Source organism: Pseudoalteromonas haloplanktis ATCC 14393, assembly GCF_000238355.1.
Lineage (GTDB): Bacteria > Pseudomonadota > Gammaproteobacteria > Enterobacterales > Alteromonadaceae > Pseudoalteromonas > Pseudoalteromonas haloplanktis.
On the sequence record NZ_AHCA01000003.1, the window covers coordinates 171,496 to 229,166 of the forward strand.

48 protein-coding genes, 20 tRNA genes and 3 pseudogenes (2 of these 71 only partly in view) are annotated in these 57,671 nt (G+C 41.6%); 32 read left to right on the plus strand and 39 right to left on the minus strand.

The window, feature by feature from the left end:
* Both PHAL_RS0107750 and PHAL_RS0107755 read right to left on the minus strand, forming a co-directional pair.
* Positions 1-1,548, minus strand: the 5' portion of a protein-coding gene (locus PHAL_RS0107750) for a Mu transposase C-terminal domain-containing protein (RefSeq protein WP_016707851.1). Its footprint begins 663 nt before the window's first position; only the first 1,548 of its 2,211 coding nucleotides appear in the window; it begins with the start codon at positions 1,546-1,548; its stop codon lies beyond the left edge, outside the window.
* Positions 1,548-1,817 (minus strand): helix-turn-helix domain-containing protein, encoded by a 270-nt coding sequence (locus PHAL_RS0107755; RefSeq protein ID WP_016707852.1) that lies wholly within the window; start codon positions 1,815-1,817, stop codon positions 1,548-1,550. The genes PHAL_RS0107750 and PHAL_RS0107755 overlap by 1 nt, the downstream gene beginning before the upstream one ends.
* Positions 1,818-2,105: 288 nt before the next feature.
* On the opposite strand from PHAL_RS0107755, the gene PHAL_RS0107760 reads away from it, so the two are divergent.
* From PHAL_RS0107760 to nth, 13 genes are all read left to right on the plus strand, one after another.
* Positions 2,106-2,714, plus strand: coding sequence for a helix-turn-helix domain-containing protein (locus PHAL_RS0107760; RefSeq protein ID WP_016707853.1), 609 nt, complete (start codon positions 2,106-2,108; stop codon positions 2,712-2,714).
* Between the two features lie 708 nt (positions 2,715-3,422).
* Positions 3,423-3,499, plus strand: a tRNA-Asn gene (locus tag PHAL_RS0107765).
* Positions 3,500-3,520: 21 nt separating this feature from the next.
* Positions 3,521-3,597: transfer RNA gene (locus tag PHAL_RS0107770), tRNA-Asn, on the plus strand.
* Positions 3,598-3,618: 21 nt separating this feature from the next.
* Positions 3,619-3,695, plus strand: a tRNA-Asn gene (locus PHAL_RS0107775).
* Positions 3,696-3,722: 27 nt separating this feature from the next.
* Positions 3,723-3,799, plus strand: a tRNA-Asn gene (locus tag PHAL_RS0107780).
* A gap of 151 nt (positions 3,800-3,950) precedes the next feature.
* Complete coding sequence (locus tag PHAL_RS0107785; protein ID WP_016707854.1) at positions 3,951-5,894, plus strand: EAL domain-containing protein; 1,944 nt, start codon at positions 3,951-3,953, stop codon at positions 5,892-5,894.
* 261 nt (positions 5,895-6,155) lie between these two features.
* Positions 6,156-6,737, plus strand: a complete 582-nt coding sequence (rsxA, locus tag PHAL_RS0107790) for an electron transport complex subunit RsxA (protein WP_016707855.1) — start codon at positions 6,156-6,158, stop codon at positions 6,735-6,737.
* Between the two features lies 1 nt (position 6,738).
* Positions 6,739-7,293, plus strand: a complete 555-nt coding sequence (gene rsxB / locus PHAL_RS0107795) for an electron transport complex subunit RsxB (RefSeq protein ID WP_016707856.1) — start codon at positions 6,739-6,741, stop codon at positions 7,291-7,293.
* A 9-nt stretch (positions 7,294-7,302) separates the two neighbouring features.
* Complete coding sequence (gene rsxC / locus PHAL_RS0107800; RefSeq protein WP_016707857.1) at positions 7,303-9,855, plus strand: electron transport complex subunit RsxC; 2,553 nt, start codon at positions 7,303-7,305, stop codon at positions 9,853-9,855.
* On the plus strand, positions 9,855-10,913 hold the full coding sequence (rsxD, locus tag PHAL_RS0107805) for an electron transport complex subunit RsxD (RefSeq protein WP_016707858.1): 1,059 nt from the start codon (positions 9,855-9,857) through the stop codon (positions 10,911-10,913). The genes rsxC and rsxD overlap by 1 nt, the downstream gene beginning before the upstream one ends.
* A complete protein-coding gene (gene rsxG, locus PHAL_RS0107810) occupies positions 10,910-11,545 on the plus strand; it encodes an electron transport complex subunit RsxG (protein ID WP_016707859.1) in 636 nt (211 codons plus the stop codon). The genes rsxD and rsxG overlap by 4 nt, the downstream gene beginning before the upstream one ends.
* Complete coding sequence (locus tag PHAL_RS0107815; protein ID WP_016707860.1) at positions 11,542-12,240, plus strand: electron transport complex subunit E; 699 nt, start codon at positions 11,542-11,544, stop codon at positions 12,238-12,240. Before rsxG ends, PHAL_RS0107815 begins: the two co-directional genes overlap by 4 nt.
* A 37-nt stretch (positions 12,241-12,277) precedes the next feature.
* Positions 12,278-12,910, plus strand: coding sequence for an endonuclease III (nth, locus tag PHAL_RS0107820; protein WP_029216070.1), 633 nt, complete (start codon positions 12,278-12,280; stop codon positions 12,908-12,910).
* Between the two features lie 248 nt (positions 12,911-13,158).
* Here nth and PHAL_RS0107825 read toward each other — a convergent pair whose 3' ends face one another.
* Positions 13,159-14,793: a hypothetical protein gene (locus tag PHAL_RS0107825; RefSeq protein WP_016707862.1), complete on the minus strand. Its 1,635-nt coding sequence runs from the start codon at positions 14,791-14,793 to the stop codon at positions 13,159-13,161.
* A gap of 377 nt (positions 14,794-15,170) precedes the next feature.
* Between PHAL_RS0107825 and PHAL_RS24510 the strand changes: the two are divergent.
* The 4 genes and pseudogenes from PHAL_RS24510 to gloA all read left to right on the plus strand — a co-directional run.
* Positions 15,171-15,448: pseudogene (locus PHAL_RS24510) on the plus strand (hypothetical protein); the annotation flags it as partial.
* 96 nt (positions 15,449-15,544) lie between these two features.
* Entirely contained in the window at positions 15,545-17,455 is a 1,911-nt protein-coding gene (locus tag PHAL_RS0107830; protein ID WP_016707863.1) for an aminotransferase class V-fold PLP-dependent enzyme, read from the plus strand.
* 121 nt (positions 17,456-17,576) lie between these two features.
* Positions 17,577-18,605, plus strand: coding sequence for a serine hydrolase domain-containing protein (locus tag PHAL_RS0107835; RefSeq protein WP_016707864.1), 1,029 nt, complete (start codon positions 17,577-17,579; stop codon positions 18,603-18,605).
* Positions 18,606-18,666: 61 nt separating this feature from the next.
* Positions 18,667-19,065 (plus strand): lactoylglutathione lyase, encoded by a 399-nt coding sequence (gene gloA, locus PHAL_RS0107840; protein ID WP_016707865.1) that lies wholly within the window; start codon positions 18,667-18,669, stop codon positions 19,063-19,065.
* Positions 19,066-19,122: 57 nt separating this feature from the next.
* On the opposite strand, the gene PHAL_RS0107845 is transcribed toward gloA, so the two are convergent.
* The 4 genes from PHAL_RS0107845 to PHAL_RS0107860 form a co-directional block, all read right to left on the minus strand.
* Entirely contained in the window at positions 19,123-20,271 is a 1,149-nt protein-coding gene (locus PHAL_RS0107845; RefSeq protein WP_016707866.1) for an ABC transporter permease, read from the minus strand.
* Positions 20,268-21,194: an ABC transporter ATP-binding protein gene (locus PHAL_RS0107850; protein ID WP_016707867.1), complete on the minus strand. Its 927-nt coding sequence runs from the start codon at positions 21,192-21,194 to the stop codon at positions 20,268-20,270. Before PHAL_RS0107850 ends, PHAL_RS0107845 begins: the two co-directional genes overlap by 4 nt.
* Positions 21,191-22,141 (minus strand): HlyD family secretion protein, encoded by a 951-nt coding sequence (locus PHAL_RS0107855; protein ID WP_016707868.1) that lies wholly within the window; start codon positions 22,139-22,141, stop codon positions 21,191-21,193. The genes PHAL_RS0107850 and PHAL_RS0107855 overlap by 4 nt, the downstream gene beginning before the upstream one ends.
* 113 nt (positions 22,142-22,254) lie before the next feature.
* On the minus strand, positions 22,255-25,128 hold the full coding sequence (locus PHAL_RS0107860; RefSeq protein ID WP_029216071.1) for a M16 family metallopeptidase: 2,874 nt from the start codon (positions 25,126-25,128) through the stop codon (positions 22,255-22,257).
* Positions 25,129-25,226: 98 nt separating this feature from the next.
* Here PHAL_RS0107860 and PHAL_RS24745 point away from each other — a divergent pair.
* Both PHAL_RS24745 and PHAL_RS24750 read left to right on the plus strand, forming a co-directional pair.
* Positions 25,227-25,763 (plus strand): annotated as a pseudogene (locus PHAL_RS24745) (hypothetical protein); the annotation flags it as partial.
* Positions 25,693-25,863: pseudogene (locus PHAL_RS24750) on the plus strand (hypothetical protein); the annotation flags it as partial. The pseudogenes PHAL_RS24745 and PHAL_RS24750, both read left to right, overlap by 71 nt.
* A 148-nt stretch (positions 25,864-26,011) precedes the next feature.
* On the opposite strand, the gene PHAL_RS0107875 reads toward PHAL_RS24750, so the two are convergent.
* The 9 genes from PHAL_RS0107875 to PHAL_RS0107915 all read right to left on the minus strand — a co-directional run bounded on the left by PHAL_RS0107875 (position 26,012) and on the right by PHAL_RS0107915 (position 27,514).
* Positions 26,012-26,087: transfer RNA gene (locus PHAL_RS0107875), tRNA-Glu, on the minus strand.
* 93 nt (positions 26,088-26,180) lie between these two features.
* Positions 26,181-26,256, minus strand: a tRNA-Glu gene (locus PHAL_RS0107880).
* Positions 26,257-26,349: 93 nt separating this feature from the next.
* A tRNA-Glu gene (locus tag PHAL_RS0107885) sits at positions 26,350-26,425 on the minus strand.
* Positions 26,426-26,518: 93 nt separating this feature from the next.
* Positions 26,519-26,594: transfer RNA gene (locus PHAL_RS0107890), tRNA-Glu, on the minus strand.
* 93 nt (positions 26,595-26,687) lie between these two features.
* Positions 26,688-26,763: transfer RNA gene (locus PHAL_RS0107895), tRNA-Glu, on the minus strand.
* Between the two features lie 92 nt (positions 26,764-26,855).
* Positions 26,856-26,931: transfer RNA gene (locus PHAL_RS0107900), tRNA-Glu, on the minus strand.
* Positions 26,932-27,105: 174 nt separating this feature from the next.
* Positions 27,106-27,181, minus strand: a tRNA-Glu gene (locus tag PHAL_RS0107905).
* A 142-nt stretch (positions 27,182-27,323) separates the two neighbouring features.
* Positions 27,324-27,399 (minus strand) — tRNA-Glu (locus PHAL_RS0107910).
* A 39-nt stretch (positions 27,400-27,438) separates the two neighbouring features.
* Positions 27,439-27,514 (minus strand) — tRNA-Ala (locus PHAL_RS0107915).
* A 768-nt stretch (positions 27,515-28,282) separates the two neighbouring features.
* Here PHAL_RS0107915 and PHAL_RS0107920 point away from each other — a divergent pair.
* The 8 genes from PHAL_RS0107920 to PHAL_RS22880 all read left to right on the plus strand — a co-directional run bounded on the left by PHAL_RS0107920 (position 28,283) and on the right by PHAL_RS22880 (position 31,826).
* Positions 28,283-28,358, plus strand: a tRNA-Val gene (locus tag PHAL_RS0107920).
* 37 nt (positions 28,359-28,395) lie between these two features.
* Positions 28,396-28,471 (plus strand) — tRNA-Val (locus PHAL_RS0107925).
* A gap of 38 nt (positions 28,472-28,509) precedes the next feature.
* A tRNA-Val gene (locus PHAL_RS0107930) sits at positions 28,510-28,585 on the plus strand.
* Between the two features lie 270 nt (positions 28,586-28,855).
* Positions 28,856-28,931: transfer RNA gene (locus tag PHAL_RS0107935), tRNA-Val, on the plus strand.
* Positions 28,932-28,969: 38 nt separating this feature from the next.
* Positions 28,970-29,045: transfer RNA gene (locus tag PHAL_RS0107940), tRNA-Val, on the plus strand.
* A 148-nt stretch (positions 29,046-29,193) separates the two neighbouring features.
* Positions 29,194-29,269, plus strand: a tRNA-Val gene (locus PHAL_RS0107945).
* 37 nt (positions 29,270-29,306) lie between these two features.
* Positions 29,307-29,382 (plus strand) — tRNA-Val (locus tag PHAL_RS0107950).
* A gap of 773 nt (positions 29,383-30,155) precedes the next feature.
* Complete coding sequence (locus PHAL_RS22880) at positions 30,156-31,826, plus strand: tetratricopeptide repeat-containing response regulator (protein ID WP_016707871.1); 1,671 nt, start codon at positions 30,156-30,158, stop codon at positions 31,824-31,826.
* 42 nt (positions 31,827-31,868) lie between these two features.
* Here PHAL_RS22880 and msrB read toward each other — a convergent pair whose 3' ends face one another.
* The 9 genes from msrB to PHAL_RS0108005 all read right to left on the minus strand — a co-directional run bounded on the left by msrB (position 31,869) and on the right by PHAL_RS0108005 (position 41,303).
* Positions 31,869-32,309, minus strand: a complete 441-nt coding sequence (msrB, locus tag PHAL_RS0107965) for a peptide-methionine (R)-S-oxide reductase MsrB (RefSeq protein WP_016707872.1) — start codon at positions 32,307-32,309, stop codon at positions 31,869-31,871.
* A gap of 8 nt (positions 32,310-32,317) precedes the next feature.
* Positions 32,318-32,827 carry a peptide-methionine (S)-S-oxide reductase gene (locus PHAL_RS0107970; protein WP_016707873.1) on the minus strand — a complete coding sequence of 170 codons (510 nt, stop codon included), beginning with the start codon at positions 32,825-32,827 and terminating at the stop codon, positions 32,318-32,320.
* A 61-nt stretch (positions 32,828-32,888) separates the two neighbouring features.
* Positions 32,889-33,329, minus strand: coding sequence for a hypothetical protein (locus PHAL_RS0107975; RefSeq protein ID WP_016707874.1), 441 nt, complete (start codon positions 33,327-33,329; stop codon positions 32,889-32,891).
* 25 nt (positions 33,330-33,354) lie between these two features.
* Entirely contained in the window at positions 33,355-33,852 is a 498-nt protein-coding gene (locus tag PHAL_RS0107980; protein WP_016707875.1) for a DUF2919 domain-containing protein, read from the minus strand.
* Positions 33,849-34,193: a DUF3392 family protein gene (locus PHAL_RS0107985; RefSeq protein ID WP_016707876.1), complete on the minus strand. Its 345-nt coding sequence runs from the start codon at positions 34,191-34,193 to the stop codon at positions 33,849-33,851. Before PHAL_RS0107985 ends, PHAL_RS0107980 begins: the two co-directional genes overlap by 4 nt.
* The gene (ligA, locus tag PHAL_RS0107990; protein ID WP_029216072.1) at positions 34,186-36,207 is read right to left on the minus strand and encodes an NAD-dependent DNA ligase LigA; all 2,022 of its coding nucleotides are present in this window, start codon (positions 36,205-36,207) and stop codon (positions 34,186-34,188) included. The genes PHAL_RS0107985 and ligA overlap by 8 nt, the downstream gene beginning before the upstream one ends.
* A gap of 96 nt (positions 36,208-36,303) precedes the next feature.
* Positions 36,304-37,068 (minus strand): cell division protein ZipA, encoded by a 765-nt coding sequence (gene zipA / locus PHAL_RS0107995; protein WP_016707878.1) that lies wholly within the window; start codon positions 37,066-37,068, stop codon positions 36,304-36,306.
* 40 nt (positions 37,069-37,108) lie between these two features.
* A complete protein-coding gene (locus PHAL_RS0108000) occupies positions 37,109-40,504 on the minus strand; it encodes an AAA family ATPase (RefSeq protein WP_016707879.1) in 3,396 nt (1,131 codons plus the stop codon).
* A 67-nt stretch (positions 40,505-40,571) separates the two neighbouring features.
* Entirely contained in the window at positions 40,572-41,303 is a 732-nt protein-coding gene (locus PHAL_RS0108005) for an RNA methyltransferase (protein WP_016707880.1), read from the minus strand.
* A 170-nt stretch (positions 41,304-41,473) separates the two neighbouring features.
* Here PHAL_RS0108005 and PHAL_RS0108010 point away from each other — a divergent pair, with 170 nt between their 5' ends.
* The 3 genes from PHAL_RS0108010 to PHAL_RS0108020 are packed head-to-tail and all read left to right on the plus strand — an operon-like array spanning position 41,474 to position 43,899.
* On the plus strand, positions 41,474-42,571 hold the full coding sequence (locus PHAL_RS0108010; protein WP_016707881.1) for a YjgN family protein: 1,098 nt from the start codon (positions 41,474-41,476) through the stop codon (positions 42,569-42,571).
* Positions 42,572-43,609 (plus strand): M48 family metallopeptidase, encoded by a 1,038-nt coding sequence (locus tag PHAL_RS0108015; protein ID WP_016707882.1) that lies wholly within the window; start codon positions 42,572-42,574, stop codon positions 43,607-43,609.
* Positions 43,606-43,899 (plus strand): hypothetical protein, encoded by a 294-nt coding sequence (locus tag PHAL_RS0108020; RefSeq protein WP_016707883.1) that lies wholly within the window; start codon positions 43,606-43,608, stop codon positions 43,897-43,899. The genes PHAL_RS0108015 and PHAL_RS0108020 overlap by 4 nt, the downstream gene beginning before the upstream one ends.
* Positions 43,900-43,961: 62 nt before the next feature.
* Here the strand turns inward: PHAL_RS0108020 and speB are convergent, their stop codons facing one another.
* The 3 genes from speB to PHAL_RS0108035 all read right to left on the minus strand — a co-directional run bounded on the left by speB (position 43,962) and on the right by PHAL_RS0108035 (position 47,457).
* Positions 43,962-44,885, minus strand: a complete 924-nt coding sequence (speB, locus tag PHAL_RS0108025; protein ID WP_016707884.1) for an agmatinase — start codon at positions 44,883-44,885, stop codon at positions 43,962-43,964.
* A gap of 1 nt (position 44,886) precedes the next feature.
* The gene (gene speA / locus PHAL_RS0108030) at positions 44,887-46,800 is read right to left on the minus strand and encodes a biosynthetic arginine decarboxylase (protein ID WP_016707886.1); all 1,914 of its coding nucleotides are present in this window, start codon (positions 46,798-46,800) and stop codon (positions 44,887-44,889) included.
* Positions 46,801-46,995: 195 nt separating this feature from the next.
* The gene (locus tag PHAL_RS0108035) at positions 46,996-47,457 is read right to left on the minus strand and encodes a GNAT family N-acetyltransferase (protein ID WP_016707887.1); all 462 of its coding nucleotides are present in this window, start codon (positions 47,455-47,457) and stop codon (positions 46,996-46,998) included.
* 246 nt (positions 47,458-47,703) lie between these two features.
* Between PHAL_RS0108035 and PHAL_RS0108040 the strand changes: the two genes are divergently transcribed.
* On the plus strand, positions 47,704-49,095 hold the full coding sequence (locus tag PHAL_RS0108040; RefSeq protein ID WP_016707888.1) for a hypothetical protein: 1,392 nt from the start codon (positions 47,704-47,706) through the stop codon (positions 49,093-49,095).
* On the opposite strand, the gene PHAL_RS24755 is transcribed toward PHAL_RS0108040, so the two are convergent.
* Positions 49,086-49,439 (minus strand): hypothetical protein, encoded by a 354-nt coding sequence (locus tag PHAL_RS24755; protein ID WP_374954831.1) that lies wholly within the window; start codon positions 49,437-49,439, stop codon positions 49,086-49,088. The two genes, PHAL_RS0108040 and PHAL_RS24755, sit on opposite strands and share 10 nt — an antisense overlap.
* The gene (locus tag PHAL_RS24760; RefSeq protein WP_374954832.1) at positions 49,403-49,705 is read right to left on the minus strand and encodes a sulfotransferase; all 303 of its coding nucleotides are present in this window, start codon (positions 49,703-49,705) and stop codon (positions 49,403-49,405) included. The genes PHAL_RS24755 and PHAL_RS24760 overlap by 37 nt, the downstream gene beginning before the upstream one ends.
* Positions 49,706-49,942: 237 nt before the next feature.
* Here PHAL_RS24760 and cysZ point away from each other — a divergent pair, with 237 nt between their 5' ends.
* Positions 49,943-50,653: a sulfate transporter CysZ gene (gene cysZ, locus PHAL_RS0108050; protein ID WP_193372020.1), complete on the plus strand. Its 711-nt coding sequence runs from the start codon at positions 49,943-49,945 to the stop codon at positions 50,651-50,653.
* 63 nt (positions 50,654-50,716) lie between these two features.
* On the opposite strand, the gene rlmM is transcribed toward cysZ, so the two are convergent.
* The 9 genes from rlmM to PHAL_RS0108095 all read right to left on the minus strand — a co-directional run.
* Positions 50,717-51,802 carry a 23S rRNA (cytidine(2498)-2'-O)-methyltransferase RlmM gene (gene rlmM, locus PHAL_RS0108055; protein ID WP_016707890.1) on the minus strand — a complete coding sequence of 362 codons (1,086 nt, stop codon included), beginning with the start codon at positions 51,800-51,802 and terminating at the stop codon, positions 50,717-50,719.
* A gap of 38 nt (positions 51,803-51,840) precedes the next feature.
* Positions 51,841-52,209, minus strand: a complete 369-nt coding sequence (locus tag PHAL_RS0108060) for a DUF423 domain-containing protein (protein WP_016707892.1) — start codon at positions 52,207-52,209, stop codon at positions 51,841-51,843.
* 11 nt (positions 52,210-52,220) lie between these two features.
* On the minus strand, positions 52,221-52,853 hold the full coding sequence (locus PHAL_RS0108065) for an alpha/beta family hydrolase (RefSeq protein ID WP_016707893.1): 633 nt from the start codon (positions 52,851-52,853) through the stop codon (positions 52,221-52,223).
* A gap of 3 nt (positions 52,854-52,856) precedes the next feature.
* On the minus strand, positions 52,857-53,753 hold the full coding sequence (locus PHAL_RS0108070) for a transcriptional regulator GcvA (protein ID WP_016707894.1): 897 nt from the start codon (positions 53,751-53,753) through the stop codon (positions 52,857-52,859).
* Between the two features lie 101 nt (positions 53,754-53,854).
* Positions 53,855-54,709, minus strand: coding sequence for a 3-deoxy-8-phosphooctulonate synthase (kdsA, locus tag PHAL_RS0108075; RefSeq protein ID WP_016707895.1), 855 nt, complete (start codon positions 54,707-54,709; stop codon positions 53,855-53,857).
* A 10-nt stretch (positions 54,710-54,719) separates the two neighbouring features.
* Positions 54,720-55,973 carry a DUF819 family protein gene (locus tag PHAL_RS0108080; protein ID WP_016707896.1) on the minus strand — a complete coding sequence of 418 codons (1,254 nt, stop codon included), beginning with the start codon at positions 55,971-55,973 and terminating at the stop codon, positions 54,720-54,722.
* A 17-nt stretch (positions 55,974-55,990) separates the two neighbouring features.
* Positions 55,991-56,818: a tetratricopeptide repeat protein gene (locus PHAL_RS0108085; RefSeq protein WP_016707897.1), complete on the minus strand. Its 828-nt coding sequence runs from the start codon at positions 56,816-56,818 to the stop codon at positions 55,991-55,993.
* Between the two features lie 123 nt (positions 56,819-56,941).
* Positions 56,942-57,316, minus strand: a complete 375-nt coding sequence (locus PHAL_RS0108090) for a SirB2 family protein (protein ID WP_016707898.1) — start codon at positions 57,314-57,316, stop codon at positions 56,942-56,944.
* A gap of 33 nt (positions 57,317-57,349) precedes the next feature.
* Positions 57,350-57,671, minus strand: the 3' end of a protein-coding gene (locus tag PHAL_RS0108095; protein WP_016707899.1) for a response regulator. Its footprint extends 1,220 nt past the window's final position; 322 of the gene's 1,542 nt are visible here — the last part of the coding sequence; its start codon lies beyond the right edge, outside the window — the gene reads right to left on this strand; its stop codon occupies positions 57,350-57,352.

The following is a 57,671-nucleotide window of genomic DNA, read 5'->3' on the forward strand; positions in this document are numbered from 1 at the left end:
AATATAGAACCCGCCGCTTAGCTTGATGCCTTCTTTACCAACAATACGTAAGCCTCTGTTTGATGGCACTGGTTGCAGCATTACATCGAGTAAGCGCTCGTCTTTGATCACTTTGATTTGGTCGCGACTTGCTGCGAATAAGTCAAAAGGTGTTTTGTTGCCTATGTTGCTGTGTGGCTTGTGGTGGTAACGGTTGTCTATCCAGTTATCTACAAACGCTTGCAGCTGCTGGGCTGTCATGTTGATTTCGATTGCTGATTTATCGCCGCCTTGCTTTGCTAATAAGCGTTGTGCAAATGTTTTGCGCGCTTCGATTGCTTGACGTTCTGAAACGTTATGCCCTATATAGCCTGTTAGTAGCTCAGTTAAATCATGCGAAAACGTTTTGAAAAAGCGCTCGATATATGGCTTTTCTTCACCGCTAAATGGCCGTGTTGTTTCGTGCTTTATGTCGAGTGCATCAAACACACTAGTAATTTGAATTGATGTGTAGTCTTTGCCGTTATCAGTACGAGCAATTTCAGGGATACCCCAATCAAGTATGGCTTTACGGATAACTAAACAAATACCGGTGCTGTCGCTAGTTGGGTGGATCACAACTTTAGAACGGCGTGTAAATACGTCGATAATGCCGATTAGCGAGTGACGGCCATCAACGAGCATTACGTCAGACGGGGTTGAATCGAACTCCCATAACTGATTAATACGTTTAATATTTTCGTCCATTTTACCCATCGCGCTCATATACTTATTTTTCCAAGCATCTGGGTTTGCCATTTTTGTGTAGAGCGCGCTGTTGTCGCGCTTCCAACGTGTTAGCCATTCACGGATTGTGGTCTCTGCTGGGATAGCTTTACCCTGGCTGTAAAAGCGAGCTATTAGCCCCTCTTTTACTTGCGTGGCTTTTACGTGTGGGTATTGGTAAATCATAGCGATGCAAAAATCGCTAAGCTCTGGATCAGAGTCGATAATTGATTTACCTGAGCGTTTTGCTTTAACTGCCAGCCCTGCTACGCCTTTTTGATCTACCGTTTTTTGCCAGCGCAATAAGGTAATACGCGAAACGGATGGGATTAAGCTTTTGTGCTCTGCTGGTATATCTAACAAGCCTTGGTTATAGCGCTCACTAAATAGATCAAACCCTAAAACTTTAGGTAGACTGTTCGCACTTACAAACTCTTTTGCTGCGTTTAATAAATAGATTTTCGCACTTGCTTTGGGTGGAATATTCTCAAGCCCTGCGAGTTGCTTTAAGTTTTGATGCTTAAGTTCTGTTGTTAGTTGTTGGTTTAAACGATCACTTTGTTCGTTCACAGCAAGGTATCCTTTACCACTTTGAGCTGCTGGCGATTGATTAGCTTGAATCATTGCTTGTTGCACTTGCACACAAATATGTGCAGGAAGTTCAACAAGTGCATACTTGCGAACTTTTCCACCTCGGCCTTTTACTTCTGTATAGGGCCATGCCTCAGCCTTAGCTTTTAATTGAATACTGCGCTTACTTACTAACAAGAATGCAGCTATTTGGTGAGCTGTTAATAGTTCCATTATTCAACCCTCATTAATTTACGGCGGCCTGCTTTACGATTTGGTTTACCATCAACTCCATAGCGTTCAGGCCATATTTCAAAGGCACTGACGCCAATTACTTCGGCAATTATTTTTTCAACTACGGGGTAAGGCCGATGTAAAGCGGTTTGCACAGCGTTTGATGTATAGCCACGACTAAATGAAAGTTGACGACAAGACCAACCCTCAACTTCTAAGGCTGCCTTTATTTCTGTTACCGTCCAACCTGGACGATTTGCATGTTCCATTTTATGCACCCCTTCGTGTGTTTTTTGTATTCATGCACACAAATATATACACACAAAGTTGTGCATACAAGAGTTATTTGCACACATTTAAGTGCATTGCAATTAAGGTATTGATTTATATGTGAAATTAATTTTTTAGTTTTTTGCTTGGCTGGATCGCGCTTCGCGCTTTGAAGTGCGAAGAGATCGCACTTTGAAGAAAAGCTGATTTTCAATTTTTATTTTGTATGCACTCGCTTGTGTGATTAAATACTGTAATGTCCACGATCATAACTATTGATAAAGTTAATGCCTGCATTCAATGAGTACTTAAAAACGTTAAGAGAACGTAAGTTCTTAGATATCGGAACAGTAGCCGAACGAACTGGCGTGCATAGAAACACTCAATCAAAATATGAGGATAGTCGCGATCCCCCTTTCGATTATTTAGTGGAGTTTTCAGCTTTAGTTGATGAGCCATTTATCAATGTTTTATTAAAACGCCTGGATGATTCTAAAGCTTCACCAAATGCAATTGATCGTGCGTTAGACTCTTTAAAACCAACGCCTGTGGCCCATAATCAGAGCCAGCTGAGTGACGAAAATCATACTGATAAGTTACAAGTTCAACTAAGTGAAGAGTCACACACGCTTATTCCAGCAGGTGCATTAGTTTCTATAGATACTAGCAATAAAACTATTGATGCTGATTCGATTTATGGGTTTTTAAACCCAATGAATGGTGGTTATTTTGCAGCCAAGTTAAAGCTTACAAATTCTAAGCTTCATTTGTTGTTTGATCACCCTACTCGTAAAGACTTGAGCTTTGCAATTGAAGGTGGTGAAACCGAATCTCATTACATTCTAAAAACACTCGGTTTATTAGGAAAAGTTGTGAAAGCTGAGCTTAGCTTTTAATTTATCAATGAACGCCGTTTTTATCACGGTTTCGTACTTTTATTTATCATTAATTCGCGGTTTGTCTTTTCGCGCTTTATTTTTATAAAACAGCGCTTAAACCCTTATTTATCCCGCGTTTTCCCATCTATTCTTATCTATTCCCTAGTTATCATTTAGATCTGTTAGTTACAACAGCTCAGAAAACATACTTAACTGCTGTAGCAATGTGCTATCGGGATTAATTAAATATCAATATACGCTCTAAACATACAACTAACTCAATGATAACAAACAACAAAGAAAATGTTTTTTGCGATTTATTTCATCACTATGCTAATAATATAAAGAGTGAGATCTCCAGATAATTTTTTTTCAATAAAGGACTGGGTTAATGAATTGCTAAATTGAATCTGGCTAAGTTGGCGACTGTACTCAGTTGCGCTAAAAAAGTGCATTTCATAAATTTATTCATACTAAAGTAGATAAATGATCACTTTATATAATTTTCATCGTGGTCAAATTGATTGTTTATTAGTCTTGGGAATTAGCAATTCTATAAAATTGGTCGATCTAATACTGTAAAATAAGGACAAAAAAAGCCACAAAACAGCCAGATCGAACATAAAAACATCGAACAGACTGCTTTTTTTTGTTTATAAGGTTTTATGTGTTGACACTTTGCAGCGCGGTCATTAATATTTCGCCCCGTTGAAAGGCACATACGCTTCCCCCTTAGCTCAGTTGGTTAGAGCGACGGACTGTTAATCCGCAGGTCCCCCGTTCGAGTCGGGGAGGGGGAGCCAATCTTTTCAGCCATAAACGATTCCCCCTTAGCTCAGTTGGTTAGAGCGACGGACTGTTAATCCGCAGGTCCCCCGTTCGAGTCGGGGAGGGGGAGCCAAGTTTATGTATATGATATTGTTCCCCCTTAGCTCAGTTGGTTAGAGCGACGGACTGTTAATCCGCAGGTCCCCCGTTCGAGTCGGGGAGGGGGAGCCAAATCATAGAAAATTAAGTTATTGTAGTTCCCCCTTAGCTCAGTTGGTTAGAGCGACGGACTGTTAATCCGCAGGTCCCCCGTTCGAGTCGGGGAGGGGGAGCCAACTTAAAGAATCCATTAGACTTTCCTAAACAATTCCACTACTCTACTAATGTCAAAACATTTATTCTGAATATACAATTAACCTGTATAAAAATATTTTGATTAATCAAGGATTTGATTCCTTTCCCTTTGATCTACTAAAAGAATAAGACATGGCTGGTTTTAAAAAACTCATATTTATTCAGTTAATATCTTGGCTGTTGTTTGCGAGTATTGGTGGTTACTTTGTGGCTGCGGCGTTTGACAATGCAGCAAGTAATGCTCAACACAAAGCACAGTTAGTCGTTAATAACTATATTAATAAACATTCTATTGCGGATATTTCCCCTGAGAAACTTCAGCAAGTTCTTGCTGATGGCAATACTTTTTCCTCATTTATTTTGCGTGATCAGCAAGGTAAAGAAGTCGTAAATATTCAATCCCCTACTCCTTTACCTGCTATTGCACAATTAGTAGAAAGCAGTTTTAACTCAATTCGACCGCAATTCGCTGTAAACCAAGCATCAGATATTAAAGTTGAATTCATGATAAATGCCAACAACCTCGGACTGTTACTACAGCAAGGGTTATTTATTGTGATTTTAGTGTCAGGCTTAATGGCAATTATTCCCATTGTTTTCATGAAAACCATGTTCCGCAAATTAAATCGCAATATCAGTATGACTGTAGCTGATGTTATTGATGTGTATATCAATCAAAATCAACTCAATAGCGGCCTTGATACTGCAATTAATAACAGCAAAATAAAACAATTGGGGGTTGATTTAATACCCAGCTTTAATCGACTTTCGCACTTTTTACAAAGTAAACATGATGATATTCAAAATGCGGCTCACACTATCAAACAAGAAGCCTATAAAGATGTGGTGACTGAGCTTGGCAATCGTAATATGTTTGTCGAATATTATGAAAAACACATAGAAAGCAGTGAAAAAAGTACCTTTGGATCACTTGCGATGGTTCGTTGTAGTGAATTACAAGCAATAAACCAAACCCGCGGCTATCAAAAAGGTGATGAATATGTCAAAGCAGTTGCTGACATCATTAAGCATATTAGTGGCACCTATACTGGCAGTAAGGTTTTTCGTTTAAATAGTTCAGACTTTGCTATTGTGCTGCCCAACACGCCACTCAAAGAAGCTGAGCGCTTTGGTGATAACCTGCAATCCCGCTTTACGCAGTATCAACAAAATCAAGAGTTAAGCTCAGTAGCAAATACAGGTATTGTAGGCTACGAAAAAGGTAAGCCATTAGGTGAACTACTTTCAATCGTAGACAATGCCATGAGTATGGCACAATCCAAACAAGCTAATGCATGGCATGTACAACGTGAAACAGATTTAGTAAATAATGTCAGCGCTGGGTTTGGTAATCAAAATTGGCGTAAAGTGATCAATGAAGTTATTGAGTCTGAACGTGTGCATTTAGTGATGCAAAACATTATGCCTATTGGTAAAAGCATTAAAGCTTACGCAGAAATTCAGGTACGTTTTAAAACGGCTGAGAATCAAGTGTTGCCTACAGCATCATTTTTGGCAATGGCTGAAAAACTTGATATGGCAATGGAAATTGATCGATTGATTATTGACTCGTCTCTTGAAAAAATTAAAAGCCGTAACTTTTCTGAAAAATTCTTTGGCTTAAATGTGACCGCTTCAAGCGCGCATAACGATCAGTTTGTGATTTGGTTAGAACGCCGCTTATTAAAAGATACCAATATAGCCTCAAAACTGGTCTTTGAAGTCAGTGAATTTGGCTTACAACAGAACATCAAAGCCAGTAAACGCTTTATTGATATGATTCATCGTGTTGGTGCGCGTATTACTGTTGAACGCTTTGGTGTGGGCTTAACCTCATTTAAGTTCTTCCGTGATTTAAAACCTGATTTTATCAAGATGGACGCAAGTTATACTCGCGGCCTTGAAGAAGATAAAAACAATCAATACTTTATGCGTTTAATGGTGGATCTGGCGCACCGCATTGGTGTCAGTGTGTTTGCTGAAGGCGTTGAAAGCCAAGAAGAAAAACATATAATAGAAACCCTTTGTTTAGATGGTGTTCAGGGTTATTACATCGAAAAACCCAAAGATATTTAATCCATGTAAAGGTGCGTTTGCGCACCTTTATACTCCAAGCCTTAGTGTAACTCTGCACGGTAAAACTATTCCTTTTGTCTCTACCCATTGTCCTATTGCAGGTATTTTAGTTAATAAACCGTAAATGTTTATTTAGCAATCAGGAAATTTTTAATGCAATTAACTATCATTACTAAATGAGCGGTTTATTTGCCCGCTACGTGTTGTTAAACCGACAATAAAAAAGGATAATGACGACGTTTATTATAGCTTGAGGCGAACATGACAGAATATGTCTTGCTGTTGATCGGCACGGTACTGGTTAATAACTTTGTGTTAGTACAATTTTTAGGTCTATGCCCATTTATGGGAGTGTCTGGTAAACTAGACACCGCAATTGGTATGTCCTTAGCAACCACATTCGTGTTAACGCTTGCCTCTGTAACAAGCTATCTCGTTCATCAATATATTTTGATCCCACTTGATATTACCTACTTGCGCACCCTTAGCTTTATTTTAGTCATTGCGGTGGTCGTGCAATTTACCGAAATGGTGGTTAGAAAAACCAGTCCGACACTTTATCGCCTGTTGGGTATATTTTTACCTTTGATCACCACAAACTGTGCGGTATTAGGTGTTGCACTGTTAAATATCAAAGAAGATCATACATTTTTACAATCAGCGGTCTTTGGCTTTGGCGCTGCCGTTGGTTTTTCTATGGTACTTGTTTTATTTGCAGCACTTCGTGAGCGCTTAAACGCAGCAGATGTACCTACCCCATTTAAAGGTGCATCCATTGCGATGATCACCGCAGGCTTAATGTCGATGGCCTTTATGGGTTTTACAGGATTAGTGAAGTTTTAACATGACCTTGTTTTATGCCTTGATTGCGCTGGGTTCGCTGGCACTTATTTTTGGTTTGATCTTAGGATTTGCCGCGGTACGTTTTCGTGTGCAAAGTAATCCTATTGTCGAACAAATCGATACTATTTTACCGCAAACCCAATGTGGTCAATGTGGTTACCCTGGTTGTCGTCCTTATGCTGAGGCGATTGCCAACGGCGACGAAATAAATAAATGCCCGCCTGGGGGCGATGCGACTGTAAAAAAATTAGCCGATTTAATGGGCGTAGAAGCAAAGCCACTAGCCGGTGGTGAACAAGCAGAGCCAGTTAAAACGGTCGCTTATATTCGAGAAGACGAATGCATTGGTTGTACTAAATGCATTCAAGCCTGCCCTGTAGATGCCATTGTGGGTGCCACACGCCAAATGCATACGGTATTGATTGATGAATGTACAGGCTGTGATCTATGTGTTGAACCTTGTCCTGTTGATTGTATTGACATGTTGCCAGTGAAAACCACAAAACAAACGTGGAAATGGCAACTTGATGCAATCCCAGTTACACAAATTGATTAAGGGGCACACATGGAAAAGCTAATTGCACAAATAAAACAAGGTAAAGTGTGGCCATTTCCAGGAGGTATACATCCACCTGGACAAAAAACGATTTCCACAGGCCAAGCCATAACCCGCTTACCTTTACCTGACAAGCTCGTTGTACCTTTAAAGCAACACATTGGTGCCAATGGTAAATTAATCGTCGACAAAGGTCAGCAAGTATTAAAAGGCCAAGCGCTAACAAAACCTGTAGCTAATTGGTCAGTGCCAATTCATGCCCCAACGTCTGGTGTGATCACTGATATTTGCCAAATGCCTTCAGCGCATCCGTCCGCACTACCTGAATTAAGCATAATTATTGAACCAGACGGTCAAGACCGCTGGTGTACATTAAACCCCGTGCCAACACCAAGCTTGCTTTCGCACGAGCAGTTAATCGATATTATTCATGATCGTGGTATTGCAGGCATGGGCGGCGCAGGATTTCCGACTTATATCAAAGCTGATAGCCGTAAAGCTATTGAGTATTTTATTGTTAATGCGGTCGAATGCGAGCCCTACATTACTGCTGACGATATGCTAATGAGAGAGTATGCCAGCGGCATCATTGCTGGTATCGAAATCATGCAACAACTTCTTACACCAACGCTTACAATTGTTGGTATAGAAGACAATAAACCAGAAGCCATCGCAGCCATGCAGACAGCAGCGGCCCATAACGATAAGATAATTATTCAAACCGTCCCAACGGTTTACCCGTCAGGCGGTGAAAAGCAATTAATACAATTACTTACCAATAAAGAAGTGCCCAGTGGCGGTATTCCTGCTGATATTGGTGTACTCGTGCAAAACGTTGGTACTTTATTTGCGGTTAATCAAGCGGTGTTCGAGGGTAAACCACTGATTGAACGTGTTATTACGGTAACAGGCAATACAATTCATAACCCTGGCAATGTGTGGGCCTTATTAGGGACTGAAATAAAGCATTTACTTGACTGCCAAGGGTTTTCACCCGTGCCACAACAGCGTGTTGTGATGGGCGGGCCTATGATGGGCTTTACCTTACCTACTGTGCGCATTGGTGTAGTAAAAACCACAAACTGTATTTTAGCCCCAGATCATGAGGAACTTGCAGAGCCCGGCCCTGAAAAAGCCTGTATTCGCTGTAGCGCCTGTGCAGACGCCTGCCCCGCTTCATTATTACCGCAACAGCTGCAATGGTTTGCTAAGTCAAAAGAATATGACAAGCTAAAAGAACATAATCTATTTGATTGTATCGAGTGCGGCGCTTGTGCCTATGTGTGCCCTAGCGAAATTCCACTCGTACAATACTACCGTGTTGCTAAAGTTGAAATAAAAGAGCAACAAGCTGAACAAGTTAAAGCTGAGCGTGCAAAAGAACGCTTTGAACTTAGAAAGCAGCGTCTTGAGCGTGAACAAGAAGCACGGCAAAACCGTCACAAACGCAAACCTGCCACTGAAAAGTCAGCGGACGAAAAGCAAAAAATTGCCGATGCACTCGCCCGAGTTAAAAGTAAGCCAGCAAAGGACGACGATAAATCTGCCGTTGCAACAGCAATAGCTCGCGCTAAAGCAAAAAAACAAAATCAAGGTGCGGACTTAGAGCCTGATAATAGTGACGTTGCTTTAGAACGTGCAGCGCGCAAGGAGCAAGCTCGTAAGTATAAAGAGCAAAAAGCGGCAGCATCGACCACTGACGGTGATAAAGCAGCCCCTGCCGATGATAAAAAAGCCGCCGTAGCGGCAGCCATTGCGCGTGCTAAAGCTAAAAAGGCAGCCTCCTCTACTACGGACAGCGAAACAGCTGCGCCAGCTGATGATAAAAAAGCCGCCGTAGCAGCGGCCATTGCGCGTGCTAAAGCCAAAAAAGCAGCAAAAGCCGAACAAGCTGATTCACTAGAGGCTGACCAAACACAAAGCGAAACAGCTGCGCCAGCTGACGATAAAAAAGCCGCCGTGGCAGCGGCCATTGCGCGTGCTAAAGCCAAAAAAGCAGCAAAAGCCGAACAAGCTGATTCACTAGAGGCTGACCAAACACAAAGCGAAACAGCTGCGCCAGCTGACGATAAAAAAGCTGCCGTGGCAGCGGCCATTGCGCGTGCTAAAGCCAAAAAAGCAGCAAAAGCCGAACAAGCTGATTCACTAGAGGCTGACCAAACACAAAGCGAAACAGCTGCGCCTGCTGACGATAAAAAAGCTGCCGTGGCAGCGGCCATTGCGCGTGCTAAAGCCAAAAAAGCAGCAAAAGCCGAACAAGCTGATTCACTAGAGGCTGACCAAACCCAAAGCGAAACAGCTGCGCCTGCTGACGATAAAAAAGCCGCCATAGCAGCGGCCATTGCGCGTGCTAAAGCTAAAAAAGCAGCAAAAGCCGAACAAGTATCTAGCGTAGAAAAAGACAATGCTGTAGATGAAACTACACCTACAACTAAAAACCAAGAGCCAGGCACTGAAGCTCAACCAGAGCAAACAGCGCAAGATAAGAAAAAGGCCGCAGTCGCTGCTGCAATTGCCCGAGCAAAAGCCAAGAAACTACAACAAGAAGGAAGTGATAAGTAATGAAGCTTACGATGGCCAGCTCGCCGCATAGTCACAGCCATAAATCACTGAGCAAATTGATGCAAACAGTGATCTTAGCCTGTATTCCTGGACTTATCGCGCAACTGTATTTTTTTGGAACGGGCGTATTAATTCAGCTGATTTTAGCCTTGCTCACAGCCAGTATTAGTGAAGCTGTTATCATGCGTATTCGCAAGCGCCCAGTGTGGCCTACACTAAGTGATGGTAGCGCTTGGCTTACAGCCGTATTGTTAGCACTGAGCATTCCACCGTTGGCACCATGGTGGATTATTGTGATTGGTAGCTTTTTTGCCATTGTAATTGTTAAACAGCTCTATGGTGGACTTGGCTTTAACTTATTTAACCCTGCAATGGCTGCGTATGTATTGTTGCTAATTTCATTCCCAGTACAAATGACGACTTGGATGCCGGTCAATGATCTTCTCGCTAATTCTATTAGCTTTAATCAGCAACTAAGCGTTATTTTTAATGGTTTTACCAGCGCAGGCTTTAGTGTTGATCAACTAAGAGTCGGTGTAGATGGCATAACAATGGCAACGCCGCTAGATACCATTAAAACAGATATCGCCCATGGTTTAACTATCACTGAGAGTATGCAAGCCGCTATTTTTAATAGTTGGTTAGGCCAAGGTTGGGGCTGGGTTAATCTTGGCTTTTTAATCGGCGGCTTATACCTGATTAAAGCAAAAGTTATAAACTGGCATATCCCAGTTGGCGTCATTGCATCCATTGCTGTATGTAGCGCTGTGGGTTATATCGCAGCACCGGGGACTGAACCTGGCGTTGTATTTCACTTGTTTAGCGGCGCCACTATGCTTGGGGCATTCTTTATAGCGACTGATCCTGTTTCTGCAGCCACGACTAACCGCGGCCGATTAATTTACGGCGCATTAATTGGCTTATTAGTGTATTTAATTCGTACATTTGGCGGCTACCCAGATGCAATGGCCTTTGCGGTATTGTTGCTTAACATGGCTGTGCCACTAATTGACTACTACACCCAACCACGTACTTATGGCCATGGGGTAAACAAATGATCATTTCATCAATGACCAAAAACGGCGGTATTTTAGCCCTGTTTGCACTGATCACTACCGGCGCAGTGGGAGTCATTCATACTCTCACTGCAGATAACATTGCAGAGCAAGAGCGCAAACAGCTGTCGCTACAATTGCAAGATGTGTTGGACCCTCATTTTTACGATAATACCCTTTATCAAGATTGCGCCATCATCGATGATCCGTTAATCGGTGATCAGCCACAAACAATTTATCGGGCGCGAAAAGATGGCCAGCCTGTCGCTTTGGTTATACGCCACGTCACGCCAAAAGGTTACAGTGGTGATATCGAGTTATTAACTGCGGTATTTGCAAACGCAGATGTGGCCGGTGTGCGTGTTACTAAACACGAAGAAACGCCAGGACTTGGTGACAAAGTGGAAATAAAAAAATCGTTGTGGATCACCTCATTTAAAGGTCAAACACTACACAGTGAAGACGATCAACGCTGGGCCGTTAAAAAAGATGGCGGCAGTTTTGATCAATTCACTGGCGCTACTATTACGCCACGTGCTGTGGTTGGTTCAGTAAAACAAGCTGTGCTATTCTCAAAAAATAATTTCGATGCGGTATTTAATGCAAGTAATGCATGCCAAGTAGGTGAATCATGAGCCAATTAAAAGAGTTATTTAACGAAGGGATGTGGAAAAACAACCCTGCCCTCGTACAATTACTTGGTTTGTGTCCGCTGTTAGCTGTCACCTCAACGGTTACCAACGCAATGGGACTTGGCCTTGCAACATTACTGGTATTAGTGGGCTCAAACGTGACTATTTCTGCAGTGCGAAACTTCGTACCAAAAGACATTCGCATACCTGTGTTTGTAATGTTTATCGCAGGCTTCGTAACCATAGTACAACTACTAATGAATGCCTATACATTTGGCTTATATCAATCACTGGGGATTTTTATTCCGCTGATAGTAACTAACTGTGCCATTATCGGCCGCGCCGAAGCTTATGCCTCTAAAAACCCTGTTCATTTATCAGCGTTTGACGGCTTAATGATGGGCTCAGGCTTTATGGTGGTACTTGTTATACTTGGCGCAATGCGCGAACTAATAGGTCAAGGCACCTTATTTGATGGCGCCGATTTACTACTAGGCCCATGGGCATCAGTGTTACGAATTGAAGTATTTAGTTTTGATAACCAATTTTTACTCGCGATTTTACCACCGGGCGCATTTTTAGGTTTAGGGTTACTAATAGCCGCTAAAAATGTCATCGACGCACAAATAAAAGCAAAGCAAGTCGCACCACCTGTGGCCGAAAAAGGCCCGCGAGCAAGGGTCACCAGTTTAACTTAAGGGGAAGCGCACAGTATTTACTGTGCGTTTAAGTTGCATGAATAAAGAAAAACGTTACGAAATACTCTCGCGCCTGCGTGAGCAAAATCCGCATCCTGAAACTGAGCTTGAATATTCAAGCCCGTTTGAACTACTAGTAGCGGTAACACTATCAGCACAAGCCACCGATGTAGGTGTTAATAAAGCCACCCGTAAGCTCTTTCCCGTAGCCAATACGCCACAAGCCATTTTAGACTTAGGCCACGATACGCTGCGCGATTACATTAAAACCATCGGCTTATTTAACTCTAAAGCCGCCAATGTGTACAAAATGTGCCAGATTTTAGTAGATAAACACAACAGCGAAGTTCCTGAAAACCGCGAAGCCCTAGAAGCCCTCCCCGGCGTTGGCCGTAAAACTGCAAACGTCGTACTCAACACCGCCTTCGGCTGGCCGACAATCGCGGTAGACACCCATATTTTCCGTGTTTCAAACCGTACTAAGCTTGCTATGGGTAAAGACGTGGTCGCAGTTGAACAAAAGCTTGAAAAAGTGATCCCAAAAGAGTTTAAAGTAGACGTACACCACTGGCTAATATTACATGGCCGCTATGTATGCGTAGCCCGCAAACCAAAATGTGGCAGCTGTATTATTGAAGACTTGTGTGAGTTTAAAGATAAAGTAGAGTAAGTTAGTGACTACTTTGAGCGAAAAGCTGATCATCAGACACTCTTGTTTTTGGTCATTTCTGAGTTTAGCTCTCTGGGTAGTGCGCATTTTTCGCATTACTTCAAGTTTCCAGCTAGGCTACGCACATCAAACCAAGTTTCCCTACCCATTGCACTCAAATGTTATTATCACTCAACAAACAACACTGCCTCAAGCAAAATAACAGTTGGTCGAGATGTCTTGAAGCATCCACCTATAAGTGGCGTGTATTAGTTTCGAAATTTACGCATTCGGAATGCGTTTAAGCCACTGATATTTGATATTTTTTTGAGAGCTTCATTAACCTTAGTTGCTAAATCCTCGTTGCTTCCAGCAAGTAGTAAAAAGACACGAATGTTTTCGGTTAACTCTTCACCATTAAAACTCATAAATAAATCATAAATTTCTTCTACTTCAAGCTTTGCTAATATAGCTGCTTCAGAGGTGTTGTAAGATTTTGAGCCACGCCTCAACTCCATTATCTCTTGAACTGTTGGTTCTGGTTTTAACTCTAAATATGATTCGCGTAACCTTTCAACAAATAGTGTGTCTTTAACTTCAAATGCAAAATCACTATCAACATCAAAAGCTTCGGGATTATCACGCCTTAAATCTATGAACAACTCAATCAACTCATTCGCTTTATCGTTCTTCTCAATAGTTCGTAATACCTTCAACCCTGAACTATATTGCGAAGCGGACGTATTGGGTGCTATGTCTCTCATTCCCTCTTCAAAAGCTAAAGCAATTTCGTTTTCATTGCTATTAAAAGAACCGTGAAAGAGTTTCCAAGCACGCTCCCATTTTTCACTAGCTTTCTGGATGTCTAGCTCTTTTTGTTTGCGCTCACATAGAGGAATCAACTTTTCCTTATCAAGAAAGCCCTGCTCAATTCCACGAGCAACAGCCAAGTCGATTTCATCAGAATATGCATAACCATATCGACTTAAAGTCATATTCCAACGAGCAGTGGTTTCTTTTTTCCATCCCAATTCATCGCTTTCCTTTCTTGTCCCTAACCTATTTACAAATGAAAACTCTGGAACGCGTATTTCATCTGCTCCGTGGCAGTAGTAGCACCAACTGAGTACAATCGTCGAATGAATAACTTGCTTCTTGATACTGTCATCGAAACCATCAACAAGTTCCAAAAATTCATTTATATGCTCGACTATTTTTCTGATAACTCGTTTATTTTTTATATTCAATCCAATGCAGCAATCACGAACGTAATCTCTAAACTCGAAGTCGTCAGCATACATTATATCGAAACAATGCTTTGCTGTTGGCTCGAAGTGAAGCTGTCTATCTACAATTTTTTCTTTGTATTTCTTATAATCTTTGAAAGTGTCGTCACCAGCATCCTCGTTAAGCAACAATACAACCTTGCAACCTTTCTGCTCCTTTAAGAAAGAAACCAACCCCATGAAATCTTTTATAGTGATTCCTTTGCTATGACGCTCTATATCATCAAAGCAAATTATTGTCTTATTCATTGCCAGCTGAGAAACTGAACTAATTAAGCTGCCAATACCTCCAACATATTTACTCACATAAGGTATTTTTGTATCCTTCACCAAGTCAGCAACTTTTTTTGAATAGCCTTTGATATTAGGTGCTTCGCCAATTCTATTGGTATCGATGGTATTTAAGAACGTAGTTTGTTTTAATTCAGAAATAGAGTTAACCCCAAACAATGAAACGTAGGAATATGATTTTAAAGCACACTCGTTTTTAAACTCTTTGATGTATTTTTCCCAACTATAAGTCTTACCTACTCCCCAATCCCCCTTGATAGCGAGAACTTCAGGAGTATCCTTGGAAAGAAATCTTTGGATTTGTTCTTTAACTAATTCCACTGACATGTTTGTAATTTTCCTAAAAAAGAAGGGGGCTGAAATGAGTATAAACCTGCTCATAACGCTTTATAAACAAAGTAATCCGTGTTTGCATTCATCCATCTTCCTGTCATTTGTTATGAATCTCAACTTATACCAAATTGCTATATGAATCTAGGGAGAGGTTTGTCATAAAACTACGAAAATCTCCTGTTCAAGCACCCAGAATATGGATTAGATTAATTTGCGTACAGCGATGCTAATTAAACGGTTTTTATATTAGCCCTTAGAAGCTTTGTGGCAGAGACGAGTTTTATCTGAGCAAACGCTTCTAGCAAAAATCAGCCTACCCTTGTGCGATTAGACATATTTTATATCTACCTTTATTACCCTCCGGCTAGCCTGTAGCAGTAGACACTCACATCGACCGCGTACCAAATCGTACCAAATTTGCGATGGGTAAAATGTAGTTGCGGTTGAACAAAAACTTGAAAAAGTGATCCCCAAAGTATTTAAAGTGACGTGCATCACTGGCTTATTCTTCACGGCGTTATACCTGTGTGGTGCGTAAGCCAAAATGCATAGTGGTATTATTAAAGGTTTATGTGAGTTTAAGGATAAAGCTGCTCAGATAAATATCAAAACCTGTCGAGTATACTTAACAAACGCGTTCGTGAAATAGCGCATTTAATCAAACATTTTCAAACTATTAATTTCACAAGTGTCAATCCTTTAGTTATGCTGTTGAGCATCATGAAATTTTATTGTGGGAATTCCTATGCTACCTTTACTTCGTATCTTGTTGATTGAGCAAGACCCTACCACCTTACAAGAGCTTTCGACTAACCTGTCGAAAACGATCCCTAATTTTGAGCGCAATGATATTCATATCGATATTATTGAACGCCTCGAGCTCAAGCAAGCGTTGGAGTCTGTAGAGGAAGATGGTGATATTCAAGCTGTGGTACTCAGTTGGGATCTAAGTAACAAAGTTGGTGAACGCACGTATAGCCGCTTTATTGAGCAATTAAAGGGGATCCGCCTTGAATTGCCGGTTTATGTTATCGGTGACGACACGAAAGGCCTAGAAATAGTCAACGAGTCTGAGGAGATTGAGTCTTTCTTTTTTAAAGATGAAGTGATTTCTGACCCAGAAGCGATTTTAGGTTATATGATCAACGACTTTGATGACCGCTCAGAAACCCCGTTTTGGACTGCATATCGTCGTTATGTTGGCGAATCGAACGATTCATGGCATACACCAGGTCACAGCGGTGGCTCTAGTTTTAGAAACTCCCCTTATATTAAAGATTTTTATCAATTTTATGGCCGTAATGTATTTGTTGGCGACTTGTCGGTTTCGGTCGATTCGTTAGGCTCATTGTCAGATAGCACCAATACCATTGGCCGTGCGCAAGAGTCAGCAGCGGCGACGTTTGAAGTCAAGCATACCTATTTCGTAACTAACGGCTCATCAACTTCAAATAAAATCATCTTACAGACGCTGCTGCGCAAGGGTGATAAAGTGATCATCGACCGTAATTGCCATAAGTCTGTACATTATGGCATCTTGCAATCTGCTAGTTTCCCTATTTATTTGTCGAGTATTTTAAATCCTAAATATGGCATCTTCGCGCCACCGTCGTTGGCCGACATTAAACAAGCGATCGAACAAAATACCGATGCGAAGCTGCTAGTTTTAACTGGTTGTACTTACGATGGCCTACTTAGCGACTTAAAACAAGTGGTAGAATTTGCCCATCAACACGGTATTAAAGTGTTTATCGACGAAGCTTGGTTTGCTTACTCTCTTTTTCACCCCAGCCTACGCCATTATTCAGCCATTCATGCTGGCGCTGATTATGTCACGCATTCAGCGCATAAGGTGGTCTCAGCGTTCTCTCAGGCGTCTTATATTCATGTTAACGACCCTGATTTCGATGCCGATTTCTTTCGCGAAATTTACAGTATCTACGCCAGTACATCACCAAAGTATCAGCTTATCGCGTCTCTAGACGTGTGCCAAAAGCAGTTGGAGATGGAAGGCTATAAGCTACTCAATGCCTTGTTAAACCATGTAGCAGAGTTTAAACAACAAATGGCCTCGCTCAAGCATATTAAAGTACTTGGTAAGCAAGACTTTATGAACATATTTCCACACTTTAGTGGCGATAACATGGGCCACGATCCGCTTAAAATTCTCATCGACATCAGTGAATTACCTTATTCGTTAAAAGATATTCATAAATTCCTGCTCGATGAAATTGGCTTAGAAATAGAAAAATACACGCACAGCACCATTTTAGTTCTACTGACACTTGGCGGGACGCGTTCGAAGATCATTCGTCTGTATAACGCGCTTAAGAAACTCGATAGCGGTAAAGTGAAATTAGCAACATCAATGAGGCGCTCTCGCTTACCAGAGAATTTACCAGCCATAGATTTGGCTTGTATTCCAAGTGATGCGTTTTATGGCGAGCGTGAATCGGTGCCTATTAGCAAAAGCAACAACCGCATCTGTGCCGGTTTAGTGACGCCCTACCCTCCGGGCATTCCGCTGTTGGTTCCAGGCCAACATATCACTGAAGAACACATTGAGTATCTAAAAGAGTTAGCTGGACAAGGCTTGACGATTCAAGGCAGTTTTGATGGTGAGATCTATGTACTTAAGGGCAAGGTTAAAAAGTAAAGCGATTCAATAATGACAATAGCAGCAATGTCCATGGCATTGCTGCTAAGCGTGTAATTGCGCGAGTTATATTTAAAGGTTAGGTTACTAAAACGTTGAGGACTAAACAGGAAGTGCAGTAATGCAACTAAAAAATAAAAAAGCACTCACATTAATGCGCATTGCGGCACTAATTATCACCTTCTCAAGTATATACTTTTTTGCGCCTTGGAAATTTGCTTTATATTACTTATCCCCTTTACCTGCAACCGTTCAAGCGCAGACGATTGAAGCTATCGAGCAAGGGGTTGATGGCATTATTGTGTATGTTCATAAGCAAGGACAACAACCGGAGTATTTTGCGCAGGGTTGGCATAATCGAGAGCAAAAAATACCCGCTTACCCTAGTGCACTTTTTAAAATTGGCAGTATCCGAAAGTTATATGATGCAGCGGCTTTAACTAAGCTTACCGCCGCTGGACGTATTGATGTGGATAAAACACTGGCCGATTACATGCCGTCGTTAATTGGCCGTGTTGAAAACGCAGATAAAATAACATTGCGAATGATGGTAAAGCATCGCAGTGGTATTCCCAATTATACAGACACAGATAACTATGATTGGTCAATTACATACCCTGATCCGCTGGCATTAGTACTCGATAGACCCGCTGACTTTAGCCCAAATACTGATTACGGCTATTCAAATACGAATTATTTGTTGCTCAGAAGGATCATGTCTAATGTACTAGGTTATGATCATAACCAATTTATTAAAGATGAAATTTTAACGCCACTGGGCCTAACGCATACGTTTTCATCAGTGCATGAAATCAATTTAGCAGATTTGATGAGTGGCTATTATGTGGGTTATAAACATGATTTTAAAGCACTCGATCAAGGCTATGTGGCAACAGCACACGATGTGGGTGACTTTGTTATTGCTTTAAACAAAGGCACTTTTTTCAACGCACAAGAGCAAGCTTTATATGCCTCACTTTACGGATATGAGCACACTGGTTGGGTGTTAGGTTATTCAAGCATCGCTCGCTTTTACAAGGATATCGACACAGTTGTAGTGCAGTTTATAAATACTAACGGTAATGATACTGTGATGCTCACCGAAATCATTTATAATCGGATTATTGATATTTTAACAGCGCAGCAATAGTCACAAAGTAGCTGCGCTCTTAAGAATTATGTGAATTTAAAGCAAAATCAAGGGGATTTAAATGCGTTTACTACACACCATGCTACGGGTTGCTGATCTAGATAAATCAATTGCGTTTTACACGCAAGTACTGGGCATGAAAGAGCTACGCCGCGCGGACAACGAAGAATACCGTTACACACTCGCCTTTGTAGGCTACGGCGATGAAAAAGACAGCACGGTATTAGAGCTGACTTACAACTGGGATACCAACAGCTACGATTTAGGCAATGCTTATGGTCATATTGCTATTGAGTTTGATGATATCTATAAAGCCTGTGCAGATATCAAAGCCGCAGGGGGCAATGTTAGCCGTGAGCCCGGTCCTGTAAAAGGCGGCACCACAGAAATCGCCTTTGTAAAAGATCCCGATGGCTATGCAATTGAACTGATCCAGAAAAAAGACAACAACCAGTTTTAACTGCATGAGACTGTAATGATGAAAGGTGCCTAAACCAAGGCACTTTTTTGAAATGACTTAATCTAATGTTTTCTTAAAGCGCATTGCTGCTACCAGCAGCCCGATTACTGTAAAAGCAAATAACCACAGTAAATCCATAGCCATATTTAGAAGCTCAACATCTCTGAGTACAATACCACGAATTAGTCGCATAAAGTGCGTTGCAGGTAAACACTGCGCAATCCACTGCGCAGCAATCGGCATTCCCTCATAAGGAAACATAAAACCAGATAACAAAATTGACGGTAATAAAATAAATACGGTCATTTGCATTGCTTGTAATTGGTTTTTAGCGATTGTTGAAAGCACTAAACCAAGTACTAAACTGGCACAAATAAAAAGCAAAGTAGCTAGGGCTAGCGCGGCTAAATTCCCCCCAAATGGAATGTTAAACAGTATGTGCCCCATACCTAAAATAATAAACAACTGCACAAAACCAATAAATACATAAGGGATCACTTTTCCTAGCATCAGTTCTAATGAGCTCAAGGGCAATGTAATTAATAACTCCATATTACCGCGTTCTTGTTCTCGCACTATCGCTGCAGAGGTGAACATTATCATGGTCATCGTTAATATAACTGCGACTAAACCGGGAACAATATTAACAGCAGTTCGTTGTTCAGGGTTATAAAATAAGGTTACTTCAAACGTCGGGAAAGTACGATTGGCGGGTTTATCTAAAAGCTCGTTTAATGGCATCATTCGTAGTGCCTTGATACTTGATGCGATTACCGTATCCGAGCCATCAACAAGCCACTGCGCTATTGGCCGAGTTACTGTTTCACTTACTGACTCTGGTAAGCCAAGCCCAACGCTTGGGTGTTGTACTAAGCGATTATCAACATCTTTAGGAATAAACAAAACGGCCCGTACCTTCGCACTGGCTATCGCTCGTTGTGCCTGTTCCAAGCTAGTAAATTGCTGCGTAAAATTCACCACATTAGTGGCTTGCACAGTTTGTATCAATACTCGGCTTAACGCGGTTTGACTGTGATCTACAACTCCCACAGGAATATCTTTCACATTGGTATTTATGGCATAGCCGAATAACATTAATTGAATAAGCGGGATCATCACCACCATGCCAAACGTCATTTTATCGCGTTTTAGTTGCAATAACTCTTTGTTGAATATAGCAAATACCCGCCATAGTGAAGCCCTCATTGTCTACCCTGCCCGGTGCAGGTGACAAACACATCTTCTAAACTGGGTCGTACCTGATGAAGTTGCCAATCTCTGTTAACAAATTTTTGAGTACGCAGAAACTCTAATGGCTGCGAAATATCTTTACGCACTAATACTCTTAATTGTGCGCCTAATTGTGTAGCAGAAAGTACTTCGGGTAAGTTTGCTAAGTCACTTTTCAACTGCCGCGTTTGTGCACCCGACACTTCAATGACATGTGCATTCATGTCTGCCATAAGTTGCTTTGGTGTACCATCAGCACGTTTTACGCCAGCTTCCAGAATGGCCAGTTTATGGCAACGCTCTGCTTCGTCCATATAATGCGTGGTGACTAAAATGGTGGTGCCAGTACTACTCAAATCAAACAATGTTTCCCAAAAATCACGACGGTTTTGTGGGTCAACTGCTGATGTAGGTTCATCTAAAAATAGAATTTTCGGCTTATTCATCACCGCAGCCGCTAACGATAAGCGTTGCCGCTGCCCACCACTCATACTCGCTGCTAGTTGCGTGGCCCGTTCATCTAAGCCATATAAATGTAACAGTTCATCAATGCGAGTACGACGCTCTGCACTAGAAAATGAGTATAAGCTGGCGATAAAATTTAAATTTTCATACACGGTAAGATCGCCGTATAAAGAAAACTTTTGGGTCATATAACCAAGTTTAGTTCGTAATTGCTCTGCATCACGGGGGAGTTGTAAACCCAGTACTTCAATGTGTCCATTTGTCGGTTGTAGTAACCCTGTAAGCATGCGTATTGCGGTTGTTTTACCACAGCCATTAGGGCCTAAAAAGCCATATATCTGGCCTTTTTCAACTGCAAGATCTAATTGGTCGATTGCTTTTAGGTCACCAAAGTATTTGTCGAGTTGTGTCGCTTTGATCACGCACTGCGTCATGGCAAAATCACTTGCGCAGGTACACCACTTGCAAGCTCGACTGCCGACTTATCTAATTGCACTTCGGCTAAATACATCAAGCGTGCACGTTCTTCTTGGTTCAGTGCATAATACGGCGTAAAAGCGGGCTCACTTGAGATCCACGTTAACTCACCTGTGAACTGTTGGTTAAGACCATCAACCGTTACGCTCAGTGCCATCCCTTTTTTTAATTTAACCCGGTATGGTTCAGGTATATACACCCGCGCATAAGGCGCGCCCGATGCTAATACAATTGCCACTGGGCTACCTTTGGTTACTCGCTCACCAATATTCCACGGTAAATTATCTAAATAACCATCACGAGTGGCAGTAATTGTTAAATCATCAAGTTGCTTTTGTTGTGCTTTTAGTTCAGCAATACTGGCTTGCAGTTGCGCTTTTGCTATTTGAATATCTTCAATGCGGGCACCATTGGCCAGTTCGTTTAACTGCTGTTGTGCACTTTCTAAATTAGCTGAGTTTTCATCTTTGTTGGCGATAGCTCTGTCCAACGTTTCTTGACTGGCAAGCTTATCTTTAACGAGTAATTTAGCGCGTTGAAAATTCGCTTCACTTTGCGTTAGTGCAGCTTTGGCTGCCGCTACTTTAGCATTGGCTGCAGCAACTTCTTCTACTCGCGCGCCATTGAGTACTTTATCGAGATTTGCTTGTGCTTGTTGTCGTTGTGCATCTGCTTTATCAACCAAAGCTTGCTGTAATACTGAATCAAATTGCGCAATCACTTGGCCTTGTTTAACAACTTGCCCACTGATAACAGGTAACGCAATTAATACTTCACTGCTTGTTGCTGGGTGGATCACTCGCTCACGTTCTAAAGTGCCTAAGGCAATATTTGAGTCTTGATCATTACAGGCTGATAAAAATAATAGACTGATTAATAAAAGTAACAAACGATGGAGTAACATGATAATTCCCTTAACATTATAAACTAACTATAGATTAATGTGCGTTCAATCTCCATCAGAGAAAAGACTAAATTTAGGTTTTAAGCGGCTATTAAGCCGCTTAAAACTGCTGCTTAAAGTGTGTAATCAACTACTTTCATACCTAACTTTTCAAGCTCGGGTTTAAGTGATTTTGCATCACCTACTACTACATATACCATGTCTTTGGTATTGAGGTGCTTTGCAGCCAAGGCGTTAATTTCTTCTTTACTGATTGTACTGACTATTTTATTGCGTTCTTTGACAAAACTAGGCTGTAAATCATGTTCAAGAATTTGCGCTAAAAAGCTTAGCTTGGCATTTGGTGTTTCGTATTTTAATGCATCTTTTTGGTTAATTGCTTTGCGCATGAAGCTTAGTTCATCATCACTTATTCCATTTTGCGCATAGTTATTTAGCTCTTTGGTAAATTCAACAATAGACGCGGCGGTAGAATCCGCACGCACAGCTGCTGATGCGGTAAAGCCACCAGAAGTTGCATCTCCCCAAAAACTGGTGCGTGCTCCGTATGTGTAACCTTTGTCTTCACGCAGGTTTAAATTTATACGGCTGTTAAAGTTACCACCTAATGCGAAGTTCATTAAGTTTGCTTTAAAGAACTCACCGGTAATATCTTCTATCATATCGCGCTTACCGATACGGATTTCTGATTGCGGCGCATCTGGTTTATCTACAAGGTAGATGACATTACTTGCGACCTTTGGTTCTTCAAAATGGGCTGAAGACGCTGGCGCTTTACCTTCCCAGTTATCAAGGGTTGCGGCTACTTTTGCTTGTAGTGCTTGCTGTTCTAAATCAGACACTACAATAACTTCACTGCCTTGCGGTTTAAAGTTTGAGTTATAAAAACCTTTCACATCATCTAGGCTGATCGCTTCGATACTGGCAAGAGTTCCCCCATTTGGTAGTGCTGCAATACTATCGCCATACAATAATTGACTGTAAGCATTACTCGCCAAATACCCAGCATCTTTTAGAGCATGCTGGATATTTTGAATACTTTGTTGTTTATTACGGTTAAAGTCTTCTTCACTGAAAGCCGGGTTAAAGAGTTTTTCTTCAACCAATGCCAATGTCGCATCAAGGTTTTTAGTTAAACTTGATACAAAGATATTAGTATGTGTGCTGTTTGCAGAAATGCGAATAGTGCTGCCTAATTTTTCAAGCGCGCCACTCATTTGTTCTGTGGTGTAGTTTTGCGTTGATTCACTGAGCATCGCTGCGGTTGTAGCAGCTAACCCCACTTTTTCAGCTTGTTCACTGTATTGCCCACCAGGCACTTTGATTAATATGGACGTAGTAGGTGTTTCGATACTTTGGGTTCCAAGCACAGCAATACCGTTTGCTGTTGTTGTCTGCCACAATGTAGGTACTTCTACAGCAGGGTTAACACCCGCTGTAGGCTGTTTACTGCGGTCAAAAGTATCAACAGCTTTACGAGCAACTAAATCATCAGCACTGGTTGTTGAAGGGCCACCAAAGTCATGCGAAATGGGTGTGAAGTTATCTTCTGCCGCAATCAGCTGACGTTGGCCCTCAGGCACAACACTCATTATCACTGCCGCTTTGCCTTTCACATATTGATTAAATACACGCATCACATCTGCTTTCGTAACACTATTGTAGCGCGCAAGATCATCCTGAATAAAATTAGGGTTACCTGTAAAAGTTTCAAATGCAGCTAACTGAGAAACTTTCCCTGCTACACTTTGTAAGCCAAAAATAGCGCCTGACTCAATTTTAGCTTTGACTTTATCTAAGTCATCTTGTGTTACGCCACGTTGCTCAAACTCAGTAAACGAATCTCGAACAATTTTTTCAATGTCTGCCAGGGTTTTCCCTGAGGCAGGGTTCGGTAAGGCATAAATACTTAATGAGCACGCCAGCTCACGACACGGATGACTAACACCCGCTTGAACTGCAAGCTGTGTTTTAACCAAGTTTTTATAAAGTAATGAGTTATTACCACCACCAATGATCTCAGCGAGGATATCAAGTGGTGCTTCATCTGCAGCACGTGCATAAGTAGTTGGAAAATTCATACTTAGCAGAGGCAAATGAACTTTATCTTCCATTGAAATATAACGGTCAGCCTCAAGGGTCACTGCAACTTTTTCGGCATCAACAACTTCTGGCCCACGTGGGATGGGGGCAAAGTATTTACTTACTAATGGTAAGACATCTTCAGCGTTAATGTCGCCACCAATAGTGATCGTTGCATTGTTTGGACCATACCAGCGTAAAAAGAATGCTTTTAAATCATTTACATTTACGCGATTTAAATCATCCATAAACCCAATCACTGGCCAAGAATATGGGTGACCATCTGGGTAAAGTGCCTGAGACACTCGCTCGTTTAAGCGGCCATATGGGCGGTTATCAACTCGCTGACCACGTTCATTTTTAACTGTTTCACGTTGTACTTCAAATTTTTCTTGGGTTACTGCATCGAGTAAAAAGCCCATACGGTCAGCTTCTAACCACAACATTTTTTCTAGTTGGTTTACCGGCACAGTTTCAAAGTAATTAGTGCGGTCTGAATTAGTAGTTCCATTGAGTGTTCCACCCGCTTCAGTAATAATTTTAAAGTGCTCTTCATCAGCAACATTTTCTGAGCCTTGAAACATCATGTGTTCAAAAAAGTGGGCAAAACCAGATTTACCTAGTTCTTCACGGGCAGATCCAACATGATATGTGACATCTACATGCACTAAAGGGTCTGAGTGGTCTTCATGCACAATAACGGTAAGGCCGTTATCTAATTGATATTTTTTATAGGGGATACTGATCTCAGCAGCATTCGCCGCAACTGATTCAATTAAAGTAATACCTGGATAAGCAGACTGTACCGCACTCGCTTTTTCGTTGGTATTATTTACTGAGCTATTACTACAAGCAGCTAAACCTGTTGTCAGTAGTACCGCAACGGCTATTTTTGTTAATTTCATTTTATCATCCATTTTTTAATAACCCATTGAGTTTATGGCTTTATTAAAAATGGAACAAGCGCAGCAAAATAAACAATTGCAGCAATTTGTAACTAAGTGTGAACGGTCAGCGGTCAGCGGTCAGCGGTCAGCGGTCAGCGGTCAGCGGTCAGCGGTCAGCGGTCAGCGGTCAGCGGTCAGCGGTCAGCGGTCAGCGGTCAGCGGTCAGCGGTCAGCGGTCAGCGGTCAGCGGTCAGCGGTCAGCGGTCAGCGGTCAGCGGTCAGCGGTCAGCGGTCAGCGGTCAGCGGTCAGCGGTCAGCGGTCAGCGGTCAGCGGTCAGCGGTCAGCGGTCAGCGGTCAGCGGTCAGCGGTCAGCGGTCAGCGGTCAGCGGTCAGCGGTCAGCGGTCAGCGGTCAGCGGTCAGCGGTCAGCGGTCAGCGGTCAGCGGTCAGCGGTCAGCGGTCAGCGGTCAGCGGTCAGCGGTCAGCGGTCAGCGGTCAGCGGTCAGCGGTCAGCGGTCAGCGGTCAGCGGTCAGCGGTCAGCGGTCAGCGGTCAGCGGTCAGCGGTCAGCGGTCAGCGGTCAGCGGTCAGCGGTCAGCGGTCAGCGGTCAGCGGTCAGCGGTCAGCGGTCAGCGGTCAGCGGTCAGCGGTCAGCGGTCAGCGGTCAGCGGTCAGCGGTCAGCGGTCAGCGGTCAGCGGTCAGCGGTCAGCGGTCAGCGGTCAGAAAATTTTAACTTATCTTGGATTACAGTAAAGATTTAGATGTGATTATTTTATAAATAATGAAGATAACTATGAAATGTTATTTAGCACTGTTAATTTTTAAGAGTTAGCACTCTTGATAACATGCGAATAGAAAGTCCGGCATTACACTGCTTTATACATTACTTAAAATAAGTAAGTGGCGTCCCCAAGGGGATTCGAACCCCTGTTACCGCCGTGAAAGGGCGGTGTCCTAGGCCTCTAGACGATGGGGACACAAGAATGTGTCACTAGGACAACTGAATAGTTAAACTCGATTCAGACGAGCTTCTTAATAACACTGCACGTTCCTATTAAAAAATAAGTAAGTGGCGTCCCCAAGGGGATTCGAACCCCTGTTACCGCCGTGAAAGGGCGGTGTCCTAGGCCTCTAGACGATGGGGACACAAGAATGTGTCACTAGGACAACTGAATAGTTAAACTCGATTCAGACGAGCTTCTTAATAACACTGCACTTTCCTATTAAAAAATAAGTAAGTGGCGTCCCCAAGGGGATTCGAACCCCTGTTACCGCCGTGAAAGGGCGGTGTCCTAGGCCTCTAGACGATGGGGACACAAGAATGTGTCACTAGGACAACTGAATAGTTAAACTCGATTCAGACGAGCTTCTTAATAACACTGCACTTTCCTATTAAAAAATAAGTAAGTGGCGTCCCCAAGGGGATTCGAACCCCTGTTACCGCCGTGAAAGGGCGGTGTCCTAGGCCTCTAGACGATGGGGACACAAGAATGTGTCACTAGGACAACTGAATAGTTAAACTCGATTCAGACGAGCTTCTTAATAACACTGCACTTTCCTATTAAAAAATAAGTAAGTGGCGTCCCCAAGGGGATTCGAACCCCTGTTACCGCCGTGAAAGGGCGGTGTCCTAGGCCTCTAGACGATGGGGACACAGAAATGTGTCACTAGGACAACTGAATAGTTAAACTCGATTCAGACGAGCTTCTTAATAACACTACACTTTCCTATTAAAAATAAGGAAGTGGCGTCCCCAAGGGGATTCGAACCCCTGTTACCGCCGTGAAAGGGCGGTGTCCTAGGCCTCTAGACGATGGGGACGCAGAAATTGGTTTGCAAATCACTGATTTGCTATTTCTGCGTAAGATGAGCCGAGCCTGCGAGGCGAATGGCATTATCTTCTCAGAAACATTTTCTGTGTCACTAGGACAACTGAATGGTTAAACTCGTTTCAGGCGAGCTTTGTTAATAACACTTCCTACTGTAAACAGTAAGTGGCGTCCCCAAGGGGATTCGAACCCCTGTTACCGCCGTGAAAGGGCGGTGTCCTAGGCCTCTAGACGATGGGGACACAGAAATGTGTCACTAGGACAATTGATTAGTTAGACTCACATCCTGAGCTGTTAAGGTAATTGCGATTAATACAAATTAAGACTCGAGCCTAATTTGTTCGCTATTTTCTCGGTTAAACCGCCTTTAACTAAAAAGTTAAGTGGCGTCCCCAAGGGGATTCGAACCCCTGTTACCGCCGTGAAAGGGCGGTGTCCTAGGCCTCTAGACGATGGGGACACAGAAAACTGCTACCCTAGGACGAACACTTAAATAAATTGGTGGAGCTATGCGGGATCGAACCGCAGACCTCTTCGCTGCCAGCGAAGCGCTCTCCCAGCTGAGCTATAGCCCCAACTTATTATTTTGCTAAACACTTACGCAGTTAAAGCGTGCTGTGTATCGCTGAGTGCGGGGCGCATTCTATGCAGCCACCCAAATAATGTCAACATTTTTTTCAGTAACTTTATTCAAATGGTTTATTTTTCAGCAAACTGAATAACGAATAAACCACGCTGTTTAAAATACGCGCAAAGCCACTGTTTCGAAACAAAATTTGAAGCTAAAACGGAAAAACAAAGTTACCTTGATTGTTTAAGCTGCTCTGATCAGCAGAGTAATATGTTATACATTTATATGCAAAATAAAGTGACTGTGTTTTTGTACTTTTTAGCCATTAAGTGTCAGGCAATTATTAGAGAATATAAATAAAGGATAGCTTCCCTACCCTAATACGTTTTTAGTTAATGTTGTTTCTTATTTTCTTTTATGAGTAAACAGAACTGCCAAAATGCTTTCAATAATATTCGCCAGCCCAGATTAAGCATAAACAGCTTTAATACGCTTCTAGTTAACAACTAAGAAAGCTAATGATCAAAAACACAGGAACTCAGCAGAGAACTATTTTCACACAGAGATTGAAATAGCACGTCATAAAATACATAAACTGATTTTACTTATGTAATAAACACAGTGAATTGACTAGAAAACAATCTCAATACAGGTTCGTTGATTATAAAAGCTGCATCTAAAACATTTTTACTCATTCAAGTGTTGACACATTTACAACTCTATCTATAATAGCGCCCCACAACAACGCAGCAATGAGTTGTTATTCAGATGTGGGTGATTAGCTCAGTTGGGAGAGCATCGCCCTTACAAGGCGAGGGTCACTGGTTCAAGTCCAGTATCACCCACCACTTTAATTTAAAGTGTTACGCATCTGATATTCTATCCGGGTCGTTAGCTCAGTTGGGAGAGCATCGCCCTTACAAGGCGAGGGTCACTGGTTCAAGTCCAGTACGACCCACCATTGTTAGAATGGTGAGAATATAATATAAATTTATATGTGGGTGATTAGCTCAGTTGGGAGAGCATCGCCCTTACAAGGCGAGGGTCACTGGTTCAAGTCCAGTATCACCCACCACATATAAAATCTATTATATTAATTGTAATATGGGTCACGAACTCAGTTACAAAAAAGAGAGCATCACCGCTATTTACAAGTAACGGCGAGGTTCACTGGTTAAAGTCCAGTACTATTATTTTTAATAGTCACGTTTTAAAGTTGTAATATGGGTCGTTAGCTCAGTTGCAATAAAAGAGAGCATCACCGCTATTTACAAGTAACGGCGAGGTTCACTGGTTAAAGTCCAGTACTATTATTTTTAATAGTCACGTTTTAAAGTTGTAATATGGGTCGTTAGCTCAGTTGGGAGAGCATCGCCCTTACAAGGCGAGGGTCACTGGTTCAAGTCCAGTACGACCCACCATGCTTAGAATGGTGAGAATATAATATAAGTTTATATGTGGGTGATTAGCTCAGTTGGGAGAGCATCGCCCTTACAAGGCGAGGGTCACTGGTTCAAGTCCAGTATCACCCACCACATATAAAATCTATTATATTAACTGTAATATGGGTCACGAACTCAGTTACAAGAAAAGAGAGCATCACCGCTATTTACAAACGGCGAGGTTCACTGGTTAAAGTCCAGTACTATTATTTTTAATAGTCACGTTTTAAAATTGTAATATGGGTCGTTAGCTCAGTTGGGAGAGCATCGCCCTTACAAGGCGAGGGTCACTGGTTCAAGTCCAGTATCACCCACCACTTTAATTTAAAGTGTTACGCATCTGATATTCTATCCGGGTCGTTAGCTCAGTTGGGAGAGCATCGCCCTTACAAGGCGAGGGTCACTGGTTCAAGTCCAGTATCACCCACCACTTTAATTTAAAGTGTTACGCATCTGATATTCTATCCGGGTCGTTAGCTCAGTTGGGAGAGCAGCGAAGGTCACTGATTCAAGTCCAGTATCACCCACCACATATAAATCCTTTCGTAAAATCAGTCCGTTAGCTTAGTTACTAAAAAAAGCATCACCGCCATTTACAAGTAAGCGCGAAGGTCACTGATTCAAGTCCAGTATTACCCACCACATATAAATCCTTTCGTAAAATCAGTTCGTTAGCTTATTTACTAAAAAAGAGCATCACCGCCATTTACAAGTAAGGGCGAAGGTCACTGGTTCAAGTCCAGTATCACCCACCACATATAAATCCTTTCGTAAAATCAGTCCGTTAGCTTAGTTACTAAAAAAAGCATCACCGCCATTTACAAGTAAGGCCGAAGGTCACCGGTTCAAGTCCAGTATCACCCACCACATATAAATCCTTTCGTAAAATCAGTCCGTTAGCTTAGTTACTAAAAAAAGCATCACCGCCATTTACAAGTAAGGGCGAAGGTCACCGGTTCAAGTCCAGTATAAGCCACCACATATAAAACACCTTAATAATCCTATTAATAGTAGAACTTCTAAACTCGCAAATTCTTTACAAACATCAACCTATTTAAATATTTTCTTTAATAGATAATTATAGCAATCACATTTTATTGATGATCGAATTAAATTTGGTTGCGGTATTAAATTTTAAATTCCCTTGTCAGCGACTAGACTGTTTATTATAGTCTCTGATACGTTCATGTGGTCACAAGTCTAATGCCAGCAAAGATTTTTTCTAATGCCAAAATATTAATAGTGGAAGAGCAACCTCTTGCCCAAAGCTATATGAAACAATCGCTCGAAAAACTAGGCTTTCGGCAGTTACGCTTTGCTGAGCATGCTAATTCAGCTAAAGAGCAGTGTCTCACAGAACAATTTGACCTCATTGTGTGCTCGTTTAATCTGAGTAAAAATCAAGATGGCTATCAGCTATATGAAGAGCTACGGGTAAAACGCCTAATAAAACATTCTACCGGCTTTATTTTCATTTCTGCTGAAACTAGCGGCTCGCTTGTTCATAGCGTTTTAGAGCTGCAGCCTGACGACTTTTTAGTCAAACCTTTTACAGTATATGATCTCAAGACACGTATAGAACGAATTTTACTACGTAAGAATAACCTCCAAACAATATACAACTTCATTGACGATGGTAATGACTCAAAAGCATTAAAAGAGATCAACACTGCGCTTGATAAAAAAGGCAATGCTTATAGTGCGATCTTATTACGTTTAAAAGGCGATGCCCTACTTCGCTTAAAACGTGCTGATGTTGCAAAGGATTTTTTTAAGTCCGTATTAGATATTCAGAAGTTCGCTTGGGCCAAAGTTGGATTAGTGGAAGCGTTAATTGCAAATAATGAGCACATTCTTGCACAAAGAATGCTCAAGACAATGCTGCAGCGTCATGAAACACGATTAGTTGCACTGGATTTACTTGGTAAGTTAGAAATCAAACTGAATCAATTTGAGTTAGCTCAAGATTTTTTAAGCCAAGCAGTTGATATTGCACCACGAAATATAGAGCGTCAAAAGTCACTGAGCCATGTTTCCTTGATCAACCACGACTATGAAAAGAATTATATTACGCGAAAAGACATCGCTAATTTTGCTAAGCACTCAATCCACGATCACCCTGATGTGTATTTAAATGCAGCGCGTGCAGGTATTGACTTTGCTCTTACAACAGATCAAAGCGACCAAATTCAACGTATTTCTAGACAAACAAATAAATATTTAACAGACTTAAAAAGCCAGTTTCCTAATAGCCATAATCAAGCACAGATTGATGTTTTAAATGCCCGCCTGCACTACCTAAAGGACGAGCATCAAAAAGCCAAAATGCTGATCGAACAGCTTGATGATGACGATAATCATATTCGCTCGGTGGATGGCGCACTTGATAAAGCAAAAGCATTTCATGAGCTGGGGTTTCATCATAAAGCGCAATCACTGTTCAGCCAGATTATCAGCCATTGTGAGCGTCACCCAACGGTCAGTGATCCTATCTATTTACGGTATATTCAACAGCAACAAAGCGAGCGCCGCGATATAAAAATGGGGCCGAAAGAACTAAACAACCATGCTGTGACTCAGTTTAATCGTGGCCAATTAAATACCGCGCTTGAAGCCTTTACTCAAGCATTTAGGATCATGCCTCGTAACCCCAGCATTGCATTAAATTTATTACAATGTCTATTTGATAGTAACAAGCAAAATGGCCACACATTAAATCTAGTAATGGCAAAAAAATGCTATGCGCTTCTCAATTCAACATCATTAGATAATGAGCAACAGCAACGCTTCAATAAAATAGTTATGCAAGCGACAGCAATGGGACTGACGCTTGCCAGTTTAGAAGAGCCAGATAAAAAAAATAAACAATTATAATAACGTTAGCTAAATTTAGTTACTTTGTATGAGTAATTTAAGTTACAGCTTTTGCAATGATACAGCGTTAATACAATACCGTAAGCCACTTGGCATTGGGCCATCAGGGAATACATGCCCCAAATGCGCATCACACACATTGCACACCGTTTCTATTCGTTGCATGCCGTGGCTTTTATCACTGTTATACGCGATTGAATTAACTTGCGCAGGTTGAGTAAACGATGGCCAACCAGTGCCACTGTCAAACTTCTCATCGCCATCAAACAGTAAGTTATCACAGCATATACAGGCGTACTTACCTGGTTCAAACAAAGTGCAGCTGTCAGAGCTGTGCGGACGCTCAGTGCCTTTATTGCGAGTAACATAAAAAGCTTCTTCGCTTAATTGTTCTCGCCATTGTTGCTCTGTTTTGACGACTTTGCGGCTCGGCTCTGGGTTGCCATTTGTGGCAAAGTTTAAAATATCATTCCAATTCAACATAACTGACCTCATTGACTAAGATGGGCTAATTTACTGTAATCTACATTATCACGGTATCGCGCTAATAGCATTGCGAGCTTAGGGTTTATTCGCACTTCACAAAAGGGTTTGTTTGGGTTTGAAAAATAATAATTCTGATACTGACTTGGTGAGTGTTTAAACTCCCCTGCGCTGAACACTTGCGTGATCAAAGGAGCAAGATAATCAGCCTGCTTTAAATTTAAGCCCTGTAACGCAGCATCATATTGCTCGTCGCTATAAACATAAATAGCCGAACGGTACTTATTACGCATACTGTGAGTACTGGTCGCGCTGTGGGTATCAATGTGAATAGCGATTAAATCAATCAGACTGATTTTTTCTGGATCAAAGTAAAGCCTTATTGCTTCGCTAAATTGACTACCTTGCTCTGTCGTTTTAAACCAGCCTTGCTCCACCTTAACAACCCCTTTTAGTGCACTAAAAATCGCCTCCGTACACCAATGACAGCTACCACCAAGGCCAACTTGCTGCTGCATGCTATACCTCCTACGGTTTTATTGTTGAACTAACTAATACCGTGGTAATCAAGGTTTAATTTCATACGATGGTAATTGACAGCTTTTCATGTTCTGTAAAAAGGCTATTAAAGTAATCTAAAAGTTCAGCTTGAGAAGCAGGTAAGCCTATCGTGCATTGCTGCTGTTCGCTGGAAAAAATAGTGCATTGGTCATCCCGACACTGTATTTTCTCAATACTATCAATTACCAACCACTGTGGGCCATGAACCCTGTCGAAAAATCCTGACAAAGTAAACAATAAAAGGTGCTGTTGCTCTCGCTGAATAAATTTATCTAAAGGATTACGTGCTTTAAAGAGTAGCGTAAGGCGATAACAACATGAACTAAATACAAACAGCCATAAAGCAATTAAAAATATGAACCAAGCCTGTTGTAATAACTCAGTAAATACACTCAACAATACTAATACTACACCAAAGCAACCGACGATCAGCGCCAATCGTTTATTAATTGCTTGCATTGCAGCTCCTCTTAATTTGCATTTGTTAATGGCGTTTATTATCAGTTTCTGGATCAGGCCAATCATTAAAAAATACCGTTAGATAACGGCTTTTCGCTAAATACAGTAACACCCACAATACAGTCACCATCTGTAAGGCTAAAAACATCGAAAATTGATAATAACTATGCGCCGCTTGAATAACTAACCAGCTTAAATCTATTGCAGCGCAAACCAATAATGGCCAGCGCATAAAACGCCATATTCGCGCAAAGCGTGCCGCACTAGCGGCATTTTTTTGCGGCCTACGCAGACAAAACACCACTGCCGGAATAATCGCGATTGCACCGATGGCCAAAGCACTGAAAAAATCACTCTTCGATCGAAATACCAACGACATCAAATCAAGCTCAGGACGGCGGCTAAGTGCCGCAATGATCCAAATAAAATATGCTCGCAGCAAAATCAACAAACTCAAATGAAATGCTATCGGTGTACGGTATGTGCCGTATTTATCCCAATACTCAGGTCCATACCTTTTCATAGCTGATTTTTCCTATCAGCTAAAATACCGAGTAGGATAAATGCAGTGATCGTGGTAACTGCAAGCCAACGCGTGCCAAAAAGCATCAGTAACTGACTAATTAACGGTGTCACAAATACCACTAATAAGCCAAAGCCGAACCCAGTTACCAATACAAAAGCAGCCACCCTCATAATAAAATGACGCCTTGCTACAAATCGTTTCGTGGTTTTAATGATCTCATTGGCATACAGAGACACAATACAAACCACCAACAATAAAGCAATATTATACAAGTACGGTTTTAGCCACTGACCGAAAGTCAGTGCTAAGTCCTGAAAAAGTGTAATAACACTATCCATTATGTTGCGCCAGTAACGCGATTAAATCATCTTCGCTTAGTATATTAATTCCTAAGTCTTGCGCTTTCGTTAACTTAGAGCCTGCTTTTTCACCCGCAATTAAGGCGTCTGTTTTTGCAGAGACACTACCAGAGACTTTTGCGCCTAATTGTTGCAAGCGAGCTTTAGCATCATTACGGTTAAGCTCATTTAAAGTGCCAGTTAACACATAGGTTAAGCCCGCAAGTGGCTGTGAGTCTTCACTTGGAGGAGTTAACTCAGGCCAATGGATCCCCTGCTCAACTAATGCATTTACAACGTCTAAATTATGTTGTTCAGCAAAAAAACCACGAACATGCTTGGCAACAATTTCACCCACATCACTGACTTCAACTAACGCTTCTGTGGTTGCCGTGGTGACCTTTTCTAGGGTCAAAAAGTGATTGGCTAGGTTTTGCGCCGTCGCTTCACCAACTTCTCGAATACCTAAAGAGTATAAAAACTTAGCTAATGTTGTTTGTTTCGCATCATCAAGTGCTGCAACTAAATTTTTTGCAGATTTTGGCCCCATACGTTCAAGTGACTCAAAATGCCCTTGCTTAAGAATAAATAAGTCTGCTGGGGTTTTAATAAGCTCTCTGTCCACCAGCTGCTCAACAATTTTATCGCCAAGGCCATCTATGTCGAGTGCTTTTCGTGAAGCAAAATGCTTAATTGCTTCTTTGCGTTGTGCTTGACATACCAAGCCACCTGTACAACGCGCAACAGCTTCACCTTCGATGCGCTCAACATGGGAGTCACAAATTGGACACGTAGCCGGAAACTCTATTTCCTTCGCATCTGCTGGGCGGCGCTCTACTACCACTTGAGTAATCTGCGGGATCACATCACCAGCCCGGCGGATGATCACCGTGTCGCCAATTTTAACCCCTAAACGGTCTATTTCATCACGATTATGCAAGGTTGCATTCGATACTGTAACCCCACCAACAAACACCGGTTCTAAACGGGCAACGGGTGTAATTGCCCCTGTGCGGCCTACTTGAAATTCAACATCAAGTAACTGAGTGATCTCTTCTTGAGCTGGGAACTTATACGCAATAGCCCAGCGCGGCGCACGTGCCACAAAGCCTAAACGTTCTTGCATGGCTTTGTTGTTAATTTTGATCACCACACCATCGATTTCATATTTCAGCGCACTGCGTCGCTCAAGAATGTCATGATAGTAATCTAAAGCAGCCTGCTGCCCTTCTACTAATTTAGTTTCTGGACAAAGTGGTAACCCCCAATCTGTGAGCTTAGCCAATTGCTGATAATGATCACTTGGCAACTCTCCATTGGTAACAACACCAATACTGTAGGCATAAAACATCAGCGGACGTTTAGCGGTAATTTTTGAATCTAATTGACGTAAACTACCTGCAGCGGCATTGCGGGGGTTAACAAACACTTTCTCACCACGCTTTGCAGCCTCAGCATTAAGTTTTTCAAACCCCGCGCTATCCATAAATACTTCACCACGGATTTCAATTTCCTCGGGAAAATCATCACCGCGTAACTTTAATGGCACATTACGAATTGTTTTTACGTTAGTGGTAATATTTTCACCGGTGTGACCATCACCGCGAGTTGCGGCCTGCACAAGCACACCATTGCGGTATAAAATAGAGACCGCTAAACCATCAAGCTTTGGTTCGCAGCAAAATGTCAGCTCGTTATTGTCCATCAAGCGCTCTTTAATACGACGGTTAAAAGCACTGAATTCTTCTTCACTAAAAGCGTTATCTAACGACAACATAGGAACTTGGTGTGTAACTTGCTCAAATTTGGCAAGCGCAGCTCCACCTACTTTCTGGGTGGGAGAGTCGGCGCTCATGTACTGGGGATTATCAGTCTCAAGTACACTTAATTCCCGTAACAGGCGATCATATTCGGCGTCTGGAATACTCGGTTTATCAAGCACATAATAATTGTGATTATGATCTTCTAATTGCTGACGAAGTTGCGTAATTTGCGCTAACACTAAAGTGGACATACTGACCTCAAAAAACATAAAAAAAGCCACTTTAACGAGTCATCATTAAGTGGCTTATAAAACTCTTAACTAATTAATTTTATACATAGCAAATGATTAAACTGAGAAACGTCTCACTTTTTCAACATACTCGCGCACGCTATCAACCGTCATTGCTTCACGCTGTGAATCTAAAATAGTGGCGCCAAATTCATCCGCTAACTTTTTAGCTGCACTGTGTAACATATTAAATGCTGCAAGGCCGTCACCATCACACGGTAAGGTCATAAATAAGCTGATCCCGGCAGTACTAAATTGTTCCATATTATCAATATCAAACGTGCCTGGGTTGTACATGTTAACTAAGCGAAATAACACAGGTCCGTGGCCGGCTGGATCTAAGTGACGATTAAAAAAACCTTCTTCAGAATATTTAAAGCCAAGGGTGTTAACAGCTGGCAATAATTTACTGCCTTCCATATTTAAGCCTTCCGGCATTTGAATATGCACGATGATAAAATCACTGGCTGCAGGCTGTTCAGGCTCTTGCTCAGGCTCAGTAATGACCTCATCCTGAGGCTCTGCAGGGGCAACTACTGCCTCCTCCGGCTCTGGCGCTGTAAATGAATTAGCCTGGGGCTGCTTGTCTTCTGCGCTAAAGCTTAAATCGCCAAACTGCGGTTCGTCACGCTCAGCATGAGAGACTGGCTCAGGTGCACTTTGACGCTCAATAGGTGCTTGATGATCCGCAGGCTCAACCCGTTCGTCATTTGTCGCAGTGGGTGCATCTTTCTTACGCACTGACCATAGGCCATGTATTAATAATCCACCAATGACTACTACACTGATAATGATTAAAACCCATCTTAATTGTTCGGCCATCCCCTCACCTTTTATTATCTATTTACTCAAATATTAATAATTATGCGTGTGCCATTTGCACCGCTTGTTCTATATCTACAGCAACCATACGCGAAACGCCTGGCTCAGCCATTGTTACACCCGTCAATCTACCAGCCATTTCCATGGCAATTTTATTATGACTGATATAAATAAATTGCACCGATTGTGACATTTCCTCAACTAATCGGCAAAACCGTCCAACATTCGCATCATCCAATGGCGCATCTACTTCATCCAGCATACAGAACGGAGCTGGATTGAGCCTGAATATTGAAAACACTAATGATAATGCGGTCAGCGCTTTTTCTCCACCACTTAAAAGGTGAATTGTTGAATTTTTCTTGCCCGGTGGGCGTGCCATTATACTAACACCACTTTCTAATAAGTCATCACTGGTTAATTCTAGGTATGCACTGCCGCCACCAAATACTTTTGGGAACAACTGAGCAAAGTCGCGGTTAACTTGATCAAACGTTGCTTTAAAACGCGTTTTAGTTTCACGGTCAATCTTGCCAATTACCCCCTCAAGAGTCGTCAAGGCTTGAGTTAAATCTTCAACTTGGGCATCTAAATACTGACTTCGCCGCTGCGCTTGTTCAAACTCATCAATTGCCGCTAAATTTACAGCCCCCAACTCAGCTAAATTCTGCGTCACTTTATTAAGCTGACCTTGATGTGTACTTATGTTGGCATTGTCAGGAAGGCGCGCCAATATCTCTTTCAAGTTTTGCTGTAATTCATCAAGCGGCTCAAGCGCTGCTTGTGCTTTCACTAATAAGCTTTGCTCCTCAAGGGCATGTTGTTGTAATTGCTCTTGCAATAACACCATTTCCGCCTGTGATGCTTTTAGCGTTGATTGCTTATCAGCAAGTGCTGTTTTAGCCTCACTCAATGCAGTTTGCAAATTTTTGAGCTCAATGTCACTTTGTTGGTTTTGCTCTAACAATACTATGATTTGCTCTGCCACTTCTTCTAACGGCATAACAAGCTCTTCTATTTGTGCTGTTAATTCCAGCACAGCCTCATGAGCCGATTCACACGCAGTAATAGCATGTTGTAGCTTAGTGTCACTAAGTTGGCATTCACTACGCGCCTTTTGTTCACTCAGTGTCGCTTGATGAGCCTGTGTTTTATAACGCTCTAACTGTGTATTGGCTTGTCGAAATTGCTCATCACTTTGTTGTTGCCGCAATTGTGCAGCATCGCGATTAGCCGTGATTTCGTCGCGTTGCTTTGCCAGCTGTTCGATATGCTGCTGTTGAGCTGTTAGCTTATCTTCAAGGTTAGCGTATTCAACATTTAACTGTGTAAGTTTGTTTTGTAACTTGTGCTGTTGATGTTGAAATTGCTGTAACTGCTCTTTCAACATATCGCGACGAGTACTGCCAGAAGCCACTTGTTGAGCAAGCTGATGAACCGCAGCTTTTAATGTTTCACTTTGTGTATTGAGCTCTTCACATACTTGCTGCTGCGCTGTTACTGAGGTGTTTTGTATCGTAAGCTCGCTATTGATCTGCGCAGTTAACTGCGTCGCCTCAAGTAACTGCTTATGCTTTACAAGCAATGAGTTATCAGCAGTTTTATCCGCTTGCTGCTGCCAGTTTCGGCCATGAATATTACCATCACTATCTATCACAGCCAGCCAGTATTGATCGGCTAAATCATCACCACTGAAGCGCTCTCTATAAGCAATTCTATGTAATAAATCAGGGTAAATTCCTTGCTCTATAAATGTGGCCAGTGAACCTTGAGGTGCGACATCAACAGTGGGCCATATTCCATTAGCAGTGGCCGCAGCGGTTACATTTAACTGTTCAAGCCCTTGCAGTGCCTGTTCAACTAAATGTTCATAGCCACTGCGCACAACTAACTGCGCTAATAAATTACCTTCGGCGTGCGCTTTCGTATCCCCAAGCATTGAATTCAAGCCCGCTATTTTAGCTTTCGTTTCGTTGAGTTGCTGAGTAAGTGTTTGCTGAGAATTTTTATAGCTACGCAAGGTCGCTTGAGCATCCTGCGCGCTGTTATGTACTTTATTTAGCGCGGTTTGTTTTGCTGCAAGCTCCTGAGTTAACGACTGCATTAGTTGCTGTTGTTGTGATACTTGCTCAGCAATTGGATTATCGGCAAGCTCTGCTAACTCGCTAGCCAACGCGGTTTGCTGATCTTCAATATAATGCTGATTTTGCGTGTAGTGTTCAGCAATATTCTGTTGCTGGCTATAGTGCGCGTTTATCGTTTGAAACTGTTCGTTAATAGCTTGCCAATCAGCGATTGCATGCTCTTTTTCTACCTGTAACTGAGTTACAGTTTCTGTCATTTCAGCAACCTGCTCTGTACAAATTATGGTATGTTCAATTGCCTCTTGTAAGGTATTTTGTTGCTCATTAGCGTAATCTTTTTGCTGCTGTTGTAGTTGCTGATTTTGCAGTTGTAATTGCTGTTGTTTAAGCAAATTGTGATTAAACGCTTGTTGTTGCTGTTTTAAACTAATTTGTTGTTGCTCAGCGCGAGTAAGTTCAGTGTGCGTTTTATGTTGGGTTTGCTGCGCATCATTGAGCTTTTCCAGCTGATGTTGAACTTGGTTTTCAAGACTTGCCAGTACATCATCATGACCTGAATGGGCGAGCTTAAAAAAGCTAATTTGCTCATTTAACTGGGTCATTTGATCGGTTTTTGCAACTTGCTGTTGATGCAGTTTCTGCCATTTTAATACAGCTAACTGACCTTTAAGAGTTCGCTCTTGCGCTTTTAGCTCTCGGTATTTTTTTGCCTCTACTGACTGTACCGCCAACTTATCAACTTGGGCTTGTAATTCTTTACGTACATCAAGTAAACGCTCAAGGTTTTCGCGAGTGCTTTTAATTCGAGTTTGCGTTTCACGGCGACGCTCTTTGTATTTTGAAACCCCCGCGGCTTCTTCCAAAAATACGCGTAAATCAGCTGGTTTGCTTTCAATCAAGCGTGAGATCATGCCCTGCTCGATAATCGCATAGCTACGCGGGCCAAGGCCGGTGCCTAAAAATATATCCGTAATATCACGCTTACGGCACTTACTGCCGTTAAGAAAATATAATGATTGTCCATCGCGCGTCACTAAGCGCTTGATAGCCACCTGATTACGATCCGCAAAGGTATTGGGTAAATGCCCTTGCGTATTATCAAAAATAAGTTCGACAGATGCTTGCGATATCGGTTTGCGATTAGTTGAGCCATTAAAAATAACATCGGTCATAGCATCACCGCGCAAGTTTTTCGCAGAGCTTTCACCTAGCACCCAGCGCACCGCATCAATCACATTAGACTTGCCGCAGCCGTTTGGGCCTACAACACAGGTCATTTGATCAGGAAATGGAATTTTAGTGGGCTCTACAAAGGATTTAAAGCCCGCTAATTTTATGCTGCTCAGACGCATCTAATTGGTTTACCGATTATTATTGTTATCTGCTTGAGGTTAATTTAACCCACTTTAGGTCAAAAGGTTAAGCTTGGCGTTTAAAATTATCTAAAATAATCCCTGTTGCCATGGCAACATTGAGTGATTCAGCCGCGCCAAATGCTGGAATAGTAATCTTATTAGTAACAAGTGCGGCGCATTCAGCGCGAATACCATGAGATTCGCTGCCCATTAGTAATACTCCAGTTTGCGTGAGTGTTGCTTGGTGCAGATTTTCACCTTCTAAAAAAGCACCATAAATAGGTAAATTAAGCCCATTTAAATAAGTAGGCAGATCAACTTGGCTAACAGCAACTCGAACAAACGATCCCATTGTGGCACTAATGGTTTTTGGATTGTATGGGTCGGCGCTGTCTAAACTTGTAACAATGTGCTTTATGCCATACCAGTCAGCCACGCGAATAATTGTCCCGAGATTCCCCGGATCTGACACACCATCAAGTGCTAATATCAAGCCTTCTGATGCTGGCAAGCTAACTTTAGGCATAGCAACAATCGCTATAGCCGCATTGTTTGACACCAAAGTGCTGGCTTTGGTTAGGCTGTTTTCATCCGCTTCAACCATAGTTACATGAGTAAATTCACTTTGAAACTGCGCAATAAAAGCCGCTGTAGCAAATACATCAACAATCGCCAAGCCACTTGCCAATAACTCAAGTACGTTTTTCTCACCTTGTACAAGGTATTGATTATATTGCTTTCTGTACTTTTTTTGACCTAATGCGCGAATTAGCTTGAGTTGGTTTTTTGAAATCATAACAGCCTCATAAAATGACGTCGTGAGTATAACAGATATAACCGAAAGTTCTAAAATTGAAAAATAAACAATTTATAACGTTTTATCAGTCGTTACAGTAGATTGTGATTGATTAAAAAGCGTTTTTTGAGTACCTTTTATGACTAAAATAAAAAGGAACTGGAAATAAAATGGAACCCACCACACATTCAACTGAATCACCCTCAACTACAACAAGCTCAACTATTTTTCAAGGCCGAGTCCAATTTAGTGGTCAAGCTGGTGAATTTTTTGGTATTTGGACAGTTAATATTCTGCTGAGCATTTTAACCCTCGGTATTTATTCGGCATGGGCTAAAGTACGCACCTATCGTTATTTTTACGGTAACACCCAAATCGATGGCCATAGTTTTGACTACTTAGCCACCCCAATACAAATTCTCAAAGGTCGTATTTTAGCGGTGGTAGTATTTGTAATTTATAGCCTTGTTGTACAGTTATTACCATTAATTGGACTTTTATTCGCACTCGGTTTTTTATTGGCTATGCCTTGGATAATCAACCAAGGCCTACGTTTTAATATGCGTATGACCCGCCATCGTAACGTACGTTTTGCATTTTCTGGCAACTACGGCGACGCATTCGTTAACTTTGTACTATTGCCTATCGCCAGTGTATTCACATTGTATTTATTACTGCCTTACGCGCTAAAACGTATGGATCAATATTTACATGAAAATATCAGCTACGGTAATAAAGCTATCAATGTGAATCTCAAAGGTGAAACCTATTATATGGCTACACTTATTACAATCGGAGTCGCCATCGCAGGCCTAGTGATCTTTGGTATTTTTGCAGGGCTTAGCGGTGTTGCGATGAGTGTAGGTAATGTTGATGCAAAGAGCTTAAGTATCTCGACAATATTTTTTCCATTACTGATCATGGCTTTATATATTGCGTTTCTGACCTTGATCAGTGCAGTTTATCAATCAATTATTCGTAATCATATTTTTAACAGTAGCGAGTTTAGCGATGTGACCAGCTTTAAATCAGATTTAAAAGCTGCTGACTACGCAATGCTTCTGTTTACTAATACATTAGCAATTATCTTTAGTTTAGGTATGGCTTATCCATGGGCAAAAATACGTAAAGCACGGCTACTCGCAAAAGCGACAGAGGTGACCATCTACAGCGGTGCCCTTTCAATTATTGATACGGCACAACAAGAGCAATCATCATTTGCTGAAGAAGCGGCAAATGTGTTTGATATTGATATTTCGCTTACTTAAATGAGTGATTTTCCTATCACTGGCTGCTATTACTACCCTAATAGCAGCCAGCATCAACAATGCAGCGCTAGTATCACTGGCGAATACTTGCAACTTATTGACTCTCAGCAACAAGTTATACTGTCTTCACCACTTGCAGATTGCCAGTCAGAAAGCCCTTTGCCGGGTATTGCATCCGCAATCAGCTTTTCTGAAGGGGGCCGCTTTGTGCCCCAGGATATACATTTTCGCTGGCCGTTTGCTCCAGATAAACAGGGACTTACTGAACGCTTAGAAAAAAATAAAGCGCTTATTTTACTGTCAATTATCTTAACGCCACTGCTATTATGGTTTATTTTATACCGAGGCATCCCAGCCATCGCGGTATATAGCGTAAGCTTGGCCTCACCTAGTACCGTTGAAAATATGGGAGAGCAAGCTCTCACTGTGATTGAGAAAGTTGCTTTAGAGCCAACAATGCTCACTGAAGACCAGCAATCAGCATTACAGTTACAATGGCAAACGATGCTCAAGCAGCTGAATTTAGATGCCGCTAAATTTAGACTCTCATTTTATAAATCAGACTACTTGTCGGCTAATGCGTTTGCACTGCCACATGGCCGCGTTGTTGTTACCGATGAGCTTGTTAAGCTCTTAAATGATAAGCCGGACGCACTACGCGCAATTTTATTACATGAAATTGGTCATGTTGAGTACCAGCATGGTATTCGCCTGACCGCCCAAGCGGCAGCTAGTAGTATTGTACTCGCGGTTATTTTTGGTGACTTAGAAGGTATTACAGAGGTGGTTTTGGGTTCTGGCTCATCTTTTTTACAGCAAGCATTTTCACGGGATATGGAACGCGAAGCCGATCAATACGCCATCGAAAAATTAATTACATTAGGTTACTCTAGTCATGATTTTGCTGATGCAATTGAAGCCCTGCAAACACGCTTAGATGAAAAGGCTAAACTTGATGATAGCTGGTTAGAATACTTATCAACACACCCAAGCTCACAAGAGCGAATTGATTATGCGAGGCAATATAAGCCAAAATGACACCTGAGTTAACGCTAATTATTTTAGCCGCTATCATGATTGTGCTAGGATATGGTTTTATTTACCCACGCTTTGCGGGGAATGATTTTAAAAAAGTATCGATACAGGATTTATTTGCCACAGCGATCACTTTAACCATCGCAGGCAGCCTTTATTACAATTCGCACATAGCATTTAATTGGCTATGGTTTGAAATGAATTGGTTTTGGTTCACCTTTTTAACTTATCTGGTCATTGAAGTACCAGTCTGTTTACTTTATGCCAAAAAGCATAATATGAAGTTTTCATAACACCTTTATTAGCATACAAAAAAAGCGCCAAATTGGCGCTTTTTAATCTGCATTAAAACATATTAATATTTGTGCTTTAGTGCCCATAAATGCAAAAGTTCACTGGCAATAGTGGCTGCGGCAATGGCAGTTAATTCACTTTGATCATACGAGGGGGACACTTCAACCACGTCCATACCAATCATATTAATGCCTTTCAGAGCACGTAATACTTTAAGTACTTTGTCACTGGTTAAGCCGCCACAGACTGGCGTGCCAGTACCTGGCGCGAATGCCGGATCTAAGCAATCTATATCAAAGGTGATGTACACAGGTAAATCACCCACTCTCGCTTTAATCTGCTCAGCAATCGTTTGCGCCGATAAATCATTAGCGGTCATCGCATCAATCACTGCAAACTCATGTTTGCTTTGGTCAAAATCAGTACGAATACCTATTTGAATGCTGTGTTCAACATCAATCAACCCTTCCTTTGGCGCATGATAAAACATGGTACCGTGGTCATAGCGAGAGCCATTACTGTAGGTATCTGTGTGGGCATCAAAGTGCACCAACGCCATTTTACCAAAACGTTTAGCGTGCGCGCGCAATAAAGGTAAGGTTACAAAATGATCGCCCCCTAACCCTAAAATTGTTTTGCCTTGGCTTAAAATACCTGTGGCCGCTTGTTCAAGCTTAGCGGTAAAGTACTCAGCATCACCAACTGGGTAAGTAAAATCCCCGGCATCCGCTACTTTTAAACGTTCAAATAATTTGAACGTCCACGGGTATTTTGTTTCTTCCCATGCTAAATGCACTGACGCTCTACGAATCGCATCAGGGCCTAACCGCGCACCTGGCCGCCCCGAGGTTGCCATATCAAATGGCAAACCCAAGACAACAACATCCGCATTGATATCAGTGATATTTTGTACCATTGGCTGACGTAAGAACGTCATGCCATTGGAATACAATGAGTGATCTGGATGATCAAACAAGGTGCCCATATTAAAGCTCTTCTAAATAAGTATAACCGTCTAAACCCGCTTGTAATTCATCAAGCACGCTTTGTTGCTCAGCTTGTGGTAGTTTTGCAGCCACCAGCTGTGCATATGAAGATTGAAAACCTTCAACATCTAAGTGCACATAGCGCATCATATCTGCCACTGTGTCACCTTGATTAATTTCTACGATACTTGCTTCTCCTTGGTCATCCATAGTGATCATCGCACTATGTGTATCACCGAATAGGTTATGCATATCACCTAAAATCTCTTGATAAGCACCCACTAAGAAAAAGCCCATTAAATACGGTTTTTCTGCACTAAATGCAGGCACTGGTAAAGTGCTCTCAATGCCTTGACCATCAACGTAATGATCAAGTGCACCGTCTGAGTCACACGTAATATCTAATAATACCGCACGACGTTGTGGTGCTTCAGTCAGACCACTTAATGGTAATACTGGAAACACTTGATCAATTCCCCACGCATCAGGCAGTGACTGAAACAATGAGAAGTTAACAAAAAACTTGTCCGCTAACCGCGCATTAAGTTCATCAATAATCGGACGATGAAAACGGTTTTTATTATCCATGTGTTTATTAAGTTCATAACAGACACGTAGGTTAATTTGTTCTGCCCATGCACGTTGGGTTAAATCTAATAAGCCCATCGCAAACTGGTTATGCGCTTCAGCTAAATCACCTTGGCTATCATGGTATATCTCAATTAATGCACGGTCGTCCGTCAACACATGCAGTTGCTGCCATGAGGTCCACATATTTTTTAACAGTAGCGGTGCGTCTTCAGCAGGAGCCTGAATTTCTTCTGGCACATAGCTTTCAGTGCCGATAACGTTCGAAATAAGCACAGCATGATGCGCAGTTAATGCACGCCCTGACTCTGAAATAATAGTCGGGAACGGCTGCTCGTATTGCTTACAGATATCACCTATGGTGTACACTATATTATTCGCATACTCTGCCAAACTGTAGTTCATCGAGTTGTGAGATTGGCTACGAGTACCGTCATAATCAACCGCTAAACCGCCGCCTACATCTAAACACTCAATATGAGCACCAAGTTTACGTAGTTCACAATAAAAACGCGCAGCTTCACTAACCCCCAAACGTACATCGCGAATGTTGGCCATTTGCGAACCTAAATGAAAATGCACTAACTGTACTAAATCAAGCTGATCAGTTTCTTTTAAGCGGTTCACAACATGTAATACTTGTGAAGCCGATAAACCAAATTTTGATTTCTCACCGCCACTGGCTTGCCACTTACCTTTACCTTGTGATGCTAAACGTACGCGTATACCAATGCGTGGTTTGACGTTAAGCTCTTTAGCTTGGCTAAGTACCATATCCAGCTCAGACAATTTCTCAAGCACGATATACACTTTATGGCCTAACTTTTCACCAATTAGCGCTAAACGCACATACTCTTGATCTTTGTAGCCGTTACACACAATCACTGCACTGGTTTTTTCAGCTAAGGCTAATACCGTTAATAACTCCGGCTTACTACCTGCTTCTAACCCTAGTTGTTTCTTTTCAATATTGGCTTGGCTGGCAACAATTTCTTCAACCACTTCACGTTGTTGGTTTACTTTTATCGGATAAACAAGCAAATAATCTTTAGGGTAACCATAGCTTTCAATTGCGGTATTAAATGCCGCACATAAACTGTGTACGCGATGATGCAAAATTTGTGGAAAACGAACCAAGGCTGGTAAACTTAAGCCTTTGTCTTCTAGTTGTTTAGCGATATCAATAAGTGCAATGGTTTGCTCTGGGGCATCAGCCTTTGGCGCAACATACACATCACCTTGATCATTAATACCAAAAAAACCTTGGCTCCAATGACGAACATTGTAACTCGTGCGAGCTTGTTCTAGTGATGTTGTCTCTTTCATTTATCTTTCTCTTTTATTTAATGAATGCCTTGCGGCTGTTGCGCGCATTAAAAGAAAAATAGCTTATCAAGTCCAACAAGTATTTTTGCTCGTAACGAGTGAGTTTTAGTGTCGATAGAATGGCAAGGTGTATGAAGCATAATTTGGGGATCAGCCTATGTTAATCCCCACATTATTTATATCTAAAAAGAAAAGTTATTGATTCAAGCCTAGTTCCATAAATAAGCTTTGCGGATTTTCAGTGTAGCTACCAAACGGGCCGCAATGTTGAAAGCCTAAGTTTTCATAAAGGCTAATTGATTTCTTTTGTTTTGGTCCAGTTTCCAGCCGGATCAAAGGAATTTGCTCCTCACCTGCATGATGCAGTAAAATTTGCATAATGCGCCGAGACAAGCCTTTGCCACGATAACTTGGCTTCACATACAAGCGGCGTATTTCACCATAGGGGACGGTATCGAACTGTTTAACAATTGCGCCACACGCGACAATACCATCTTCATTCTTTAAGCCAATCGCATAGACATTTGGCTGGCCAAGTTCTTCAACTGATAACGATTGGGCCGTAGCAACCGGATACAGAGAGTTTATAAGTCTATCGATATCCGAGAAAACATTAATCACATCCTGATCATTAGGGGTTAAGTCGACTAACTGCATAAAAGCTCTAATTTATAATTATAATTTGATAGCAAACTATACCTAATTGCGACAAATGAACAACCCAGAATCTCAGATTTATCGTTTATTTATACCTTTATTTGTTACTACTTTTGTCTTGTGACTGTATTTTAATACTCTGTTAGTTACTGTATATATTAAAGTTTTATAAAATAACAAGCTGTAACATCAAGTTCTATCGTGCAGCGCCGATAAGTTATATAAGGTATCGTTAAAGGAATAACAATGAAACTAACTAATTTTAACCAAATACAGCAGATAGCGTTACAGAAAATGTCTGCTAATCGGGCCGCTGAATTTAAAACTGCAACGACTCTTATCGAACCACAAGGTAACTTATCAAAACTGGAAAGCGCAGCAAGTACGCCCTTGCATGACCCCTTTAAAGGCCGTAGGTTTAACTTAGACTATACGCCCTCTTCCTATTTGGGTATGAAACATCACAGTATCGTTTCTAGTAATACCATTAACATGGGAGAAGCAATCACACAGCCGAGCTACCGCTATGGTGATTTTACAGATCACGATGACATTAATGCTTTTTTAGATCAGGTGGATCGTCTAGATGGGGAGTTGAAAAATATGTTTCAACACCTAAGGCCAACCGCTGAATTACTTGAACTCGTACAAAAGATGAGTGATGAAGAACTTACTGCATTTACCCAATTTGCTGTCAAAACCTCAAGTCATTTATTTGGTCTAGAAAACAACAATATTAGCGAGCAATTAATTTCTTCTTTAAGCAAACTCTCAGATGATGCCCTAAGTAGTACAATCTCAACGATGGGTGAACTATTACAGCAAGGGAATGATTATGAAAAGCCAATGTCACCAATCGGTGAGAATAAACATGGTAATGAAACATTAGAAATGATCAGCATGCCTGAAAACATTAATTGGTTTAAATCAAACTATAGCGCCAACACAGCAAAGTATGAGTTAGCAAATAACTATGCCGATTTATTAATTGAAAAAACTCTGAGCGAAAGCCAGCTTATCCAATTAAACGACCACCTGTCTGACAGTACACTTGAGCAAAGCAGCAGTGTGATCGACATGATGAGTCTGTTGAAAACCCATCAAAACGATGATGTATTAGCCATGCTCAATGACGTTGATAAAGCCAGTGAGCCAAACTTATTAGACTATCTTGCACAACAAACTAATTATCAAGCGAATAAACAATATTACCAAATGGACAACGGTAAGTTTGTCGCCCAACAAGACAATATAAGCTCAGACTCTAATAGACGTGAGCTTTATAACAATATCCTAAGCGCCTATAACGACATTGGCATGGGCTGGATAAATGATACTCTAGAGCAGTTCACTGGCACGCCTGCACAAATTCAAAACGAATTATGGCAAACACTACTTGATGATAAAGAGAAAATGCCTGAACAGTTTATCCACTCTGATTCAGTTGAAGCCTGGGCACTAAAAAATATTGCCCGTATCGAAAACGTATTTCACATAGCTCAAATGAATAAAATTTATGATTATAATAGCGAGCGACTCGTGCCTGACTTGATCGGCCAACTTACCTTTTACAGCAGTGGCAACGTTCGCAGTTCAGTAGATAGTGAAGAGCCACAATCAGCTGAAAATCAACCGTAATCAAAAAACTTACGGTGCTCTGCGCCTGCCAAGTTGGCATTCACTTTATTGGGGTGTTTATATTCACGCCAGTTGGCGACATTTCGGCCAACATTTAATTTCGCAAAATTAGTATCGCCATCTGTCGGCATACCCAAGAACTGTTTTAGTTTTAACAAACTACCCGGCTCGCTCACATCAAGGGAGAGAAAATTATCACGACCTTTAAAATATTCTAATACGGCATGTTGATGTTGTGTATAACAAGCTGCTAACTGACACTCAGTCAGTGGGTGAATATTAGGAAATGTTTGGTGAAAGCTGCGTTTTAAGACTGGGCTAAAATGGCCTGTTTTAAGGCACAAATGCGGTGCCATTTTTCAAGCAACATAGCTATTGATGGCAGCCATTGCTCTAAACCTCGGCTTAAATAAACGAACCTTGAGTTGGGGAATAATGTGTCTAAGTGCATATAATCACTAAAACAGGGCGCATCAGATACTGCATCAGCCTTTTCAAACGCTTTTTTTGTAAACGCAGTATGAGCAACTAACAACCCCATTTCTAATAGCGCAACACTAATACTTGTTGTGCCTGTTCTGGGCAGCCCGATAATAAATACCTTAGACATTAAAAGTGACTCATTTATAAAGTAGCCGTTAGTATACACCCAACCAGCTCAAAAATTTTGGTATTCATGATCACTTTAAGGAACAATATGGTTTGTCTTGTGTAATAGGTGCAATTGTATTGAAGCGTAATCTTAAACACTTTGTTACGCAAAAATACTGTTCAAAAAAGCTGAGCAATTTATACTGTGGGCAATGTTGTTATGATCTGAGGTTTTCACGTGCAGTTTACGCAAGGTATGGAGTATTTTTTTTCGGGCTTTAAATTGATCACTCAAAAAGGCCTAAAGCGCTTTGTGTTCATTCCTTTATTGATCAATATAGTGCTGTTTGGTAGCTCATTATTCTTCTTATACGGCTGGCTTACTGAAGGTTTTGCTTATTTAACTAATCTGTTGCCAACATGGCTAAGTTGGCTCGAGTGGCTAATGTGGCCAATTGCTGTATTAGTTATTTTATTTAGCTACAGCATGGTGTTTACGGTGATCACTAACTTTATTGCTGCACCGTTTAATGGCTTACTCAGCGAAAAAGTTGAATTATATTTAACGGGTCAAAAAATAAATGATGATGGTTTAGCCGATATCGTTAAGGATGTGCCACGCATGCTTGGCCGCGAGTGGACTAAGCTTTGCTATTACTTACCGCGCGCAATCGGCTTTTTTATTTTACTCTGGATACTCCCTGTAATTGGTCAGGTACTGTGGGTTATGTTCACCTGCTGGATGTACGCAGTGCAATATAAAGATTATGCGTTTGATAACCATAAAATCGGCTTTCGAGAAATGAAGCTAGATCTAAAGCAAAAACAAGGTTTATCGTATGGATTTGGGTTGGCCGTCATGCTATTGACTGCAATACCTATCATAAACCTGATCGTAATGCCCGTTGCAGTTTGTGGTGCAACACGGTTATGGGTTGATAATTACCGGCCTCATTACCGCAATTAAAGGAAGTTACTAAAAAGCACAGCCAAGGCTGTGCTTTTTGCATTTTACACTGGGCCATACTTTTTAGCTGTATAAGCTCTGTGGCACTTTAGTCACGTTCAAATGAACGGTGATCTCTTCTCTGTCATGATAAAGGTGCTTAGCTTGTAATTCATAACTGATACCGTATTTATCGAGCTCTTCTTTGATCATCGTTAAACACTCATAAACACTGTCAAAACGTTTTTTCATGGGTAGCTTTAAATTAAATATTAGCTCTTTCGCATAAGCGTTGACCGCCCAGTCAATCATCAGGCTAGTTACTTTAGTTGGTTTTTCGACCATATCGCATACCAACCAAGTGATATTTCTTTTTTCAGGACGGTACTTAAAGCCATCTACACGAAAATGCTTAACTTGCCCTGTTTCCATTAAATCGTCATTCATTGGGCCGTTATCAATAGCACTGACAAACATACCACGACGCACTAATTGATAGGTCCAACCGCCAGGGCAGGCACCTAAATCAACACTGCGCATACCAGCTTGTACACGAGCTTCAACCTCATTAGGCGGGATAAATACATTAAATGCCTCATCGAGCTTTAACGTTGAGCGACTTGGCCCATCACTTGGCATCCGCAAACGTAATATTCCCATAAAAAATGGCGAATTATTATAGCTATAGGAATGACCAACATACGCCGTGTTATTCGATAAAAACATCACATGCATTACCGGGCGATTCGCTTTTGGTTCGCGTAGCACGGTATTTTGTTTCTCTAACGCTTTTTTAAGAGGAGTTGATATTTTTTTGCAGAAGGTTAACAGCTCTTTGCCTTCGTTAGTGTCTGGTGTTTCTACACGCAGCTCTGAGCAAAGCGGAAAATCGACGGCTGCTTTTACAATTTCGCCAACCCGGTCTTCAACAGGCATATTTTCAAGTAAAGTGCCTGCAAACCATTGACGAGCAAACACCATATTTTTGAAATCAACTTTTTTGATGATTTCGTCGCTATGCTGTGCTTCAAAGCATTCATAAATAACATAGCCGGTATTTGGCTTTGCTTTTACATACCCTGCAAAACCTTGCTCTGCGGCATGAAATGTTATTTCAGCAGCGGCATCATTTTCAAAACCACTGCGACAGTAAATCACTACACTTGACATAAAAACCCTTTAATTGCGCACTTGCGCGATATTCTCTATTAAAACTTGAAGCGTGCCACTTGCACTAATAAAATAGCCCAACCAATGATCAAGCAGACTCCGCCAAGCGGCGTAATTGGCCCTAGCCACTTTTGTCCAGTGATTGCTAATAAATATAAACTGCCACTAAAAAGCACAATACCTGTGATAATAAACCAACCAGCCCAACTTAAGTTAATTCCCCACTTAATTAAAATGGCAACCGCAATTAACGCAAGGCCATGCACCATCTGATATTCTGCCGCAGTTTTAAATACGCCAATTGCGTATTCAGACACTCGGCTTTTTAAACCATGGGCTGCGAATGCACCCAACACCACAGCCAGCATACAAAATAAGCTACCTGCCATTAAAAATAGTTTAATCATAATTGTTCCTGCTAAATATACTGCTTAATAAAACTCACCGCCTGATCTGCCGCGATTTGCTGATTGCCTTCTTGCGTAAAACCACTGCGTTTACGTGGTTTTAATGAATGATCGCCATCTGGCAGCCACACAAAATCAGGACGCTTATCAAGCTGCATCTGAGTTAACTCTTCACGGGTGCCAAATGTGTCTCGCTCACCTTGGAGCACCATAAACGGGTACGCTATTTTACCAAAGTGATCAATACGTAACTTGTCAGGCTTACCTGGTGGATGAAATGGATAACCAAATGCCAATACACCTGCAATGGCCGGTGTTGAGGTTCGCGCTTCACTGGCAAGCATTGATGCCATACGCCCGCCCATCGACTTACCACCAATAAACAGCGGTAGTTCAGGCTGTGCCATGGTTAATATTCGCTCAAAATAATCCAGTAATTTAGGAGCCCGATCCGGTGGTCTGCGTTTGTTAGTTTGCTTGGCGATTTGCATATATTCAAAATCAAACAAGCCAACATCAATACCCTGCGCTGCAATTAATTGCGCAATCTGTTGCATAAATTCAGAATCACTTCCTGCACCCGCACCGTGGGCAAACATAAACTGCGCTTTCGCGGGTGACTTACTTTTGATCCATTCAATCATTATTTAATACTCTTGCTCTTGTTCAACTAGGCTTAACATCCATTCTTTAAACGACACGATTTTACCTAGCTCAGATTGCGTTTCGCGGCTGACTAAATAGTAAGCGTTTTTACTTTCTAAACTATGATTAAATGGAATGACTAAGCGTCCAGCGTCAATGTCGGGTTTAGCAAGTACGCTATTGCCAATAGCAACACCTTGGCCATGTACGGCGGCTTGTAGCACCATGGATGAGTGGCTAAAAATGGGCCCCTGGTTTACTTGCACGTTGCGTACACCTGCGGTTTTCATCCAGGTTTTCCAATTTTTTCGCGTGGTATCATGCAATAAAGTATGATGCGCTAGATCACTGGGTTGATTTAATGGTTTTGGCCCAGTTAATAGCATGGGGCTGCACAGCGGCACTAAATATTCGGTATGAAGTTTATGGGTTTGCACCCCACTCCAATGACCACGTCCATAATAAATAGCAACATCGACATCATCAGTCAGTGAGTTTTCATCTTGATCTTGGGCTTTTATTCGCACATCAATTTCAGGGTGCAATTCATTAAATAAGCTCAATCGCGGTACTAACCATTGAATAGCAAAGCTTGGGGTTAGACTGACTGTTAATGACCCTTTTGCGCCACGTGCTAACAACTTTTCTGTGGCATCAATAAGCTGAGTAAATATTTCTTTAATATCTAAAAAGTACCCTTGCCCTTCTTCGGTCAATAGTAATGAACGATTTTTGCGTAGAAAAAGCTTTAAACCAAGGTGCTCTTCTAAGGTTTTAATTTGATGACTCACCGCCGCCTGCGTGACATATAACTCTTCCGCCGCTTTGGTAAAGCTCAAGTGACGAGCTGCAGCTTCAAATGCTTTTAAGGCGTTTAATGGGGGAACACGACGAGACATAGCAACCAAACTTAGAATTAGTTTTTCTTATGGGTGAATTATATATTCAAGGCAATAAAAAAGCGACCTAAGCCGCTTTTTAACTATTTATGAATCACGCATTATAAATCGCTGGCACTTGTATCAAGCGGTGCAAAGCTTTTAACTAAATCATCAACCGCTTTCATTTGACTTAAATAGCCTTCCAGCTTACTTAAAGCCAATGCACATGGGCCATCACATTTCGCTTCATTAGGATTTGGATGCGCTTCGATAAATAAACCGGCAATACCTAATGCCATACCGCTACGGGCAAGTTCTGCCGCTTGTGCACGGCGACCATCCGCTGAATCTGCACGTCCGCCTGGGCGTTGTAATGCATGCGTTGCATCAAAGATAACCGGCGCCATTGGCTTCATGTCATCCATGCCAAGCATATCAACCACTAGGTTGTTATAACCAAAACTCGAGCCACGCTCACACAGAATAACATTGTTATTCCCCGCTTCATTAAATTTAGTAATGATGTGACGCATTTCATGTGGGGCTAAAAACTGCGGTTTTTTAACGTTAACAATCGCACCAGTTTTCGCCATTGCTACTACTAAATCAGTTTGTCGTGCTAAAAAGGCCGGTAATTGAATAATATCAACTATTTCAGCGACGGGAGCGGCTTGATGTGGTTCATGCACATCGGTGATCAAAGGTACATTGAAGGTTTTTTTAATTTCTTCAAAAATTCGTAAACCTTCTTCCATACCCGGTCCACGATATGAGTTGATTGATGAGCGGTTTGCCTTATCAAACGAGGCTTTAAACACATAAGGAATATTAAGCTTAGTGGTCACTTCAACATAATGCTCAGCAATACGCATCGCTAGATCGCGTGATTCTAAAACATTCATGCCACCGAACAGTACAAACGGCTTTTCGTTTGCCAATTCAATATCATTAATTTTTATTAAATGGTTATTCATTTTTCATTCCTTAAGGTGCAACTGCTTGCATCATTAATCCACAAATATACGCCATGTAAGTCCCCACGCCATAACCAAGTACGGCTAGTAACACGCCAACTGGTGCAAGCGACGGGTGAAATGCTGATGCCACTACAGGCGCTGATGCAGCGCCGCCGACATTCGCTTGCGAACCAACCGCCATATAAAATAACGGTGCTTTAATTATTTTAGCAACAATTAACATTAAGCTGGCATGGGTGAGCATCCAAATTAAACCTATCACAAAATACATTGGCGATTCGACTATTGCAGTGATATTCATATGCAAACCAATAGAAGCAACGAGAATATATAAAAAGCAAGAGGCGACTTTTGATGCTCCAAACGCTTCAATGTGGCGCACTTTAGTAAACGACAATGTAATACCAATGGTCGTCGAAATTACGATCAACCAGAAGAATTTACTGTTTAAGCTGTACTCTTGTGCCCATGGGAAATTAGCCCCAAAATAAGGCCCTAAGAAGTCGGCGCAAAAATGAGCAAGTCCAGTAATACCAAATGCAATAGCAATGATCATCATATAATCATTCATTGTTGGCATACGGGCATGCTCTGCTTGGTATTTTTCAACCCGGTTTTTTAACTCTTCAATTGCGCTAGTATCAGCACCAGTTTTTGCATCTATAGCTTTGTGATTAGCAGCCATTAGTAGTAATACTGCCATCCATAAATTAGCGACGATCACATCAACCGTAACCATAGCAGAGAATATATCACCCCCTACTTCAAACATCTCTTTCATCGACGCTTGGTTTGCACCACCACCAATCCAACTACCTGCAATGGTCGTCATCCCACGCCATACTGCATCTGGACCATGGCCGCCAACAGCTTCCGGATACACTGCACTCATGACCAAAATAGCCAGGGGGCCGCCAATAACAATCCCCACAGTACCGGTTAAAAACATAATTAATGCTTTTGGACCTAGGTTAATAATCGCTTTTAAATCAATACTTATAGTCAGTAATATTAAACAAGCAGGCAGTAAATAACGTGATGCAACAAAATACACATTGGATGAATGACCATCAACAATGCCAAACGTGTTAAGTAGTGAGGGTAAAAAATAGCACAGTAGCAATGCTGGGACATATTTGTAAAACTTTTTCAGTGCACTATTTTGACTGTTCGATGTTTTAAAAATAAAGCCTAATATTACTGCGAGTAAACCAAAGACAACTGCGTCATTGGTGATCAGGGCCGTATGGGCGTCAGCCATGTAAATTCCTTAAAAAGTTAATGGTGAGTTTTGTGATTATCTTCAAGTTCTTCAAGTTGATGCTGGATAATTTCAATCGCAGGATCATCTGGGCACTCATCGATAAAAAATTGTAAGTCGTCACGTGCCATTTTCGGACAATCTAACTGGTTAAGTAAATAGCCTCTGTCGCGCCTTTCGTACGGGTCATCGCCTATTAGCTCCATTAACATCTCAACGCAGCTCAAAGCATGACCAAACTTATTGCTCGAAATGAACGCCCACTTTTGTTGCGCTAAATAAAGTTTGTACACTTCTTCGTCAAAAATAAGCTCAAGAGGCTCTTGCTCATCACCATTTTCTTCACTGGCGTTTTCAGGAATGATATACCAACTTTGCTGCCCAGAGCTTGGCTCCAACAAATACCCTTCTTCATCACTGATGGCAACATGGACATTTATTTCACTATTATTAATTGTCACATTGGCATCAAAGTCAGCATGATTAAGTAAGTGGCAAAGTAAAATTGCTAACGTAGTTTCTGAGCCACTGCGCATACTTAACATATAGCTAAAGCTATTAAGGGTATATTCGGGAACTTTCAGGCTAGACACGCTAAATAACCACTGCGTAAAAAACATGTCAACTATCGCGTCAAAACGATCGTGAATGTCGTCGTGTTGTTGGCACAGTTCGGTGACTTGCGTTTCAAAGTCGTTTAAGGTGGCAAAGCTATCACTTAAATCGGCATGGGGATCCCACTTCGCTTCAGCGCTGATGCAACGATACAACGCTTGGGGTGCGAATGTGTCAAAAGCCTCATCTTGATAGGGTTCATTTTGATCTTCAAACCAAGGGGTGGTCATTTATACGGCAACATCTTAAATAGAAAATGAACGACTAGTTTACCTAGTTTTTAAAGCAGATACCAACGCCGTAGTTAAGTTTACTGTGCAAAGGCAAGAAATAGCCATTGCACAATCATAACTTTAAAGAAATAAAGCCGTTTTAGTAACAGCCAATTTACCAATTAGTGCTATCACCACTGTTGTTGCAACTAAAAACAACACTTTAACGTTGGTTTTTTGCTGTTTACTGGCAATAATGCCCAAAGCGATATAAGCAATTACAAGTACAATTTTTTCGAGTAACCACATTTGTTCTAGCGGATTTATTTTAGCAATCGCCATTAAACTGATGGCTGAAATAAGTAACAAGGTATCTGTGGCATGACTGCCAATAAACACCAATTTATTTTTAGCGATAGCACCACTGCCTAATCGAGAAAATGAACGAATATAAAATAAAACAATGCTTAAAACTGCGATTGCCATGTGTGTGTGTTTTACTGCTAAATAATCCATATGCCCCTAACTACTCATTAATGTTAAAAATTTTTAATCTGGAAAACGCGCCAATATTTGTTCAAGTTCTTCAAGGTGTGCATTAAACACATCAACTAACTTAGGCTCAAAGTGCTTGCCTTTTTGTTGGTTAATTTCATGAACGACATCATCAACAGTCCACGCCTGTTTATAACAGCGTTTATGGCGTAGTGCATCATATACATCAGCAAGTGCGACAATGCGTCCAAACACATGAATATCAAAACCTTTAAGCCCTTGTGGGTAACCCGTACCATCCCATTTCTCATGGTGATCACGTGCAATCTCAGCTCCCGCATTAACAATTTCTCGGCGCGAACCTTGTAGAATTAAA

Excerpts from the sequence above, each read along its gene's own strand:
- PHAL_RS0107755 (WP_016707852.1), bottom strand. The coding sequence starts at position 1,817 with ATGGAACATGCAAATCGTCCAGGTTGGACGGTAACAGAAATAAAGGCA.
- PHAL_RS0107760 (WP_016707853.1), top strand. The coding sequence starts at position 2,106 with ATGCCTGCATTCAATGAGTACTTAAAAACGTTAAGAGAACGTAAGTTC.
- PHAL_RS0107785 (WP_016707854.1), top strand. The coding sequence starts at position 3,951 with ATGGCTGGTTTTAAAAAACTCATATTTATTCAGTTAATATCTTGGCTG.
- rsxA (WP_016707855.1), top strand. The coding sequence starts at position 6,156 with ATGACAGAATATGTCTTGCTGTTGATCGGCACGGTACTGGTTAATAAC.
- rsxB (WP_016707856.1), top strand. The coding sequence starts at position 6,739 with ATGACCTTGTTTTATGCCTTGATTGCGCTGGGTTCGCTGGCACTTATT.
- rsxC (WP_016707857.1), top strand. The coding sequence starts at position 7,303 with ATGGAAAAGCTAATTGCACAAATAAAACAAGGTAAAGTGTGGCCATTT.
- rsxD (WP_016707858.1), top strand. The coding sequence starts at position 9,855 with ATGAAGCTTACGATGGCCAGCTCGCCGCATAGTCACAGCCATAAATCA.
- rsxG (WP_016707859.1), top strand. The coding sequence starts at position 10,910 with ATGATCATTTCATCAATGACCAAAAACGGCGGTATTTTAGCCCTGTTT.
- PHAL_RS0107815 (WP_016707860.1), top strand. The coding sequence starts at position 11,542 with ATGAGCCAATTAAAAGAGTTATTTAACGAAGGGATGTGGAAAAACAAC.
- nth (WP_029216070.1), top strand. The coding sequence starts at position 12,278 with ATGAATAAAGAAAAACGTTACGAAATACTCTCGCGCCTGCGTGAGCAA.
- PHAL_RS0107825 (WP_016707862.1), bottom strand. The coding sequence starts at position 14,793 with ATGTCAGTGGAATTAGTTAAAGAACAAATCCAAAGATTTCTTTCCAAG.
- PHAL_RS0107830 (WP_016707863.1), top strand. The coding sequence starts at position 15,545 with ATGCTACCTTTACTTCGTATCTTGTTGATTGAGCAAGACCCTACCACC.
- PHAL_RS0107835 (WP_016707864.1), top strand. The coding sequence starts at position 17,577 with ATGCAACTAAAAAATAAAAAAGCACTCACATTAATGCGCATTGCGGCA.
- gloA (WP_016707865.1), top strand. The coding sequence starts at position 18,667 with ATGCGTTTACTACACACCATGCTACGGGTTGCTGATCTAGATAAATCA.
- PHAL_RS0107845 (WP_016707866.1), bottom strand. The coding sequence starts at position 20,271 with ATGAGGGCTTCACTATGGCGGGTATTTGCTATATTCAACAAAGAGTTA.
- PHAL_RS0107850 (WP_016707867.1), bottom strand. The coding sequence starts at position 21,194 with ATGACGCAGTGCGTGATCAAAGCGACACAACTCGACAAATACTTTGGT.
- PHAL_RS0107855 (WP_016707868.1), bottom strand. The coding sequence starts at position 22,141 with ATGTTACTCCATCGTTTGTTACTTTTATTAATCAGTCTATTATTTTTA.
- PHAL_RS0107860 (WP_029216071.1), bottom strand. The coding sequence starts at position 25,128 with ATGAAATTAACAAAAATAGCCGTTGCGGTACTACTGACAACAGGTTTA.
- PHAL_RS22880 (WP_016707871.1), top strand. The coding sequence starts at position 30,156 with ATGCCAGCAAAGATTTTTTCTAATGCCAAAATATTAATAGTGGAAGAG.
- msrB (WP_016707872.1), bottom strand. The coding sequence starts at position 32,309 with ATGTTGAATTGGAATGATATTTTAAACTTTGCCACAAATGGCAACCCA.
- PHAL_RS0107970 (WP_016707873.1), bottom strand. The coding sequence starts at position 32,827 with ATGCAGCAGCAAGTTGGCCTTGGTGGTAGCTGTCATTGGTGTACGGAG.
- PHAL_RS0107975 (WP_016707874.1), bottom strand. The coding sequence starts at position 33,329 with ATGCAAGCAATTAATAAACGATTGGCGCTGATCGTCGGTTGCTTTGGT.
- PHAL_RS0107980 (WP_016707875.1), bottom strand. The coding sequence starts at position 33,852 with ATGAAAAGGTATGGACCTGAGTATTGGGATAAATACGGCACATACCGT.
- PHAL_RS0107985 (WP_016707876.1), bottom strand. The coding sequence starts at position 34,193 with ATGGATAGTGTTATTACACTTTTTCAGGACTTAGCACTGACTTTCGGT.
- ligA (WP_029216072.1), bottom strand. The coding sequence starts at position 36,207 with ATGTCCACTTTAGTGTTAGCGCAAATTACGCAACTTCGTCAGCAATTA.
- zipA (WP_016707878.1), bottom strand. The coding sequence starts at position 37,068 with ATGGCCGAACAATTAAGATGGGTTTTAATCATTATCAGTGTAGTAGTC.
- PHAL_RS0108000 (WP_016707879.1), bottom strand. The coding sequence starts at position 40,504 with ATGCGTCTGAGCAGCATAAAATTAGCGGGCTTTAAATCCTTTGTAGAG.
- PHAL_RS0108005 (WP_016707880.1), bottom strand. The coding sequence starts at position 41,303 with ATGATTTCAAAAAACCAACTCAAGCTAATTCGCGCATTAGGTCAAAAA.
- PHAL_RS0108010 (WP_016707881.1), top strand. The coding sequence starts at position 41,474 with ATGGAACCCACCACACATTCAACTGAATCACCCTCAACTACAACAAGC.
- PHAL_RS0108015 (WP_016707882.1), top strand. The coding sequence starts at position 42,572 with ATGAGTGATTTTCCTATCACTGGCTGCTATTACTACCCTAATAGCAGC.
- PHAL_RS0108020 (WP_016707883.1), top strand. The coding sequence starts at position 43,606 with ATGACACCTGAGTTAACGCTAATTATTTTAGCCGCTATCATGATTGTG.
- speB (WP_016707884.1), bottom strand. The coding sequence starts at position 44,885 with ATGGGCACCTTGTTTGATCATCCAGATCACTCATTGTATTCCAATGGC.
- speA (WP_016707886.1), bottom strand. The coding sequence starts at position 46,800 with ATGAAAGAGACAACATCACTAGAACAAGCTCGCACGAGTTACAATGTT.
- PHAL_RS0108035 (WP_016707887.1), bottom strand. The coding sequence starts at position 47,457 with ATGCAGTTAGTCGACTTAACCCCTAATGATCAGGATGTGATTAATGTT.
- PHAL_RS0108040 (WP_016707888.1), top strand. The coding sequence starts at position 47,704 with ATGAAACTAACTAATTTTAACCAAATACAGCAGATAGCGTTACAGAAA.
- PHAL_RS24760 (WP_374954832.1), bottom strand. The coding sequence starts at position 49,705 with ATGTCTAAGGTATTTATTATCGGGCTGCCCAGAACAGGCACAACAAGT.
- cysZ (WP_193372020.1), top strand. The coding sequence starts at position 49,943 with ATGGAGTATTTTTTTTCGGGCTTTAAATTGATCACTCAAAAAGGCCTA.
- rlmM (WP_016707890.1), bottom strand. The coding sequence starts at position 51,802 with ATGTCAAGTGTAGTGATTTACTGTCGCAGTGGTTTTGAAAATGATGCC.
- PHAL_RS0108060 (WP_016707892.1), bottom strand. The coding sequence starts at position 52,209 with ATGATTAAACTATTTTTAATGGCAGGTAGCTTATTTTGTATGCTGGCT.
- PHAL_RS0108065 (WP_016707893.1), bottom strand. The coding sequence starts at position 52,853 with ATGATTGAATGGATCAAAAGTAAGTCACCCGCGAAAGCGCAGTTTATG.
- PHAL_RS0108070 (WP_016707894.1), bottom strand. The coding sequence starts at position 53,753 with ATGTCTCGTCGTGTTCCCCCATTAAACGCCTTAAAAGCATTTGAAGCT.
- kdsA (WP_016707895.1), bottom strand. The coding sequence starts at position 54,709 with ATGAATAACCATTTAATAAAAATTAATGATATTGAATTGGCAAACGAA.
- PHAL_RS0108080 (WP_016707896.1), bottom strand. The coding sequence starts at position 55,973 with ATGGCTGACGCCCATACGGCCCTGATCACCAATGACGCAGTTGTCTTT.
- PHAL_RS0108085 (WP_016707897.1), bottom strand. The coding sequence starts at position 56,818 with ATGACCACCCCTTGGTTTGAAGATCAAAATGAACCCTATCAAGATGAG.
- PHAL_RS0108090 (WP_016707898.1), bottom strand. The coding sequence starts at position 57,316 with ATGGATTATTTAGCAGTAAAACACACACACATGGCAATCGCAGTTTTA.